The organism is Kaistia sp. MMO-174 (assembly GCF_037147815.1).
Taxonomy (GTDB): Bacteria; Pseudomonadota; Alphaproteobacteria; order Rhizobiales; family Kaistiaceae; genus Kaistia; species Kaistia nematophila.
In genome coordinates this window covers 339,859-397,138 of sequence record NZ_JBBCUO010000002.1, presented here as the reverse complement: position 1 = coordinate 397,138, position 57,280 = coordinate 339,859, and the positions used below count along the sequence as shown (strand labels likewise).

At 66.3% G+C, this 57,280-nt stretch carries 49 protein-coding genes, 2 tRNA genes and 1 riboswitch (2 of these 52 running past the window's edge); of the genes, 12 read left to right on the top strand and 39 right to left on the bottom strand.

All coding sequences use genetic code 11. From position 1 onward, the window contains the following. The 11 genes from WFK98_RS07825 to WFK98_RS07775 all read right to left on the bottom strand — a co-directional run. Positions 1-321 carry the 5' portion of a CbtA family protein gene (locus WFK98_RS07825; protein WP_277614161.1) on the bottom strand. It extends 423 nt beyond the left edge of the window, so 321 of the gene's 744 nt are visible here — the first part of the coding sequence; the start codon lies at positions 319-321; its stop codon lies beyond the left edge, outside the window. Positions 322-337: 16 nt separating this feature from the next. Further along, entirely contained in the window at positions 338-538 is a 201-nt protein-coding gene (locus WFK98_RS07820; protein WP_266337452.1) for a CbtB domain-containing protein, read from the bottom strand. A 30-nt stretch (positions 539-568) separates the two neighbouring features. Next, positions 569-786, bottom strand: a riboswitch (cobalamin riboswitch). A 30-nt stretch (positions 787-816) separates the two neighbouring features. Continuing rightward, positions 817-1,074, bottom strand: a complete 258-nt coding sequence (locus WFK98_RS07815) for a hypothetical protein (protein ID WP_266337451.1) — start codon at positions 1,072-1,074, stop codon at positions 817-819. Positions 1,075-1,289: 215 nt separating this feature from the next. Then, positions 1,290-1,365, bottom strand: a tRNA-Asn gene (locus tag WFK98_RS07810). 90 nt (positions 1,366-1,455) lie between these two features. Then, positions 1,456-1,531 (bottom strand) — tRNA-Asn (locus WFK98_RS07805). A gap of 208 nt (positions 1,532-1,739) precedes the next feature. Beyond that, positions 1,740-1,973, bottom strand: a complete 234-nt coding sequence (locus tag WFK98_RS07800; protein ID WP_266337450.1) for a formate dehydrogenase subunit delta — start codon at positions 1,971-1,973, stop codon at positions 1,740-1,742. Further along, the gene (gene fdhD / locus WFK98_RS07795) at positions 1,963-2,781 is read right to left on the bottom strand and encodes a formate dehydrogenase accessory sulfurtransferase FdhD (RefSeq protein WP_266337449.1); all 819 of its coding nucleotides are present in this window, start codon (positions 2,779-2,781) and stop codon (positions 1,963-1,965) included. Before fdhD ends, WFK98_RS07800 begins: the two co-directional genes overlap by 11 nt. A 4-nt stretch (positions 2,782-2,785) precedes the next feature. Beyond that, entirely contained in the window at positions 2,786-5,632 is a 2,847-nt protein-coding gene (gene fdhF, locus WFK98_RS07790) for a formate dehydrogenase subunit alpha (RefSeq protein WP_336799832.1), read from the bottom strand. Between the two features lie 9 nt (positions 5,633-5,641). Next, on the bottom strand, positions 5,642-7,198 hold the full coding sequence (locus WFK98_RS07785; protein WP_336799831.1) for a formate dehydrogenase beta subunit: 1,557 nt from the start codon (positions 7,196-7,198) through the stop codon (positions 5,642-5,644). Then, the gene (locus tag WFK98_RS07780) at positions 7,195-7,680 is read right to left on the bottom strand and encodes a formate dehydrogenase subunit gamma (protein ID WP_266337446.1); all 486 of its coding nucleotides are present in this window, start codon (positions 7,678-7,680) and stop codon (positions 7,195-7,197) included. Before WFK98_RS07780 ends, WFK98_RS07785 begins: the two co-directional genes overlap by 4 nt. Positions 7,681-7,838: 158 nt before the next feature. Beyond that, positions 7,839-8,525: an invasion associated locus B family protein gene (locus WFK98_RS07775; protein WP_266337445.1), complete on the bottom strand. Its 687-nt coding sequence runs from the start codon at positions 8,523-8,525 to the stop codon at positions 7,839-7,841. Positions 8,526-8,776: 251 nt separating this feature from the next. Here WFK98_RS07775 and WFK98_RS07770 point away from each other — a divergent pair, with 251 nt between their 5' ends. Further along, positions 8,777-10,612: an extracellular solute-binding protein gene (locus WFK98_RS07770; protein WP_442907386.1), complete on the top strand. Its 1,836-nt coding sequence runs from the start codon at positions 8,777-8,779 to the stop codon at positions 10,610-10,612. A gap of 306 nt (positions 10,613-10,918) precedes the next feature. On the opposite strand, the gene mfd is transcribed toward WFK98_RS07770, so the two are convergent. The 16 genes from mfd to WFK98_RS07690 all read right to left on the bottom strand — a co-directional run bounded on the left by mfd (position 10,919) and on the right by WFK98_RS07690 (position 31,514). Then, positions 10,919-14,422, bottom strand: coding sequence for a transcription-repair coupling factor (gene mfd / locus WFK98_RS07765; protein WP_336799830.1), 3,504 nt, complete (start codon positions 14,420-14,422; stop codon positions 10,919-10,921). Then, on the bottom strand, positions 14,422-14,715 hold the full coding sequence (locus WFK98_RS07760) for an FAD assembly factor SdhE (protein ID WP_266337443.1): 294 nt from the start codon (positions 14,713-14,715) through the stop codon (positions 14,422-14,424). The genes mfd and WFK98_RS07760 overlap by 1 nt, the downstream gene beginning before the upstream one ends. Before the next feature lie 174 nt (positions 14,716-14,889). Beyond that, positions 14,890-16,551, bottom strand: coding sequence for a hydantoinase B/oxoprolinase family protein (locus WFK98_RS07755; RefSeq protein ID WP_336799829.1), 1,662 nt, complete (start codon positions 16,549-16,551; stop codon positions 14,890-14,892). Continuing rightward, entirely contained in the window at positions 16,551-18,629 is a 2,079-nt protein-coding gene (locus WFK98_RS07750; RefSeq protein ID WP_336799828.1) for a hydantoinase/oxoprolinase family protein, read from the bottom strand. The genes WFK98_RS07755 and WFK98_RS07750 overlap by 1 nt, the downstream gene beginning before the upstream one ends. A gap of 1 nt (position 18,630) precedes the next feature. Then, positions 18,631-19,191: a GAF domain-containing protein gene (locus WFK98_RS07745; protein WP_336799827.1), complete on the bottom strand. Its 561-nt coding sequence runs from the start codon at positions 19,189-19,191 to the stop codon at positions 18,631-18,633. A gap of 9 nt (positions 19,192-19,200) precedes the next feature. Next, a complete protein-coding gene (locus tag WFK98_RS07740) occupies positions 19,201-20,034 on the bottom strand; it encodes an ABC transporter ATP-binding protein (protein ID WP_336799826.1) in 834 nt (277 codons plus the stop codon). Then, positions 20,031-20,936 (bottom strand): ABC transporter ATP-binding protein, encoded by a 906-nt coding sequence (locus WFK98_RS07735; RefSeq protein WP_336799825.1) that lies wholly within the window; start codon positions 20,934-20,936, stop codon positions 20,031-20,033. Before WFK98_RS07735 ends, WFK98_RS07740 begins: the two co-directional genes overlap by 4 nt. Position 20,937: 1 nt before the next feature. Continuing rightward, entirely contained in the window at positions 20,938-21,810 is an 873-nt protein-coding gene (locus tag WFK98_RS07730) for an ABC transporter permease (protein WP_336799824.1), read from the bottom strand. A gap of 3 nt (positions 21,811-21,813) precedes the next feature. Further along, positions 21,814-22,842: an ABC transporter permease gene (locus WFK98_RS07725; protein WP_336799823.1), complete on the bottom strand. Its 1,029-nt coding sequence runs from the start codon at positions 22,840-22,842 to the stop codon at positions 21,814-21,816. Between the two features lie 93 nt (positions 22,843-22,935). Then, the gene (locus WFK98_RS07720) at positions 22,936-24,534 is read right to left on the bottom strand and encodes an ABC transporter substrate-binding protein (protein WP_336799822.1); all 1,599 of its coding nucleotides are present in this window, start codon (positions 24,532-24,534) and stop codon (positions 22,936-22,938) included. Between the two features lie 4 nt (positions 24,535-24,538). After that, positions 24,539-25,207 carry a helix-turn-helix domain-containing protein gene (locus WFK98_RS07715; protein ID WP_266337434.1) on the bottom strand — a complete coding sequence of 223 codons (669 nt, stop codon included), beginning with the start codon at positions 25,205-25,207 and terminating at the stop codon, positions 24,539-24,541. A gap of 396 nt (positions 25,208-25,603) precedes the next feature. After that, a complete protein-coding gene (gene recJ / locus WFK98_RS07710; protein WP_336799821.1) occupies positions 25,604-27,418 on the bottom strand; it encodes a single-stranded-DNA-specific exonuclease RecJ in 1,815 nt (604 codons plus the stop codon). Positions 27,419-27,428: 10 nt separating this feature from the next. Continuing rightward, positions 27,429-28,430 (bottom strand): class II fructose-bisphosphatase, encoded by a 1,002-nt coding sequence (glpX, locus tag WFK98_RS07705; RefSeq protein ID WP_266337432.1) that lies wholly within the window; start codon positions 28,428-28,430, stop codon positions 27,429-27,431. Between the two features lie 18 nt (positions 28,431-28,448). Continuing rightward, the gene (locus WFK98_RS07700) at positions 28,449-29,774 is read right to left on the bottom strand and encodes a homoserine dehydrogenase (protein ID WP_266337431.1); all 1,326 of its coding nucleotides are present in this window, start codon (positions 29,772-29,774) and stop codon (positions 28,449-28,451) included. A 24-nt stretch (positions 29,775-29,798) separates the two neighbouring features. After that, a complete protein-coding gene (locus WFK98_RS07695; RefSeq protein ID WP_266337430.1) occupies positions 29,799-31,019 on the bottom strand; it encodes an LL-diaminopimelate aminotransferase in 1,221 nt (406 codons plus the stop codon). A gap of 90 nt (positions 31,020-31,109) precedes the next feature. Next, complete coding sequence (locus tag WFK98_RS07690) at positions 31,110-31,514, bottom strand: hypothetical protein (RefSeq protein WP_266337429.1); 405 nt, start codon at positions 31,512-31,514, stop codon at positions 31,110-31,112. 127 nt (positions 31,515-31,641) lie between these two features. Here WFK98_RS07690 and WFK98_RS07685 point away from each other — a divergent pair, with 127 nt between their 5' ends. Continuing rightward, complete coding sequence (locus tag WFK98_RS07685; RefSeq protein WP_336800314.1) at positions 31,642-33,474, top strand: PHA/PHB synthase family protein; 1,833 nt, start codon at positions 31,642-31,644, stop codon at positions 33,472-33,474. 196 nt (positions 33,475-33,670) lie between these two features. Here WFK98_RS07685 and WFK98_RS07680 read toward each other — a convergent pair whose 3' ends face one another. The 4 genes from WFK98_RS07680 to WFK98_RS07665 all read right to left on the bottom strand — a co-directional run bounded on the left by WFK98_RS07680 (position 33,671) and on the right by WFK98_RS07665 (position 36,803). Beyond that, positions 33,671-34,957, bottom strand: coding sequence for an O-acetylhomoserine aminocarboxypropyltransferase (locus WFK98_RS07680; protein WP_336799820.1), 1,287 nt, complete (start codon positions 34,955-34,957; stop codon positions 33,671-33,673). Between the two features lie 161 nt (positions 34,958-35,118). Next, entirely contained in the window at positions 35,119-35,547 is a 429-nt protein-coding gene (locus WFK98_RS07675) for a CoA-binding protein (protein ID WP_266337426.1), read from the bottom strand. A gap of 3 nt (positions 35,548-35,550) precedes the next feature. Then, on the bottom strand, positions 35,551-36,357 hold the full coding sequence (locus WFK98_RS07670; RefSeq protein ID WP_336799819.1) for an SH3 domain-containing protein: 807 nt from the start codon (positions 36,355-36,357) through the stop codon (positions 35,551-35,553). Continuing rightward, the gene (locus WFK98_RS07665; protein WP_336799818.1) at positions 36,354-36,803 is read right to left on the bottom strand and encodes a VOC family protein; all 450 of its coding nucleotides are present in this window, start codon (positions 36,801-36,803) and stop codon (positions 36,354-36,356) included. The genes WFK98_RS07670 and WFK98_RS07665 overlap by 4 nt, the downstream gene beginning before the upstream one ends. 677 nt (positions 36,804-37,480) lie before the next feature. Here WFK98_RS07665 and rplM point away from each other — a divergent pair. From rplM to gfa, 4 genes are all read left to right on the top strand, one after another. Continuing rightward, complete coding sequence (gene rplM, locus WFK98_RS07660) at positions 37,481-37,945, top strand: 50S ribosomal protein L13 (protein WP_266337423.1); 465 nt, start codon at positions 37,481-37,483, stop codon at positions 37,943-37,945. 2 nt (positions 37,946-37,947) lie between these two features. Then, a complete protein-coding gene (gene rpsI / locus WFK98_RS07655) occupies positions 37,948-38,418 on the top strand; it encodes a 30S ribosomal protein S9 (protein WP_266337422.1) in 471 nt (156 codons plus the stop codon). Positions 38,419-38,573: 155 nt separating this feature from the next. Next, positions 38,574-39,524 carry an N-acetyl-gamma-glutamyl-phosphate reductase gene (gene argC, locus WFK98_RS07650; protein ID WP_336799817.1) on the top strand — a complete coding sequence of 317 codons (951 nt, stop codon included), beginning with the start codon at positions 38,574-38,576 and terminating at the stop codon, positions 39,522-39,524. 189 nt (positions 39,525-39,713) lie between these two features. Continuing rightward, positions 39,714-40,289, top strand: coding sequence for an S-(hydroxymethyl)glutathione synthase (gene gfa, locus WFK98_RS07645; RefSeq protein ID WP_336799816.1), 576 nt, complete (start codon positions 39,714-39,716; stop codon positions 40,287-40,289). Positions 40,290-40,304: 15 nt separating this feature from the next. Here the strand turns inward: gfa and WFK98_RS07640 are convergent, their stop codons facing one another. Genes WFK98_RS07640 through WFK98_RS07630 form a run of 3 tightly spaced genes read right to left on the bottom strand, consistent with a single transcriptional unit; the run spans position 40,305 to position 43,173 of the window. Next, positions 40,305-41,441: an NAD(P)/FAD-dependent oxidoreductase gene (locus WFK98_RS07640; protein WP_420909608.1), complete on the bottom strand. Its 1,137-nt coding sequence runs from the start codon at positions 41,439-41,441 to the stop codon at positions 40,305-40,307. Between the two features lie 56 nt (positions 41,442-41,497). After that, positions 41,498-42,259 (bottom strand): pseudouridine synthase, encoded by a 762-nt coding sequence (locus WFK98_RS07635; protein ID WP_336799815.1) that lies wholly within the window; start codon positions 42,257-42,259, stop codon positions 41,498-41,500. After that, complete coding sequence (locus WFK98_RS07630; protein ID WP_336799814.1) at positions 42,256-43,173, bottom strand: class I SAM-dependent methyltransferase; 918 nt, start codon at positions 43,171-43,173, stop codon at positions 42,256-42,258. The genes WFK98_RS07635 and WFK98_RS07630 overlap by 4 nt, the downstream gene beginning before the upstream one ends. 102 nt (positions 43,174-43,275) lie before the next feature. Here WFK98_RS07630 and recG point away from each other — a divergent pair, with 102 nt between their 5' ends. The 3 genes from recG (at position 43,276) to WFK98_RS07615 (ending at position 48,169) form a co-directional block, all read left to right on the top strand. After that, positions 43,276-45,384, top strand: a complete 2,109-nt coding sequence (gene recG, locus WFK98_RS07625) for an ATP-dependent DNA helicase RecG (protein ID WP_336799813.1) — start codon at positions 43,276-43,278, stop codon at positions 45,382-45,384. A gap of 122 nt (positions 45,385-45,506) precedes the next feature. Next, positions 45,507-47,243, top strand: coding sequence for a chloride channel protein (locus WFK98_RS07620; RefSeq protein ID WP_336799812.1), 1,737 nt, complete (start codon positions 45,507-45,509; stop codon positions 47,241-47,243). A 128-nt stretch (positions 47,244-47,371) separates the two neighbouring features. Next, the gene (locus WFK98_RS07615) at positions 47,372-48,169 is read left to right on the top strand and encodes an outer membrane protein (RefSeq protein ID WP_266337414.1); all 798 of its coding nucleotides are present in this window, start codon (positions 47,372-47,374) and stop codon (positions 48,167-48,169) included. 62 nt (positions 48,170-48,231) lie between these two features. Here the strand turns inward: WFK98_RS07615 and WFK98_RS07610 are convergent, their stop codons facing one another. The 4 genes from WFK98_RS07610 to WFK98_RS07595 form a co-directional block, all read right to left on the bottom strand. Next, positions 48,232-48,966 carry a DUF502 domain-containing protein gene (locus WFK98_RS07610; RefSeq protein ID WP_266337413.1) on the bottom strand — a complete coding sequence of 245 codons (735 nt, stop codon included), beginning with the start codon at positions 48,964-48,966 and terminating at the stop codon, positions 48,232-48,234. A 133-nt stretch (positions 48,967-49,099) separates the two neighbouring features. Continuing rightward, the gene (glmS, locus tag WFK98_RS07605) at positions 49,100-50,920 is read right to left on the bottom strand and encodes a glutamine--fructose-6-phosphate transaminase (isomerizing) (RefSeq protein WP_336799811.1); all 1,821 of its coding nucleotides are present in this window, start codon (positions 50,918-50,920) and stop codon (positions 49,100-49,102) included. 129 nt (positions 50,921-51,049) lie between these two features. Further along, positions 51,050-52,405, bottom strand: a complete 1,356-nt coding sequence (gene glmU, locus WFK98_RS07600) for a bifunctional UDP-N-acetylglucosamine diphosphorylase/glucosamine-1-phosphate N-acetyltransferase GlmU (protein WP_336799810.1) — start codon at positions 52,403-52,405, stop codon at positions 51,050-51,052. 118 nt (positions 52,406-52,523) lie between these two features. Further along, positions 52,524-53,261 (bottom strand): cytochrome c biogenesis CcdA family protein, encoded by a 738-nt coding sequence (locus WFK98_RS07595; RefSeq protein WP_266337410.1) that lies wholly within the window; start codon positions 53,259-53,261, stop codon positions 52,524-52,526. Positions 53,262-53,443: 182 nt separating this feature from the next. Between WFK98_RS07595 and WFK98_RS07590 the strand changes: the two genes are divergently transcribed. The 3 genes from WFK98_RS07590 (at position 53,444) to WFK98_RS07580 (ending at position 56,060) form a co-directional block, all read left to right on the top strand. Further along, a complete protein-coding gene (locus tag WFK98_RS07590; RefSeq protein ID WP_336799809.1) occupies positions 53,444-54,379 on the top strand; it encodes a carbohydrate kinase family protein in 936 nt (311 codons plus the stop codon). 9 nt (positions 54,380-54,388) lie between these two features. After that, on the top strand, positions 54,389-55,048 hold the full coding sequence (locus WFK98_RS07585; RefSeq protein ID WP_336799808.1) for a chloramphenicol phosphotransferase CPT family protein: 660 nt from the start codon (positions 54,389-54,391) through the stop codon (positions 55,046-55,048). 67 nt (positions 55,049-55,115) lie between these two features. Continuing rightward, positions 55,116-56,060, top strand: coding sequence for a sulfite oxidase heme-binding subunit YedZ (locus tag WFK98_RS07580; RefSeq protein WP_336799807.1), 945 nt, complete (start codon positions 55,116-55,118; stop codon positions 56,058-56,060). On the opposite strand, the gene WFK98_RS07575 is transcribed toward WFK98_RS07580, so the two are convergent. Next, positions 56,000-57,280, bottom strand: partial view of an amidohydrolase family protein gene (locus WFK98_RS07575; RefSeq protein ID WP_336799806.1) — the 3' portion only. It continues 255 nt past the right edge of the window; only the last 1,281 of its 1,536 coding nucleotides appear in the window; its start codon lies off the right edge, out of view — the gene reads right to left on this strand; it ends in the stop codon at positions 56,000-56,002. The genes WFK98_RS07580 and WFK98_RS07575 overlap by 61 nt on opposite strands.

Here is a 57,280-nt window from a genome sequence, read left to right as displayed (position 1 = left end):
CAGAACGGCCGAAACGCCGACCCCCATCAGCAGGTTGGCGAGCAGCGTGTAGGCCGAGCGCTCGAAGCCGTCCGCCGGCGACCACGCGTCCTCGTCATGCTGATGCGCCGGAGCGGCTTCGGGAGCGGCCGCCTCATGCGCATGGGCCTCGGTCGTCGAGTGCTCGTGCGGCGCGGCGGCGGCGGCCGGCGCCGGCTCGGCGTTCTCGAAGGTTTCGGCGTGGAGGATCAGAGGCTCGGTGGTGACCGCCTGAACGACGGACAGCGCAATGCCCACGGCAAGCCCCGCGCCGAAGGCGCTGAGGATGATCGTCTTGAACATGTTGATCCCTATGGCGTCAGTGGCAGGGCAGACCGAGGGAATGCCGGGTGTCGTGAGTCGCGTTGTGGATCAGGCTCGGCGCGGCGAAGCCGGTGCCGATGAACAGGAACAGACCGAAGGCGACGGCGAACAGGGCCGGGACGATGCGGGAACCCGCCTGCGCCTCTACACCGGAAATCGACGTGGACCGCGTTGCGGCCTTGGAAAGATTGGACATAGCGTCTCCTTGGCCGTCCCACCGACGGCTGACTGGTATGAGGCGCTGGCTGGTCTCCTGGCTCGCGGGTCGCAGCTTCCTCGACGCCTTCCCGGTTTCCCAGTGGCCATCGCGAGGTCGCTCGCCGCTTACAGTTGCGGGGGCAGCTTCGGCATTGGAATCCCGCAAGGGGTCCTTCCGTACCGAATTCCCATTTCATCCCCCTGAACCTTGGGTCCATCGGGGGAACCGACGCAAAATGACGCTAGATGGATTGCCGCTCCGGCGCAAGTCGCCGCTCATTTGGCGGCGGCGGTGCCCTTGTTGCGAAAGTGGGCCCAGCGGCGGAGGATCGCGACTTCGGATTGCCGGCGCAGGCGCCGCACGCGCGGAAAATCGTGCGACAGCACCACCAGCCCGACCGGCACCATCCAGAAGCCGAGCACCGGCAGGAATCCGAGCACGCCGCCCAGCAGGAAGCCGCCGCCGATGGCGACGCGCGCCGTGCGGCTGCGCGGGAGGGAGATCGCCTTCTTGCCGAAACGAATGGATGCCATGCGGGTCGGGCACTCCTGGGAGGATTGTTCAAAGCTCGCCATCAACCCGCGTCGCGGGAGGCTCGAGGCTGCCCTTTTATGTGGAAGAGGGCGGCCCGATTGCAACACCCTGTCCTGCCGTCCGCGGTGAACCGGGAGAGACGCCGAGCGCCAAGCGCGAGGCGGAAAACAATCAAGGGGCCGGATGGCTATCCATCCGACCCCTTGATCAAAACTGGCTCCGCGAGTTGGACTCGAACCAACGACCCGGTGATTAACAGTCACCTGCTCTACCAACTGAGCTATCGCGGAACAGCGTATGCGGCCCCTTTCCTCGCCTCGCCGAGGCTCGGAAACAATCAAGGGGCTAGATGGCTATCCATCCAACCCCTTGATCGAATTTGGCTCCGCGAGTTGGACTCGAACCAACGACCCGGTGATTAACAGTCACCTGCTCTACCAACTGAGCTATCGCGGAACAGCGTCGCCGCTGCTGTGAGCGAGGCTATAGCAAAGCCCGTATCGGCTTGCAAAGACCTAAAACGCATGTTTTCCGCCCATATAGGGCAAGGGGCGCCAAAACGTAGCGTTCCCGCGGGTTTGGCGTGGGGATAACTCGAACGATCGAACCCGGATCCGCAGCCGCATAAATATCGCCGGGCGGTCTCCCGGCCGCCCGAACGCGCCTATCGCGCCGCCGCCATCTCGCGCAATCTCTCCACCGCCTGGCGGACGAGCGGGTCGAGCCCGGCGCCGCCGGCGTCGAGATGGGCGAGAATGCCGGCCCGCATCCGGGGGTCCCAGAACTTGCGCAGATGTTCGGCGATCGCCGCAGGGGCCTTCTCCGCGCCCTGGCTGGCGAAGAACTTGCCGATCTGGTTCGCCATGTAGACGAGCTTCTCGGACGTATCAGACGACATGGGCTGCAACTTCCTCGGCAATCCGATGCGGATGGGTGAAGACTTCGAAGCTGTCGCCGCGCGCGATGGCCGCCAGCGTGATGCCGGCGGCCTCGGCTGTGCGGACGGCGAGCGCGGTCGGCGCCGACACGGCGACAATCAACGGCGCGCCAATCATGGCCGTCTTCTGCACCATCTCGACCGAGACGCGGCTGGTCAGGATCACCATGCCGGACGCCCCGTCGATGCCGTCCCGCGCCAGCGCGCCGCAGAGTTTGTCGAGCGCGTTGTGGCGGCCGACATCCTCGCGCAATGCGACGACGCCCTTCCCCGGCAGCGCGAAAGCGGCGGCATGCATGGAATGGGTCTCGCCGTTCAACAATTGCAGCGGCGCCAGCGCCGCCAGCGCGCCGCGGATCTCCCGCGCGCTGAAGCGCGTGGCCTGGTCGACCGGCGGCACACGGCGCATCGCCTCGGCGAGGCTGTCGATGCCGCAGAGGCCGCAGCCGGTCGGCCCGGCCATGTAGCGCCGACGCTGCGCCAGCGCCTGGCCGCGAGACGCGGCGAGCCACATGCGCAGCTCGACGCCGATCTCCTGCTCGACGATTTCAAGCCGCTCGATCTCGGGCGCATCCGCGACGATGCCTTCCGAGAGGCTGAAGCCGACGGCGAAGTCCTCGAGATCCGCCGGCGTCGCCATCATCACGGCCTGCGTGCTGCCGTCATAGGTCAGGGCGACAGCTACCTCCTCCGGGATCGCGCGCTCGCCCGCCGCCGCGCCATCGGCGCGCCAGAGCATCCTCGGCACGCGGCGGACGGGCGATTTCATGGCCCTACTCCGCCGCCTCGACGACCGGCAGGATTCGACGGCTGCTGCGGGCGCGGTCCTCGTAGCTCTCCTGCCAGGCCGTCGGGCCGTTGGAGGGGGAAACCTGCACCGCCGTCACCTTGTATTCCGGGCAATTGGTGGCCCAGTCGGAGAAATCCGTCGTGACGACGTTCGCCTGCGTGCCCGGATGATGGAACGTCGTGTAGACGACTCCGGGCGCAACGCGCTCGGTGATCAGCGCGCGCAGGCTCGTCTCGCCGGAGCGGCTGGCGAGCTTCACCCACTGGCCGTCCTGCACGCCGCGCTGCTCGGCATCGTGCGGGTGCATCTCCAGCCGGTCCTCTTCGTGCCAGACGACGTTCTCCGTGCGCCGCGTCTGCGCGCCGACATTGTACTGCGACAGGATGCGGCCGGTGGTGAGCAGCAGCGGGAAGCGTGGGCCGGTGCGCTCGTCGGTCGCGACATATTCGGTCACCATGAAGCGACCCTTGCCGCGCACGAATCCGTCGATATGCATGACGGGCGTGCCGAGCGGCGCCTTCTCGTTGCACGGCCACTGCACCGAGCCCTCGGCTTCGAGTTTGGCATAGGAGACGCCGGCGAAGCTCGGCGTCAGCCGCGCGATCTCGTCCATGATCTCGGACGGATGGGCGTAATTCATGTTGAAGCCCATGGCGTGGGCGAGCGCAAGCGTGATCTCCCAGTCCGCCTTGCCGGATTTCGACGGCATCACCTTGCGGACGCGCTGGATGCGGCGCTCGGCATTGGTGAAGGTGCCGTCCTTTTCCAGGAAGGTCGAGCCCGGCAGGAAGACATGGGCGTAGTTGGCCGTCTCGTTCAGGAAAAGGTCCTGCACGACGACGCACTCCATGGCGGCGAGGCCGGCCGCGACGTGGCGGGTGTCGGGGTCGGACTGCAGGATGTCCTCACCCTGGACATAGAGGCCCTTGAAGACGCCATCGACAGCGGCGTCGAGCATGTTGGGGATGCGCAGGCCCGGCTCGCTGTCGAGCGGCACGCCCCAGAGTGATTCGAACAATTGCCGCGTCTCGTCGCCCGAGACATGGCGATAGCCGGAGAGCTCGTGCGGGAACGAGCCCATGTCGCAGGCGCCCTGGACGTTGTTCTGGCCGCGCAGCGGGTTCACGCCGACGCCGGGCCGGCCGATATTGCCGGTCGCCATGGCGAGATTGGCGATCGCCATCACCGTGGTCGAGCCCTGGCTGTGCTCGGTGACGCCGAGGCCGTAATAGATCGCGCCATTGCCGCCGGTGGCATAAAGCCGGGCGGCGGCGCGGAGATCCGCCGCCGGAACGCCGGAAACCGCCTCGATCGCCTCCGGGCTGTGGCGCGGGTCGGCGACGAAGGAGGCCCAGTCCTGGAACTCGTCCCAGTCGCAGCGCTCGCGCACGAAGGCCTCGTCGGCCAGCCCCTCGGTGACGATGACATGCGCCATGGCGGTGAGCACCGCGACATTGGTGCCGGGCTTCAGCGGCAGATGATGGGCTGCCTCGACATGCGGCGTACGCACGAGATCGATGCGGCGCGGATCGACGACGATAAGCTTGGCGCCCTCGCGCAGCCGCTTCTTCATGCGCGAGCCGAACACCGGATGCGCGTCGGTGGGATTGGCGCCGATCAGCAGGATAACATCGGCCTGCTCGACGGAGTCGAAATCCTGCGTGCCTGCCGAGGTGCCGTAGGTCTGGCTCAGGCCATAGCCGGTCGGCGAATGGCAGACGCGGGCGCAGGTATCGACATTGTTGTTGCCGAAGCCGCCGCGGATCAGCTTCTGGACGAGGAACGTCTCCTCGTTGGTGCAGCGCGACGAGGTGATGCCGCCAATGGAAAGCCGGCCGTATTTCGCCTGGATGCGCTTGAACTCCGACGCCGTGTGGGCGAGCGCCTCTTCCCACGACACTTCGCGCCAGGGATCGGTGATGCTCGCGCGGATCATCGGGTTAAGGATACGCTCCCTGTGGCTGGCATAGCCCCAGGCGAAGCGTCCCTTGACGCAGGAATGGCCTCGATTGGCCTTGCCGTCCTTCCACGGCACCATGCGCACGACCTCGTTGCCGCGCATCTCGGCCTTGAAGGTGCAGCCGACGCCGCAATAGGCGCAGGTGGTGATGACCGAATGCTCGGGCTGGCCAATCTCGATCACCGACTTTTCGGTCAGGGTCGCGGTCGGGCAGGCCTGGACGCAGGCGCCGCAGGAGACGCATTCGGAGCCGAGGAAGCTTTCCTCCATGCCGGGCGAGACGACACTGTCGAATCCGCGGCCGGCGATCGCCAGCGCGAAGGTGCCCTGCACTTCCTCGCAGGCACGCACGCAGCGCGAGCATACGATGCATTTCGACGGGTCGTAGGTGAAATAGGGGTTCGACTCGTCCTTGCCCGGGTTGGGGTGGTTGTGCCCCTCATGACCATAGCGGACGTCGCGCAGGCCGACCGCGCCGGCCATGTCCTGCAGCTCGCAATCGCCGTTCGCCGCACAGGTCAGGCAATCGAGCGGGTGGTCGGAGATGTAGAGCTCCATGACGCCCTTGCGCAGGCGCTTCAGCCGCTCCGTCTGGGTCTTCACCACCATGCCCGGCATCACCGGCGTGGTGCAGGAGGCGGGCGTTCCCGCCCTGCCCTCGATCTCGACGAGGCAGAGGCGGCAGGAACCATAGGCGTCCAGCATGTCGGTAGCGCAAAGCTTCGGGATCGCCGTGCCCATCTCGCCGGCGGCGCGCATGATGGATGTGCCCTCGGGCACCGTCAGGGTCTCGCCGTCGATGGTGAGCGTCACCATCGTCTCCGACGTCGAGCGCGGCGTGCCGTAGTCGATCTCGTGGATCAGCGACATGGCGACCTCCTATCGGGCTTCTTCGAGGCTCGGCGCCGGCGCGTCGAAATCCTCTGGGAAATGGTGAAGCGCACTCATCACAGGATAGGGCGTAAAGCCGCCGAGTGCACAGAGCGAACCGAATTTCATCGTGTGGCAGAGATCTTCGAGCAGGACGCGGTTCTTGTCGCGCTCCTCGCCGCGCAGGATCTTGTCCATCGTCTCCACGCCACGCGTCGAGCCGATGCGGCAGGGCGTGCACTTGCCGCAGGATTCGAGCGCGCAGAACTCCATCGCGAAGCGCGCCTGCTTCGCCATGTCGACCGTGTCGTCGAAGACGACGATGCCGCCATGGCCGATCAACCCGTCCTTGCCGGCAAAGGCCTCATAGTCGAACGGCGTGTCGAACAGCGCACGCGGGAAATAGGCGCCGAGCGGCCCGCCGACCTGCACGGCACGGACCGGGCGGCCGGAAGCCGTGCCGCCGCCGATCTCGTCGACCAGTTCGCCGAGCGTGACGCCGAAGGCGACTTCGTAGAGGCCGCCATGCTTCACATTGCCGGCGATCTGGATCGGCATCGTCCCGCGCGAGCGCCCCATGCCGAAATCGCGATAGGCGGCCGCGCCCTCGGCGAGGATCCACGGCACGGTGGCCAGCGAGATGGCGTTGTTGATGACGGTCGGCTGGCCGAACAGGCCCTTGTGCGCCGGCAGCGGCGGCTTGGCGCGGACGACGCCGCGCCGGCCCTCCAGGCTTTCCAGCAGCGCCGTCTCCTCGCCGCAGACATAGGCGCCGGCGCCGACCCGCACCTCCATGTCGAAATCGAACGCCGAACCCGCGATGCCCCGGCCCAGATAGCCATTCTGGCGCGCCGTCTCGATCGCGGCTTCCATCGCCGCGACGGCATGGGGATACTCGGAGCGGATGTAGATGTAGCCGCGCGTCGCGCCGACAGCGATACCCGCGATGGTCATGCCCTCAATCATGACGAAGGGGTCGCCCTCGAGCAGCATGCGATCGGCGAAGGTGCCGCTGTCACCCTCGTCGGCGTTGCAGACGATGTATTTCTGTTCGGCCCGGGTCCCGGCGACCGTGCGCCACTTTACGCCGGTCGGGAAGCCTGCGCCGCCGCGACCCCGCAGGCCTGACTGCACCACTTCCTCGATGGTGGCGTCGGGACCGATCGCGAGCGTCTGCTCCAGCCCCCTGTAGCCACCATAGGCGCGATAATCGTCCAGCGAGAGCGGGTCGACGACGCCGCAACGCGCGAAGGTCAGGCGCGTCTGCCGCTTCAGCCACGGAATTTCCTCCGTCGGCCCAACCCGCAGCGCGTGGGGCTCGCCCGCGAGCATGGCATCCACCAGAGCCGGAACGTCCTCGGCCGCCACGGGGCCATAGGCGACGCGGCCCTCCGATGTCTCGACCTCGACCATCGGCTCCAGCCAGTAGAGGCCGCGGGAACCGTTGCGGACAATATCGAGCGCCAGCCCCCGCGTCCGTGCCGCCGCTTCGAAAGCCCCCGCGACCTCGTCGGCGCCAACGGCGACAGCACCGGCGTCGCCGGGAATGAAGATCCGGGTGATCATCGTTGCGCCTCCGCAACCAACCGGTCTAGCCGCGCATCATCGAGCCGGCCGATGATGCGGCCGTCGAGCATGGCAGAGGGAGCCGTGGCACAGAGACCGAGGCAATAGATGGGCTCGAGCGTGACGCGGCCATCGGCCGTCGTCTCGCCGAAGCGGATGCCCAGCGCCTGCTCGGCGCGCGAGGCCAGCGCTTCGGCACCCATCGATTGGCAGGCCTCCGCCCGGCAGAGCTTCAGGACGTGGCGGCCTGCCGGCTTGCGGCGGAAGTCGTGATAGAAGGTGACGACGCCATGCACTTCCGCGCGCGACAGGTTGAGCGCTTCCGCGATCATCGGCTCGGCCGCCTCCGGCACGAAGCCGAACGCCGCCTGGATGGCATGGAGGATCGGCAGGGCGGGCCCCTCACAGCCGGCATGGGCAGCGATGATCTCGGCGGCGCGCTTGGCGCTCCATGGCTCGTAGGAATTCACGACGACGACCACTCACAATTTTGAATCGCCGCAAGGTGCCGGTATTCCTCGGCGCAATCAACCGACGGATTGCTACGCCGACGTCGCAGGATGTCGATCCGTCCGGGCGCGAATCAAAAACGGCACGCCCCTGCGGGCGCGCCGTTCCTGGAATTCGCTGGATCGACGGCTCAGTTGGTCGAGCCGCGCTCCTTGTTCTGCTGCTCGATGAGCTTCTTGCGATTCTCTTCGGCGTTCTTCTGCAGCTGGTCCTGCAGGGCGTCGCGACGGGCCTTGCCGGCGGCGCGGTCGAGACCCTCGCCATCGACGACCTTGGTGAAGCCGGCGAGCGAGAACGGGAAGACCATCGGCTTGCCCTGCGGGTTCAGCGAGATCGCAACGACCTTGCTGCCCTTCTTCATCGACGAGATGAAGGCGGTGTCGATCTCTGCCTGGGCGTAGCAGACGCTCGGCTCGCAGACGACGTACTTCAGCTCGGCGGGCTTGTTCTGGTCCACCTGGACGCGCAGGCCCGGCTGGATCAGCTGGCCCGTGAGCACGACCGCGGTGAGCGCGATCTTCGGCTCGCCCTCGAGCTGGCGGATCTGCAGCGAAGCGATGAACTGGTTGGTCTCGGCGCGGAGCTCCTGCGAGGTGATGCAGAGCTTCTTCTTGGACTGCGGGTCCTGGCCGCATTCCTTGATCCACGGAGAAGCCGGCGGAGCGGCATTCGCGGCCGCGGCAGGGGCCTTGGCGGCCGGAGCGTCAGCCGGCGCGGCATCCTGGGCGAAAGCCGCCGGTGCGGACAGCGCCATAATGAGCGCGGCGGCAGCCAGATGCGGCACCCGAACCAGGCCAGAATTCCAACGATGCGACATCGAGCGTGTCCTTGCGTTTATCTCAAAACCCTGCGCTTCGGCGACCGACGGTCCGCCTGCAAACGTCACAGGCTGGCCGCGCGCCGAGGCTGGATGACCAGCAAATGAGGCGACACGGTGACGGTGAAGCTATGCCGCATCAATAGCGGGGCCGAGGCAGGATTTCTAGCGGGCACAAGATTGCCCCAGTAGCCGTGCTACGATTTTTTTCATTCGATTCGTTGCCCGAGCCTCATCTGGGGGAATTTGCCATGCCAATCGGCACCCGCTGGCCCAAGGCGGCCGTCCTCGCGCTCGCGGTTTCCGCGACACTGCCGCTCTCCCTGCCGGTCGGGGCCGAACCAAGGCATGGGATGGCGATGCATGGCGAGCCGGCCCTGCCCGCCGATTTCGACCACCTGCCCTATGCCGACCCGAGCGCGCCAAAAGGAGGCAGAATAACCTACGCCTTCGTCGGCAGCTATGACAGCCTCAACCCCTTCATCGTGAAGGGCGCGGAGACGACGGCGCGCGGAATCTGGGATGCGTCGCTCGGCAACAACGTGTTCGAGGCCCTGCTGGCGCGCAACCGCGACGAGGCCTTCACGCTTTATGGCCTTCTGGCCGAGAGCGTCGACGTGCCGGACGATCGCAGCTCGATCACCTTCAACCTCAATCCGAAAGCGAAATTCTCGGACGGCCAGCCGGTGACCCCCGAGGACGTGATCTTCACGCTCGAACTGCTGCGCGAGAAGGGGCGGCCGAACTACCGCTCCTGGTATTCGAAGGTGAAGAAGATCGAGAAGGTTGGTGAGCACGGCGTGCACATGACCTTCGCCGACGGCGCCGATCGCGAATTGCCGCTTCTGATCGGCCTGATGCCGATACTGCCGAAACACGCCACCGACATCGAGAACTTCGACCGTTCGACGTTGAAGCCCCTGATCGGCAGCGGGCCCTATCTGATGGGCGAGATCAAGCCGGGTGAGCGCTTCACGCTGAAACGCGACCCGAACTACTGGGGCAAAGACCTGCCGATCAAGCGCGGCTTCGACAATTTCGACGAGATCCGCGTCGACTATTACCGCAACCGCAGCTCGATGTTCGAAGCCTTCAAGAAGGGCCTTTACGACGTCAACGCCGAGTCCGATCCCGCCACCTGGCGCAATGGCTATGATTTTCCGGCGGTGGCAGACGGGCGCGTCGTGAAGGAGAGCTTCGAGACCGGCCTGCCCAAGGGCATGCTCGGCTTCGCCATGAACACCCGCCGGCCGACCTTCGAGGACATCCGCGTCCGCAAGGCGCTCGCCGCGCTGCTCGACTTCGAATGGCTCGACAAGAACCTGTTCTTCGACGTCTACAAGAGGAACGCGAGCTACTTCGAGGGCTCCGAACTGTCGTCGATCGGTATCCCGGTTTCCGACAAGGAAAAGGCGCTGCTGGCGAAGTTCCCCGATGCCGTCGAACCCGATGTGCTGGATGGAACTTACCGGCCCGCGAAAAGCGACGGCTCCGGCAGCGACCGAAACCAGCTGCGGGCGGCGCTCGAGCTCCTGAAATCGGCCGGCTATGAGCTCAAGGGCAACGCGCTCGTCAACACGGCGACCGGCCAGCCCCTGACCTTCGAGATCCTGCTCAAGGATCGCGAGCAGGAGCGCGTCGGCCTCGCCTATGCGCGGACCCTCGCCCGCGTCGGCATCAAGGCGACCGTCCGCACCGTCGATTCGGCGCAATACGAGCGCCGCGTGCAGGAATTCGATTTCGACATGATCATGACATCCTGGCCGGCATCGCTGTCACCCGGGAACGAGCAGAACTTCCGCTGGTCGAGCAGCCAGGCGGATGTTCCCGGCTCATATAACTTCGTCGGCGCCAAGAATGCTGCCATCGATGCGCTATTGAACGACATCCTGGCGGCTAAGAAGCGCGAGGATTTCGTCGAATCGGTACGCGCCTTCGACCGCGTCCTGATCTCGCAGCATTATGTCGTGCCGCTCTATTACCTGCCCGAGCAATGGGTCGCGCGCTGGACCGGCGTCGGCCATCCGGAGAGGCAGTCGATCAGCGGCTACACCTACCCGACCTGGTACGCGACGCCGGCAAAGTGAGGGAGCGGGCGGGCGCGGTCTCCCCCGCAGCTGAGAGCCGGCGCCTGCACGTATCGAGTAGAGCGCAGGCCTCGTCCCCCTCGCCGTCATCCCGGACGCAGCACAGCGTCGATCCGGGATCCATCCGCAGCCCAAGGCGGCTGGCATTTTGGCGCGGGGGAGACGCGGATCCGACGCCGCGCCGTGCACGCCCCCGCGCATCCCGATGCATGGATCCCTGCTTTCGCAGGGATGACGGCCGGGTGTGAATCGCAGGCTCCATTCCATCCTTCACCTCTCCCCCACGGGAGAGGTGAAGAAGGCCGATCACGCCGCCTTCTTGCCGCCCTCGGCCGCCATGCGGGCGAGTTGGGTCAGGACCACGGCGGTGCCCTTCAACCGCTGCTCCGGCTTCTCCCAGTCGCGGATGAGCACGATCTTCTGGTCGGGCCGGACCTTGGCGAGGCTGCCCTGCTCGGCGATGTAGCGGATCAGGCCGGCCGGGTTGGCGAAGGTCGAATTGCGGAAGGCGATGACGATGCCCTTCGGGCCGGCGTCGACCTTCTCGACATTCGCCTTTCGGCAGAGCGCCTTGATGTAGACGATCTTCAGAAGATGCTCGACTTCGTCCGGAAGCGGACCGAAGCGATCGATCAGCTCGGCGCCGAAGCCGTCGATCTGCTCGGGCTCCTCCAGGTCGCCCAGCCGGCGATAGAGAGACAGGCGCAGCTGCAGGTCGGGCACATAGGTCTCCGGCAGCATGACCGGCGTGCCGACCGTGATCTGCGGCGACCAGCGGCCATCGGCCTCGGCTTCCTCGGCGCCGCCATCGCGGAGCGCCGCCACCGCCTCTTCCAGCATCTGCTGGTAAAGCTCGTAGCCGACTTCCTTGATATGGCCCGACTGTTCCTCGCCGAGCAGATTGCCGGCGCCGCGGATGTCGAGATCGTGGCTCGCGAGCTGGAAACCTGCGCCCAGCGTATCGAGCGACTGCAGCACCTTGAGGCGGCGATCAGCCATCGCGGTCAACCGCTTCTCGGCCGGCACGGTGAAGAGCGCATAGGCGCGGGTCTTCGAACGGCCAACACGACCGCGCAGCTGGTAGAGCTGCGCCAGGCCGAACATGTCGGCGCGATGCACGATCAGCGTGTTGGCGGTCGGGATGTCGAGGCCGGATTCGACGATCGTCGTCGAAAGCAGCACGTCGTAGGCCCCCTCGTAGAACGCCGTCATGATGTCCTCGAGCTCGGTCGGCGGCATCTGGCCATGCGCGATCGCGACCTTCACCTCCGGCACGAACTTCTCCAGGAACTCCTTGCGGTCCGCGAGATCCGACAGACGCGGGCAGACGTAGAAGCTCTGGCCGCCGCGATAGCGCTCGCGCAGCAGCGCCTCGCGCACCACGAGCGCGTCGAAGGGCGAGATGAAGGTGCGGACCGCCATGCGGTCGACCGGTGGCGTCGTGATCAGCGACAGCTCGCGGACGCCCGTCAGCGCCAGCTGCAGCGTGCGCGGAATCGGCGTCGCCGAGAGCGTCAGCACATGCACGTCGGCGCGGAGCTCCTTGAGCCGCTCCTTGTGCTTGACGCCGAAATGCTGCTCCTCGTCGATGATCAGCAGGCCGAGATCCTTGAATTCGATCGCCTTGCCGAGCAGGGCATGGGTGCCGACGACGATGTCGACCTGGCCTTCCTTGATGCCCTTCTTGGTCTCGGCGAGATCCTTGGCCGAAACGAGCCGCGAGGCCTGTTCGACCCGGACCGGGAAGCCGGCGAAGCGGTTCGAGAAGGTCTTGAAATGCTGGCGCGACAGTAGCGTCGTCGGCACGACGACGGCGACCTGCTTGCCGCTCATCACTGCGACAAAGGCGGCGCGCAGCGCCACTTCCGTCTTGCCGAAGCCGACGTCGCCGCAGATCAGGCGATCCATCGGCGTGCCGGCGCCGAGGTCGGAGATGACCGCCTCGATGGCCGCGAGCTGGTCTTCCGTCTCCTCATAGGGGAAGCGGGCGGCAAACTCGTCATAGAGGCCATCGGCCGGCGCCAGCGGCTCGGCATGGCGCATGGCGCGGGCGGCAGCGACCTTGATCAGCTGGCCCGCCATGTCGCGGATGCGCTGCTTCAACTTGGCCTTGCGCGCCTGCCAGGCGACGCCGCCGAGCTTGTCGAGCACGGCCTCGGTATCTTCCGAGCCATAGCGCGACAGCAGTTCGATGTTCTCGACCGGCAGATAGAGCCGGTCGCCGCCGTGATAGACGATCTCCAGGCAATCATGCGGCGCGCCGGCGGCGGTGATCGTCTTCAGCCCGGTGAAGCGGCCGATGCCGTGATCGACATGGACGACGATGTCGCCTTCCGAAAGCCCCGTCACCTCGCTCAGGAAGTCGGAGGCGCGCTTCGACCGCTTGCGCGGCCGCACCAGGCGGTCGCCCAGGATGTCCTGCTCGCCGATGACAACCATGTCCGGCGTTTCGAAGCCGGCTTCGAGGCCGAGCACGCCGAGACCGACGACGCCCTTGGCGAGCTTTTCCGCCGCGGCCCAGTCCTCGATGCGCTCGACCCGCTTCAGGCCGTGATCGTCGAGCACCTGCGCCAGGCGGTCACGCGCGCCGTCGCTCCACGAGGCGATGACGACGCGCTTCTTCTCGCGCAGGCCGCCGATATGGGCGATGACCGCGTCGAAGACATTGACGTCGCCGGCGGTGCGCTCGGCCGCGAAGGTGCGGCCATGCCGGCCGCCGAGATCGGCGACCATGGTGTCGTCCGCCTCGGCGAACGGAGTCATCCGGAGCAACGGCGCCGTCTTCTCGCGCGCCCTCCATTCGTCCGGCGTCAGATAAAGCTGATCGGGCGGCACCGGCCGGTAGGGCACACCGCCCTGCCCCTGGCCCATGCCGCTCTTGCGCGCGTCATAGTGGTCCTGGATGTCGTCGAAGCGCTCGGCGATGGCCTCCTCGGCCAGATGATCGAGGACGACCGGTGCCTCGGGCACATAATCGAACAGCGTGTCGAGGCCGTCGACGAAGAGCGGCAGCCAGTGCTCGACGCCGGTATAGCGGCGGCCCTCGCTGACCGACTGGTAGAGCAGGTCCTCGCGGTCGGTCGCGCCGAACAAGGCCACATAGCGCTCGCGGAAATGGGCGATCGCTTCCGGCGACAGCACCAGTTCGCTCATCGGCACGAGATCGAGGCGCTTCTTCTGCGCCACGGTGCGCTGGCTCTCGACGTCGAAGGTGCGGATCGAATCGACGGTGTCGCCGAAGAAATCGACGCGGACCGGCTCCCCCTGGCCGGCGGCGAACAGGTCGATAATGCCGCCGCGAACGGCATATTCGCCCGCTTCGCGCACGGTCGAGGTGCGCAGGAAGCCATTATCCTCCAGCCAGGCGATGAGCCGGTCCATCGACATCTGGTTGCCACTGGCAATCGAGATGCTCTGGCGGGCGACCTGGTCGCGGCGCGGCAAGCGCTGCACGGCGGCATTGACGGTGGTGAGCACGACGAGCGCGCGGCCCTTCACCGGCTGGTAGTTGGCGAGATAGGACAGCGCCGCCATGCGCCGCGCCACGACGGCGGTGTTCGGCGACACGCGGTCATAGGGCATGCAGTCCCACGCCGGCACGGCGACGACCTCGGTGCCCGGCGAGAAGAAGCGCATCGCCTGCTCGAGATCGGCCATGCGATTGCCGTCGCGCGCCACGACCAGCACATAGGGAAGGCTCTCGCGCGCCGCCAGCGCGGCGATGTCCGCGACGACCTTGCCGTCGAAGCCATCGGGAACGCCCGAAAGCACCGTCGACGGACGGCCGAGAATATACGGGAAAGTGACCATTACGCCTGACGGGGGCTGGCGCCGGTGAAGGCGGCGAGCTTCTGGAAGAATGCAGTGTTGACGTCGTCCGGCGTCGGGGCCTCGCCCGTCAGCCAGATCAGCAGATCGCGATCCTGCTCCTCCATCAGGGTTTCGAGGAGGTCGAGTTCGCCATCATCAAGAGTTGCGATATGGGCGTCGGCGAAGCGGCCAAGGATCAGGTCCATTTCACGCATGCCGCGATGCCAGCAGCGAAAATGGGTGCGCCGGCGGCGAACGTCCAGCCCATCGCTCGACAAGGTGGTGCCGCTCATCTCAAACTCCGCCGCTGATATCCGATGCGGCGTGATATAGCCCTCTCGCCCGGACTTGTCAGCCTTGGAAGAGCAACGGGTCGAAGCGCTCCGCCCCGGCGGGCGGATTGGAGTTGCGAACCGGGCGTCACGCGGCCAACATTCAATGCGTGACGCCCGGATCGCTGCCAGACGTCAGAGATCGACGCCGTAAACCACCTTGGCGCGCTCGGCGCTCAGATAGCCGTTCTTGATGTCCTCGAGCACGGCAGCGCGGGCGCGCTTCTTCGGATCGCCATAGCCGCCGCCATTGCCTGTGACGACACGGACGATGTCGCCCTTGTTCAGCTCGACGCCGGTGGCGAAGGCATAGCGCTTGCGGCTGCCGTCGGTCTTGATGACATCGACATGGTTGCCGGTGCCGTCATGTCCGCCTTCCATGCCCCAGGGCAGGATCTTCGAGCGGGTATAGCCACAGGTCAGGAAGTTGCCGTCGGCGCGGACGCGGTAATCCATGCGGATGCCCTTGCCGCCACGCCACTGGCCTTCGCCTCCCTCTTCCGGGTTCAGCGCCAGCTGGTCGACGAAGAGACCGTAGCGGGCCTCGGCGATTTCGGCCGGGCAGTTGAAGGTCTCGCCGTGGAAGCCGGAGAAGATCGCGTTGTTGCCGTCGCGGCCGGGCATGGCGCCCCAGCCGCCGATTTCCGGCTCGACGATCGTGTAGTGGCGGCCGGTATCGGGATGCGGACCGCCGACGACTGTACCGCAGATCGAGGCGAAGCTGCCGGCCGAGAGCTTGTCGGGCACATGCTGCGCCAGGCAACGCAGGATCAGGTCGAACACGCGGATCTCGACTTCGTAGTAGAAGGCGTGCGCCGCCGGCTCCTGGGCGTCGAAGATCGAGCCCGGGCGCGTCTTGACGACGAGCGGCCGGAACGAGCCGCCATTGGCGGGCGCGGCGACGTCGGTGACCGCCTTGATCGCCATCTGGCAGGCGACGATGACGCCGTCGCGGCTGGCATTGTTGGGCGTCGGCGTCTGGTCGGGATTGTCGGTGAGATCGACGATGAACTGGTCGTCGGTGATCTCGACCGTCACCTTGTAGATCTGGCCGCTGTCCTGCTCCTCGGCGAAGGAATACTTGCCGTTCGGCAGATCCTTGAGCGCCTTCAACGTCACCTGCTCGCCATAGTCCATGAAGTGGTTCATGGCGGCAATGAAGGTGTCCTTGCCGTACTTGTTGACGAGGTCGAGGATACGCTTGTCGCCGATACGGACGGCCGCGATCGCCGCCCACATGTCGCCCTTCAGGAAGGCCGGCAGGCGGGAATTGACCATCAGGAGGTCCATCACCGACTGGTTGGCGACGCCCTTCTCGATGATCTTGATCGCCGGGACGCGCAGCCCCTCCTGGTAGATCTCGACCGCGTCGGTCGACATCGAGCCGGGCACCATGCCGCCGACATCGTTCCAGTGAGCGATGTTCGCCGTCCAGGCGACGATCTCGCCCTCGGCGAAGACCGGCATCACCAGCACCATGTCGTTCAGGTGGGTCACGCCACCATAGAACGGATCGTTGGTAGCGAAGACGTCGCCCGGATGGATCGCGGCGACGGAGTGCTTGCGCAGCACCGCCTTCACGGCCTTGTCGAGCACGCCGATGAAGGCCGGGATGCCGGCGCCGGACGAGGCGATCTCGCCGTCGGCGGCGCAGATGCCGGTGCCCATGTCGAGCACTTCGTAGATGATGGCGCTCATCGCCGTCTTGCGCATCGCCGCGAACATCTCGTCCGAAATCGCCTGCAGCGAGTTCTGGATGATGTCGAAGGTGACGGGATCGTGGGTCGGAGTGCTCATCAATGGGCCCCCAGCTCGATATGGGTGTTGCCGTAGGCGTCGATCGACACGCGGTTGCCGGGGTGGATCACCACGGTGGTGCCGGGATCCTCGAGGATGGCGGGACCGGCAAAGGACATGCCGGGCTCCAGCTTTTCGAGGTCGTAGATCGTCGCCGGGTGGACGCCTTCCAACGCGTAGTCGACGTCGCGGCGGCCCTTGACCGCCTGCCCGACCGTGGCGCCCGTCGTCGGCAGCGCCACCATCTCGAGCTTGCCGACTTCGGCCGAGGCGACGAGATGCAGGCCGACGATCTCCACCGGCGCGTCGAGGCGATAGGTGTATTCGCGCTCATAGGCCGCGTGGAAATGCTCGATCATCGACTGGATCGCCGCGTCATCGACGAACGTAGCCGGCAGCTCGACCTCGACCGCATGTTCCTGGTTCTGGTAGCGGCACTTGATGAACGGCACGAGCTTGACCTTGTCGGCCGCCACGCCCTCCGCCTCGAACTGACGCAGCGCCCGGTCGCGCGTCTCGCCGACGAGGGCGGCGAGCGCCGCCGTGCGGGCGTCACCGCCCTCGATCAGGCGGGTGACAAAGTAGTCGCGGCGCAGGTCGGACATCATCATGCCCCAGGCCGAGAACACCGACGCGCCACGCGGGATTACGACCTTCTTCATACCGAGCTCGGTGGCAAGCGCCACCGCATGCATGGCGCCGCCGCCACCGAAGGCGACCAGCGTGAAGTCGCGCGGGTCGTGGCCGCGGTTGAGCGACACGAGCTTCAGCGCATTGATCATGTTGTTGTTGGCGATGCGGACAATGCCGCGCGCCGCCTCGATCGGGGCGATGCCGAGCTTTTCCGCCAGCGCGCCGAGTGCGCCGTCGACCGCCTTCATGTCGGCGGTGATGGTGCCGCCGCAGAAATAGTCCTTGTCGATGCGGCCGAGCGCGAGATTGGCGTCGGTCGTCGTCGCCTCAATGCCGCCACGGGCGTAGGCCGCCGGGCCCGGCTTGGCGCCGGCCGATTGCGGGCCGACATGCAGCTTGCCGAAATCATCGACCCAGGCGATCGAGCCGCCGCCATTGCCGATCTCGACCAGATCCACCACCGGCACCATGATCGGATAGCCGGACGAGGTGCGGTCACGCTCGATCCAGTAGTCGGTCATGATCTTGACGTGGCCGTTCTCGATCAGCGAGCACTTCGCCGTCGTGCCGCCGATGTCGAGCGCCAGCACGTTGGGCTCGCCGATGATGCGGCCAAGCTCCGCCGCGCCCCAGAAGCCCGAGGCCGGGCCGCTCTCGACCATGGTGATCGGGATTTCGCGCGTCGCCGACAGCGAGTCGACGCCGCAGTTCGACTGCATGACGTAAAGCTGGCCGCCGAAATCCTTCGAGGCGAGGCCGTCCTCGAGCCGGCCGAGATAGCGGCTGGCGACCGGCTGCACATAGGCCGAGAGCACGGCCGTCGAGGCGCGCTCATATTCGCGCCATTCGCGGGTGATCTGGTGCGAGGCGACGACGGAGACCTCGGGCCAGAGCCTGCGGATCTCGGCTGCCACCGCTTCCTCATGGCTGGGATCGGCGTAGGAATGCAACAGGCAGATCGCGATCGCCTCGACGCCCTCGGCGCGGAAGTCCTCGAGGATCGCCGGGAGGCCGGACAGATCGAGCGGGCTGCGCTCCTCGCCGGTATAGGCGATGCGGCCCGGCACTTCGCGGCAGAGATAGCGCGGCACGAAGGGCTGCGGCTTCACATACTGCAGGTTGAAGAAATCGGGTCGGTTGCCGCGCGCGATCTCCAGCACGTCGCGAAAGCCTTCAGTCGTGATCAGCGCCGTGCGGGCGCCCTTGCGCTCGGTCAGCGCATTGATGACGACGGTGGTGCCATGCGCGAAGAAGGCGATGTCGGCAGGATCGACATCGGCCTTGGCGAGCACGTTCAGCACGCCCTGCTCGAAGTTCGGCGGCGTCGTGTCGGACTTCGCGGTGCGGATCGTCTGCCGGCCCGTCGCATTGTCCGTCTCAAAATAGACGAGGTCGGTGAAGGTGCCGCCGACGTCGGTGGCGACACGGATGGTCTTGTCGCTCATGTCAGCCCTTCGCCTCGCGGATCTTCTCGGCCTGCTCGGTGATCGTCGCAGCCAGGATGCCGATCGCCGCGAAGGGGCGCAGAGCCATGGCGCGCTCGACCTTGTCGGGCGTATAGGCGCCGGTCTTGTCGAGAATGTTGACCGTGCCGAGGACGCTCCCCTCGAACACGATCGGCACATTGATGCAGGAGCCGCAGCCGAGCGACTGGATCAGCTCATGATCGTGGAAGACGGTCGCGATCTCTTCGATCGTGTTGGCGACATAGGGCTTCTTCTCGCCGAAGACGAGATCGTTCCACTTGCCGGCGGCGGACTGCTTGTAGCCCGAAGTCGGATACTCTTCCGGATGGTTGGAATAGAGGCGGCGTGACATGCCGGTGTCGAAGTCCGCGCTCATCACCGTGAAGATGATCGCGCCCACCTCGCGCTGGTAGAGTTCCTCGACCCTAGCGAGCGTCGCGGCCGGCTGGTTGTCCTCGCCGAGCGCGGCGAGGAGCGCGTCCCATGCCTTCCGATCCGACACGGGATCGACCGACTTCAGCTCTGCGGTAGTGCTCATCATGCTTCCTTCCTATTCGGCCTCGGCCGGGATTGGCGTCCCGGCTCGTATGGCGGCGCGCAGCGCGGCCTCAGCCTCCGTCACGACGGGAATGGCTCCGATCAGCTCGCGCGTATAGGCGCTCTTCGGATCGGAGAAGATGGTCTCGACCGGACCGGTCTCGACGAGGCGTCCCTTCTGGAACACACTCACCCGGTCGGCGATGGCGCGCACGACGGCGAGGTCGTGCGTGATGAAGAGATAGGTCAGGCCGCGCTCCCGGCGGAGCCGCTGCAGCAGGTCGAGCACCCTCGCCTGCACCAGCACGTCGAGGGCCGAGGTCGGCTCGTCGAGCACCAGGAGCTCCGGCTCGCAGGCGAGCGCGCGGGCGATGGCGATGCGCTGGCGCTGGCCGCCGGATAGACCGCGCGGCGAACGCCTCGCGTGCTCGGCCTCGAGCCCCACCTCCCTGAGCAGCGAGGCGACGCGGTCATTGCGCTCGGAGCTCCTGCCGAGGTCATGCACGTCGAGCGGCAGGCGGATCGAGGCGCCGACGCTGCGGCGCGGATTGAGCGCCGAGAGCGGGTTCTGCTGGACCAGCTGGATCGCCCGCTTCTGCTCGCGCGTCCGGCTGCCGGCCAGCGCCGCGCCATTGAAGCGGATCCTGCCGGAAGTGGCGCCGATCAGGCCGAGCACCAGATTGGCGAGCGTGGTCTTGCCCGAGCCGCTCTCGCCGACGATGGCGTGGCACTCGCCGCGCGCGAACGACAGCGAGACGTCGTCGAGCGCCGTGACTTTGTGACCATCGGCGGAGAAGACCTTGCCGAGGCGGTCGAGTTCGAGGACCGGGGCGTTGGCGGTGGTCATGCAAAGGCCTCCGTCGGCTCGCCGCAGCCTTCATGCGTGATCAGCGGGCTCTCGAATTCGGGGCTGCGCTCCGGCAGGTCGGGCAGGCCGCCGCCCGAGATCTTCGGGATCGCGGCGAGCAGCGCCCGCGTATAGGGATGGCGCGGATCGTGGAACAGCTGCGCCGTCGTGCCGTGCTCGACGATGCGACCACGATAGATGACATAGACGCGATCGGCGAATTCACGCACGACGCCGAGATTGTGCGAGATCAGCAAGACGGACGTGCCGGTCTTTTCTGTCAGCTGGTGCATGAGGTTCAGCGTCTGCGCCTGCACGGTGACGTCGAGGGCGGTTCCCGGCTCGTCGGCGATCAGCAGTTGCGGCCGGTTGGCGAGCGCCATCGCGATCATCACGCGCTGGTTCATGCCGCCGGAGAGCTGGAAGGCGTAGCTGTCGAGCGCGCGCTTCGGATCCGGGATCGAAACCTCGGCCAGCGCTGCCTCGGCGCGCCGGTCAGCCTCGACCTTCGAGATCGAGCGATCGCCCGAACGCAGCACATCGCGGAACTGGCCACGGATCTTGAAGGTCGGATTGAGCGCAGAGGTCGGATCCTGGAAGATCATGGCGACGCGGTTTCCCCGCTTCGCCGCAATCGCCGGCCCGCCCCTGGCCGCGTCGATGCCGTCGAACCAGATCGAGCCGGACACATGCGCCCGCTTCGAATCCTGCAGGAGCCCCATCGCGAGGCGCGCCGTCACCGACTTGCCGGATCCGCTCTCGCCGACAAGCGCCACCTTTTCGCCCGGCTGGATATGCATCGAGATGCCGTGCAGCACATGCGTCGCGTGCCGGTGGTCGCCAAAGGCAAGGCGCAGGTCGCGGATGGTCAGGACCGGCTTCTGGATCGTGCTGTCGGCCATCTCAGCTCTCCGCCTCGAACGCTTCGCGCAGGCCGTCGCCGACGAGATTGAAGCCGAGCACGACCAGGAGGATCGCGATCGCCGGGAACACCGTCAGCCACCAGGCATCCGGCATGTACTTTGCGCCGTCGGCGACCATCGAACCGAGGTCCGGCGTCGGCGGCTGGACGCCAAGGCCGAGGAAGGACAGCGACGACGCCATCAGGATGACGAAGCCGACGTCGAGGGTCATCTTGGTCAGGATCGACGGCCAGCAGTTCGGCAGGATCTCGCGGAACAGGATATGCGCCGTCGAGGCGCCGACCGTCTCGGCGGCCAGGACATAGCCCTCCTGCGCCTCGGCACGGGTGACGTTGTAGATCAGGCGTGCATACCACGGCCACCACATGGCGGTGATGGCGAGCATGCCGTTCAAAAGTGTCGGCTGCAGGAATCCCATGATAGCCATCGCCAGCACGAGCGGCGGCACGGCCAGGAAGACGTCGGTGATCCGCATCAGGATGTAGTCGGTCCAGCCGCCCCTGTAGCCGGCGACGAGGCCGACGATCACGCCGATCGGCGTGGCGATCGCCAGCACGACGATCGCCATGATCAGCGACAGCCGGTAGCCGAAGATGATGCGGGTGAAGAGGTCGCGGCCGATCATGTCGGTGCCGAACCAGTAGTCGCCGCTTGGCGCCGCGGTCATGGCGGCGAAATCACCGGTCGGGCCGACATGGCCGGGATAGGGCGTGACGAAGGGCGCGAAGATCGCCAGCAGGACAATCGCCACGACGATGAAGAGACCGATGACCGAAAGGGGATCGGCTGCATAAGCCGTCCAGGCCTTGGAACGGGTGCGCGAGGCGATAACGGGGGAATCAGGCTCCGACATGGTTCATGCCCTCCCCGATGCAAGGCGGATGCGCGGGTTGATGACGTTCACCAGGATGTCGACGATGATGTTCACGATCAGGAAGGCGGCCGCGATGATCAGCACCGTCCCGACGATCGCGTCGAGGTCCTTGCGCAGGATCACTTCGACGCCGTAGCGCGACAGACCGGGCCAGCCGAACACCTTTTCCACCAGGAAGGCGTTGCCCAGCATCGCCGCGAATTCGAGGCCGAGGATGGTCAGCGTCGGGATCAGCGCAGGCCGGAAGGCATAGCGCGTGGCGATCCGCCTGGCGGGAAATCCGTAGGCGCGCGCCATCTCGACATAGGGCCGCTCATAGACCTCGTTCATGTTGGAACGGGTGAGCCGCGCGGTCTGGCCGAGGCCGGACATCGCTAGCGCCAGCGCCGGCAGGATCAGGTGATGCAGCGCGTCGAGAAAGCCCGCGCCGTTGCCGGTCATGGCCATGTCGATGAGATAGAAGCCCGTCGGGCCCGGCGGGATTGGCGTGCCTTCGAGAAGCCGCCCCTCGATCGGGAACCAGCCCCAGAAATAGCCGAACACCAGCTGCAGGATCACGCCCCAGACGAAGGCTGGCGTGCAGACGCCGAGCAGCGAGATCAGCCTTCCGACATGATCCGGAAAGCGGCCACGAAAATGCGCCGACAGGATGCCGATCGGCAGGCCGATCAGCACCATGAGGATTCCGGACACGAAGACCAGTTCCAGCGTCGCCGGCAGGAATTGCGCGATGTCCGTGGTGACCGGCCGGTTGGTATAGAGCGACTTGCCGAGATCGCCATGGGCGACCGACTTGACGAATTCCCAGTACTGCACCGGCAGCGAGGCATCGAGATGGCGTTCGGCCCGGAGCGCCGCGACCTGCTCGGCCGTCGCATTCGGGCCGAGCGCAATGCGCGCCGGATCGCCGGGCATGACGCGGGCGATGGCGAAGATCAGCATGGAGATGCCGATCATGACGATCAGCGCGGCACCGAGACGATGCAGAAGGGATCTGAAGATATTGGACATTTCCTACCGCTCGCCCCGCGCTGTCGCGCCTTGGCCAGAAACGCGGTCGCGGGCACCAAAGTGCCCACGACCGGGGTCGGATCGAGGATGGCTTTACTCGGCCATCTCCACGTTGCGGAACGTGAATCCGAAGGCAGAAAGCGCATAGCGATCCGCATCGTTCGACATCGCCGGCACATTCACCGCCTTGCGGGCCGGGAAGACCGCGACCTGGTCATAGGCGTAGATCGTCGGCGCGAGGTCGCGCAGGCGCTGGCTCAGATCCTCGTAGATCTTCTGGCGCTTGGCCGGATCGACCTCGGCGCGGCCGGCCGCCAGCAGCTTGTCCACCTCGGCGTCCTGCAGATACTCCGGCGACTGCCAGGTGCCCTTCGCCGACGAATGGTAGGTGTTGTAGAGCAGGGAATCCGGGTCGGGCGTCGTGGCGCTGTTGAAGATCTGCGAGATGTTCGGCGTCGTCTCCGGCTTGGTCACCATCTCGGTGAACAGCGCCCAGGGAACGCGCTTCACTTCCGGCTTGAAGCCGAGCTTGGCGAAATTGGCCTGCATCAGCAGCGCGAAGCGCTCCTCGAGCGGCACTTCGGCGATCCAGGAGATCTCGAGCGGCGTCTCTTCCGGCTTGTACTTGCACTGCGCCAGTTCGGCCTTGGCCTTGTCGAGATCCTGCGCGTAGTTCGGCACGTCGCTCGACGAGCCGAGCATGCCGTGCGGGATCGGCCCGTTGGCCGGCTTGCCGAGCGAGACCTTGTCGGTGACGGCGACCATCTTGGCGGCGGTCGCGTAGTCGAACGCGTAGGTCAGCGCCAGGCGGCAATGCACGTCGTCGAGCGGCGGCTTCGCCGTGTTCAGCTTGATGTAGAAGACGTTGGTGCCGACCTCGGTCAGAAGCTGCATCTTGTCGTCGGCGGCGAGCGCCTTGGCGACTTCCGGCGGCAGCCACTGCGAGCCGATGTCGTGCTCGCCCTTCGAGAGCAGCGCGCGCACCGTCGAGGCCTCGAGGCCATAGCGGAAGCGGACCTTGTCCGGGGACTTCGGCGTGGCGCCGAGGAAGTAGTCCTTGAACTTGACCAGGTCGGTCTCTTCCTGCGGGTTCTGCTTCACCACCGCATAGGCGCCCGAGCCGGCGTCGTTGGCGGAGAGCCATGCCTCGGAATAATCGCCGAACGCACCATACTTTCCATCCGCCTGATGCTGCCGGGCGAGCTTGGAATCAACGACCGGCAGGCGGACGAGCGCCGACAGGAAGGGCGCGTAGGGCCCCTTCAACGTGAACTTCACCGTCTTGCCGTCGACGGCCTCTACCTTCTCGACGCTATCGACGAAGAGGTGCGAGAAGCCCTGGCCGAGCGCGATCATGCGATCGAACGAATAGACCACGTCTTCCGCCGTCAGCGGATTGCCGGAGTGGAACTTGACGTCATCGCGCAGCGTGAAGGTGTAGGCGTTGCCGTCGACCGTCCAGCTCGACGCGAGCAGCGGCTGCGTGCCGGGCTTGCCGGCGGTCGGCGCCACCAGCGTGTCGTAGACGTTGAACATCAGGATCGAGTCGGCGTAGTCGGTCGCCTTGGCCGGATCGAGCTCGCCGATCGGCGCCTCGTCGAGACGCAGCACCGTCTCCGCGTGAGCCGCCGCCGTCATGAGGGCGGGGACGGAAAGAGCCGCCAAAAGCAGCGATGCACGCAACTTCTTCATCATATTACCTCGTTTCACCCTCGGATACGCCGGGCACCGCAGTCTTTTCCTGGCTCTTGTCCTGGTTCTTGCGGAACTCCGCACCGCTGCCGTGCGAGGGGCCGCGATGGCGGGGAGAATCCGAGAAGAGCTGCTGTGTCCCGACAGAAAGAACCTCGGCGACATGGTCCGTTGCGTTCTGGACGCGGTGCGGACGATGGGCCGAGAAATGCAGGGTGTCCCCCGCATGCAATTCGTAGATGACCTCGTCGATGACGTAGCGGATGGTTCCCGCCAGCACGTAGACGATCTCCTCGCCTTCGTGCGACGTCGTCTCCGACAGATAGCGCGGCGGCACGTTCATCTTGACGGCGTTGAGCATCTGGCCGGGGAACGTCGTCGAAAGCCGCTCATAGGAAATCCAGGCCGGATTGATGCCGTAGGTCACCCTGCCATCACGCCGCGACACCGCATTGGGGATATCCGGCTGGTGCAGAAAAGAACTGACGGGAAGATCCAGGGCCTTGGCGATCGTCACCAGGGACGACAGCGACGGGGTTGTGATATCGCGCTCGACCTGGCTCAAGAAGCCGATCGAGAGACCGGTCGCCTCCGCGACCCGCTGCAATGTCAGCCGGCGCTGCTTGCGCGCATCTCTGATCTTCAATCCTACCTTCAAGGGCTCGCTGCTCATGCCGGCCTCCCCGCCATTCCGGGTTGAATTATTTCACCATAGCTAAAATCTTAAAACAAGTTCCTTCGCCCGCGCAGTTCTACGACCTTGTTCTGCCACTCTTTTTTGCTCATGCGCATTCCGGGTCGGTGGCCTGGTAAGGACTTCAGGGCGAATTCCAGGTCTGCGGGACGTCATGTAGGTCCGTCCGGGCGCCTTCCGCTCCGGCACGACCGCCTTCCATCGATACACTCGCATGACGAGCGATCATTCGGCGATTCAATTCCTACGGAATTAGTTCAACAGTCTCAGGAAAAAATTGCAACCGCGCTCGGCACACCGGAAGGCTGCTGATACCGGACAAGAAGGGAGCTAACGCGGCGTCGGCGGAAGGCAACGCCCCGCGAATCTCTAGTGCTAGCGCAGCGGTTGCGGCTGCGCGACGTCAAGAATCCGCAAGCTCGACTGCCGCCTGCCCTGCCAATGATCGATCGACAGGGAGCCGGCGACATGCAGCGGGCGACCGCGCGACCCCAGCAGCATCCGGCCGAGGTCGCTGTCGGCGGCGCGGAAGGCGATCGCCTTGATGTTCTGGTCGCCGCCGGAAAGCGTCACCCGGACATGGCCGTTGCCGACGGTGTCAGCGTAGCCGACGACATGCGCCGGAAGCGCGAAGACTGGCTCGGCATGACCGGCGCCGAAGGGCCCGGCCTTCTCCACCATGTCGATGAAGTCGGGGGTCGCGGCACGGGCGGTGAGCGCTCCGTCTATCAGCAACTGGTCGGCCTGTCGGGCCCGGCGAGAAGCCTCGGCGGCGCCGGCTTCCAGGAACGCCCGGAATTCACCGAAGCGCGCGGGATCAATGGTGAGGCCTGCGGCCATGGCGTGACCGCCGCCCTTGACCAGAATGCCGTTCTCGACAGCGCCGCGCACGAGCGCGCCGAGATCGACGCCGGAAACCGAACGGCCGGAACCAGTGCCCATGCCATTGGGCATCAGCGCGACCGCGAAGGCCGGACGGCGGAAGCGCTCCTTCAGGCGGGCGGCAATCAGGCCAACGATGCCGGGATGCCAGCGCTCGCTCGCGGTGACGATGACGGCGGGCCCCTCGCCCGCGCCGATCTCGGCGTCCGCCTCCGCGACGGCTTCCTCCAGCATCGCCGTCTCGATGGCCTGGCGCTGCTTGTTGAGATCGTCGAGCTCGACGGCGATCCGCTCTGCTTCCGCCGGATCGTCGAGCGACAGCAGTCGTGCGCCCAGCGCGGCGTCGCCGATGCGGCCGCCCGCATTGATCCTCGGCCCCAGCAGGAAGCCCAGATGATAGGGCGCGACCGGCACGTCGATGCGGGCACATTGCGACAGTGCCGCGAGACCCGGATTGGCCCGGCGCCGAACCGCCAGCAGGCCCTTGGTGACGAACGCCCGGTTCAGCCCGATGAGAGGCACCACGTCGCAGACCGTGCCGAGCGCGACCAGGTCGAGCCACTGCAGCAAGTCCGGCTCCGGCCGGCTCTCGCCATACCAGCCTCGCCTGCGCAGTTCCCGATTGACGGCGACGATGGCGAGGAAGGTGACTCCGACGGCGGCGAGATGGCCGAGGCCAGACAGGTCGTCCTGCCGGTTCGGATTGACCACGGCGAGCGCCGGCGGCAGTTCCGCGCCCATCTGGTGATGGTCGAGCACAACGACGAGGCGACCGAGATCGCGGGCGACGCCGAGCGCCTCGTGACTGGTCGAGCCGCAATCGACAGTAACGATGAGGCCGGCGCCTTCCTCCACCAGAGTGCGGATCGCGTCGGGGTTGGGGCCGTAGCCCTCGAAAATGCGGTCGGGAATGTAGATCCGCGTCTCGACGCCCTGATGGCGCAGAAAGCGGGCGAGCAACGCCGAAGACGTCGCCCCGTCGACGTCGTAGTCACCGAAGATCGCGACATGCTCGCCGGCCTCCACGGCGTCGGCGATGCGAGCCGCTGCCGCATCCATGTCGGCGAGCACCGAAGGATCCGGCATGAGGCGGCGCAGGCTCGGATCGAGGAAATGCGCCGCGTCGTCGATGGCGACGCCCCGGCCGGCCAGCACGCGCGCAACCAACTCGGGGATCTCATGGCGCTGCGCCATGGCGGTCGCGGCCAAGCTGGAGGTCGCGTCGACCCGCTCGGTCCAGCGGCGCCCCGTCACGGATCCCTCAACGCCGAGAAAGGCGCGCCGTGCGTCGCTGGATGTCATGGACATGGGAGCCGGATCAGCCCTCGTTGTCGAACTTCTCGAGATCGCGGTGCGTCGCCTTGATCCAGCGAACCGTGCCGGAAGAAGAACGCATCACGACCGTGTCGGTGGTGATCTCGCCATTGCGGGCGAAGCGGACGCCGGAAAGCAGGTTGCCGTCGGTCACGCCGGTCGCGGCGAACAGCACGTCGCCCTTGGCCATCTCGTCATGGGTGAACTTCTTGTCGAAGTCCTTGACGCCCATCTTGGCGGCACGCTCGCGCTGCGCGTCCGACTGGGTGACGAGGCGGCCCTGCATCTGGCCGCCGATGCAACGGAGCGCCGCCGCAGCCAGCACGCCCTCGGGCGCGCCGCCGATGCCGAGATAGATGTCGATGCCGGTCTCGTCCGGATTGGTCGTGTGAATGACGCCGGCGACGTCGCCGTCGCCGATCAGGCGGAGCGCGGCGCCGGTGGCGCGCACGTCCTCGATCAGCTTGGCATGACGGGGGCGGTCGAGGATGCAGGCGGTGATCTCGTTGACCGGAACGCCCTTGGCGGCCGCCAGGGCCTGGATGTTCTCCAGCGGCGACGCGTCGAGATCGACGACGCCCTTGGCATAGCCGGGGCCGATGGCGATCTTCTGCATGTAGACGTCGGGCGCGTAGAGCAGGCTGCCGCCTTCGGCGATGGCGATCACGGCCAGCGAATTGGGCTGGTTCTTGGCGCAGATCGTCGTGCCTTCGAGTGGATCAAGCGCGATGTCGACCTTCGGGCCGGAACCCTTGCCGACCTTCTCGCCGATATAGAGCATCGGCGCTTCGTCGCGTTCGCCCTCGCCGATGACGACGGTGCCCTCGATTGGCAAGCGGTTGAGCTCGCGGCGCATGGCGTCGACGGCGGCCTGGTCGGCAGCCATCTCGTCGCCGCGCCCGCGCCAGCGCGCCGCCGCAACGGCCGCGCGCTCCGTCACGCGCACGAGCTCAAGCGTCAGGATCCGGTCCAGACCCGCTGCCTTCGCGTTCCCCGTCATCGCCATGGTGTTGCTGCTCCGCTGTCAGGCCAGTTGTTCGATGCGTATCATCTGCGGCTTCTCCGCAATATGACCGTCCGCCGTAATCCGATCGAGCGCTTCCTTGACCTGCGACTCGGTCGTCTCGTAGGTGATGAGCATAACCGGTTGTGGCGCCTGCGGCTGCGGATGTTCCGGAGCATCGGCCTTGGGGGCCCGGCGCCGCTGCACGATCGATTCCAGCGAGATGTTGTTCTCCGCCATGCGCTTGGCGATGGAGGCGAAGGCACCCGGCCGGTCATAGACCGCAAGGCGGATATAATAGCCGCCGGCATGCGAACGCATGACGGCCTGCTGATAGGGCTTCAGCGTGTGGGCGGGCCGGCCGAACGTGCCGACCACGTCGCCGCGGGCGAGATCCGCGATGTCGCTCATCACGGCCGAGGCGGTCGCATCACCACCGGCGCCCGGGCCCGACAGAACCAGCCGGCCAACGAAATCGGCCTCGACCGCCACAGCGTTGGTGACGCCATCGACGCGGGCGATCGGCGAGGACTTCGGCACCATGGTCGGATGGACGCGCTGCTCGATTCCGCTCTCCGTGCGGGTGGCGACGCCAAGCAGCTTGATCCGGTAGCCGAGCTCGTCGGCCGCCTCGATGTCCGCCGTCGAGATCGAGCGGATGCCCTCGACATAGATGGCGTCGGCATTGATCTCGGTGCCAAAGGCGATCGCCGTCAGCAGCGCCAGCTTGTGGGCCGTATCGAAACCGTCGACGTCGAAGGTCGGATCGGCCTCGGCATAGCCGAGCCGCTGCGCCTCGGCGAGACAGACGTCGAACGCGATGCCTTCCCGCTCCATGCGCGTGAGGATGTAATTGCAGGTGCCGTTGAGGATGCCATAGACGCGGCCGACCCGATTGCCGGCAAGCGACTCGCGCAGCGTCTTGATGATCGGGATGCCGCCGGCGGCGGCCGCCTCGAAATTCAGCGAGACGCTGTTCTGCTCGGCGCGGCGAGCCAGCTCCGTCCCGTGCTTGGCGAGAAGGGCCTTGTTGGCGGTGACGACATGCTTGCCGGCGTCGAGCGCGGCGCGCACGGAATCAGCAGCCGAGCCGTCGGCGCCGCCCATGAGTTCGACGAAGACGTCGATGTCGGGAGACTGGGCCAGCGAGATGGGGTCGTCGTACCAGGCGACGGCAGACAGATCGACGCCGCGATCGCGGAAGCGATCGCGGGCCGTGACGGCGGTAACGACGACCGGGCGGCCGCAACGCAGCGCCAGTTCATCGGCATGGCGCTGCGTCAGTTGCAGCAGGGACGCGCCGACGGTGCCGAGGCCGGCGACACCCAGCCGAAGTGCTTGATTCATATAAACGCCCCAGGGGGGCCCGGCTTATCGCCGGGCGCTGCTGATCGGGACGACGTTGTGCAACGTTTTGTCCGCCGTTTCAAGGAAGCGACGGACATTGCGCGCGGCCTGCCGAATACGCTGCTCGTTTTCGACGAGGGCGATGCGCACATAGTCGTCGCCATGCTCGCCGAAGCCGACGCCCGGAGCCACGGCAACGTCGGCCTTCTCGATCAGGAGCTTCGAGAATTCGAGGCTGCCCATCGACTTGAACGCGTCCGGGATCGGAACCCAGGCGAACATGCTGGCGCGCGGCGCCGGGATCTGCCAGCCGGCACGGCCGAAGCTGTCGACCAGAACGTCGCGGCGGTGCTTGTAGATCTGGCGCATCTCCTCGATGCAGTCCTGCGGGCCGTTCAGCGCGGTGGTGGCCGCGACCTGGATCGGCGTATAGGCGCCATAGTCCAGGTAGGATTTCACGCGCGACAGCGCGGCTATCAGGCGCTCATTGCCGACCGCGAATCCCATGCGCCAGCCGGCCATCGAATAGGTTTTCGACATCGAGGTGAACTCGACCGCGACGTCCATCGCGCCCGGAACCTGCAGGATCGAGGGCGGCGGGAAATCGTCGAAGTAGATTTCGGCATAGGCGAGATCCGACAGCACGAAGAGGTCGTGCTTGCGGGCGAAAGCGACGACGTCGCGATAGAAGTCAAGGTCCGCAACATGCGCCGTCGGATTGGACGGGTAGCAGAGGACGACTGCGAGCGGCTTCGGGATGGAGTGCATGACGGCACGTTCCATCGCATGGAAGAACTCGGGACCCGGCTCGACCGGCACCGAGCGGATCACGCCGCCTGCCATCAGGAAGCCGAAGGCATGAATCGGGTAGCTCGGATTGGGGACCAGAATCACGTCGCCCGGCGCCGTGATCGCCTGCGCCATGTTGGCGAAGCCTTCCTTCGAGCCGATCGTGGCGACGATCTGCGTGTTGGGATCGAGCTTCACGCCGAAACGGCGCTCGTAATAGGCAGCCTGGGCCTTGCGCAGACCGTTGATGCCGCGCGACGCCGAATAGCCGTGGACGTCCGGCCGGCCCGCCGTCTCGGCGAGCTTCTGGACGATATGCTGCGGCGTCGGAAGGTCGGGATTGCCCATGCCCAGATCGATGATATCGGCGCCTGCGGCTCGAGCGCTCGCCTTAAGCCGGTTGACCTGCTCAAAGACGTACTGCGGCAGACGCCGCACGCTGTGGAACTCGCTCATCGCTCCGAATCCATCTCTCTTGGATAGTTATGATGCGCCTCACCTGGCGCAGGGCGGTTCTACACCGAACCGCGAACTATGAAAGCACCCTTATTGAGGGCATTTCGTGGCGTCTGCTCCCGGCTCGCCACATCGCTCCTGAATTTCCGACAAGGTTTTCTTGGCATGGGTCGCCGCGGTCTTCTCCAGCGCGGCGTTGGAGGCCGCGCTCTGCTTCAGCGCCGCCTGCGCCGCCTGCGGGTTGTTGCGGGCGCTTTGGGCCTTCAGGCTCGCTGTCGCCTGCTTGAGTTCGTCCGGCGTCATCAGCTTGCCGGGCGGCTGCTGGCCGGCGACGTTGATGTTCGGGAACGCCCCCTGGCGGGTCAACTCCGGATCGGGCGTGTTGTCGAGGGTCCTCGATAGCTGCGGCGAGCACGCCGCCAGCGAAACCGACAGCGCCAGCATGAAAGAGAGCGACGCGGAACGAGACCGCTTGATTCCGATCGGATTCATCATGAACTCATTGTGGTAAGCGGGCCGATAGCATGCGCATCATATCCCTGTGAGGGCGAAGCTATTAGACTCCGCGCGTCGGGGAAAGCAGCGCAGCCTTCCCGATGGTAGAATGGCATTCGGGGACATGATGGCCAAAGACAAGACCGGAAGCGACCGCACGACCTCCGACGGAGCCCCGATCAGCCTGATCATCAAAGATCCCGAGAAATTCGCCCAGAACATCGCGAAGATGATCGAGGGCATGACCAAGGCCGCCAACGCCTTCCTGAAACCCCGGGAAGACGGCCGACTCTCGGCTGACCTGACCGACGAGATCGCCGAGATCGTCCGCACGCTTGCCAAGGTGATCGAGTACTGGACCGCCGAACCTGGTCGAAGCATACAAGCGCAATCAAAGCTCTACGGCCAATATTTCATGCTGTGGACGAGCACGATGCAGCGCATGAGCGGCGTGCAGATGCCGCCTGTCGCCGTGCCAGACCCGCGCGACCGTCGCTTCAAGGACCCGCAGTGGACGGAGAACCAGTTCTTCGATTTCGTGAAGCAGTTCTACCTGATCACGACGCGCTGGGCGGAGGAGATGGTCGAGCGCGCCGACGACCTCGATCCGCATATACGGCTCAAGGCCGGATTCTATGTCCGCCAGATAGCCAATGCGGTTTCGCCGTCGAATTTCCTGTTCACCAATCCCGAGATCCTGCGCGATACGCTTGATTCGAGCGCCGACAATCTCGTGCGCGGCATGGATATGCTGGCCGAGGACATCGCGGCGGGAAATGGCGAGCTGATCATCCGCCAGTCCGACAACTCGCACTTCGCCATCGGCAAGAACCTGGCGCTGTCACCCGGCAAGGTCATCCTGCAGAACGATGTCTGCCAACTGATCCAGTACAAGCCGAGCACCAAGGACGTGCTGAAGCGGCCGCTTTTGATCGTGCCCCCCTGGATCAACAAGTTCTACATCCTCGACCTCAACCCGGAAAAATCCTTCGTCCGCTGGGCGGTGGAGCAGGGCCATACGGTCTTCGTGATCTCCTGGATCAATCCGGACGAAAGGCAGTCCGAAAAGAGCTTCGAGAACTACATGCGCGAGGGCATCCTCGCCTCGCTCGACACGGTGCAGAAGATCACCGGGGAGACGGAGATCAATGCCATCGGCTATTGCGTCGGCGGCACCCTGCTCTCCTATACGCTCGCCTACATGGCGGGCGTCGGCGACACGCGGATCGCCTCGGCGACCCTGTTCGCCACCCAGGTCGACTTCACCCATGCCGGCGACCTGAAGGTCTTCATCGACGAGGAGCAGATCGAGGCCGTCGAGAAGAAGATGAGCGTGCGCGGCTATCTGGAGGGGAAGAACATGACCGCCTCCTTCAACATGCTGCGTTCCAACGACCTGATCTGGTCCTATGTCGTGAACAACTATTTCCGCGGCAAGGAACCGATCCCGTTCGACCTGCTCTACTGGAACTCCGACGCCACGCGCATGCCGGCAGCGAACCACTCCTTCTATCTGCGCAACTGCTATCTCGACAACAAGCTGGCCGAGGGCGAACTCGTGGTCGACGGCAAGCCGCTGTCGCTCGGCGACGTGACGATACCGATCTATAACCTCGCCACCCGCGACGACCACATCGCGCCGCCACGCTCCGTCTTCTACGGCTCATCCTTCTTCGGCGGTCCAGTCACTTTCGTGCTGGCCGGATCCGGCCATATCGCCGGCGTGATCAACCCACCCTCGCGCGGCAAATACCAGTACTGGACCGGTCGCGCGCCGCATGGCGACGCCCTGGAGGACTGGCTCGGCCACGCCAAGGAGCAGCCGGGTTCATGGTGGCCGCACTGGCAGGCCTGGATCGAGGCGCAGGACAATACGCGCGTCAAGGCACGCACGCCCGGCGGCCGCAAGGTCAAGGCTATCGAGGACGCGCCGGGAAGCTATGTGAAGGTGATGGCGTAGGGCGAGGGTAGAGCAAGCCCCTCACCCTGCCCTCTCCCGCAAGCGGGCGAGGGTTTTAAGCCTGCGTGCCATCCGGCCAGCGAGCCATTTTCGAGGACATTTTGGGAAACACCCCAAGCCCGACGGGGTGGGCAGAACTCCCTCTCCCGCTTGCGGGAGAGGGTTGGGGTGAGGGTCTTCTGGACCTCGAGCCGGATCAGGTGGCGGCAAGCGCCTGGTCGAGATCCGCGATGATGTCTTCCTTGTCCTCGATGCCGATCGACAGGCGGACAACGTCCGGGCCGGCGCCGGCCAGCACCTTCTGCGAGTCACTCAGCTGGCGGTGCGTGGTGGAGGCCGGATGGATGATGAGCGAGCGCGTATCGCCGATATTCGCGAGATGCGAGAAGAGCTTGACGGTCGAGACGACCTTCACGCCGGCGTCGTAGCCGCCCTTCAGACCGAAGGTAAGAACCGCGCCTGCGCCCTTCGGCACGTAGCGGCGGGCGAGATTGTGGTAGCGGTCGCCCGGCAGGCCGGCATAGCTCACCCAGGCCACGGCCGGGTGGTCGATCAGGTGTTCGGCGACGGCGCGGGCATTGTCGGAATGCCTCTGCATGCGCAGCGGCAGCGTTTCGATGCCGGTCAGGATCAGGAACGAATTCTGCGGCGAGATGGCCGGGCCGAGGTCGCGCAGGCCGAGCACGCGGCAGGCGATCGCGAAAGCGAAATTGCCGAAGGTCTCGGCAAGCACGATGCCGTTATATTCGGCCAGCGGCTGCGACAGCTTCGGGTAGCGCGCCTCGCGCGTCCAGTTGAACCGACCGCCGTCGACGATGACGCCACCCATCGAATTGCCATGGCCGCCGAGGAATTTCGTCAGCGAATGCACGACGATGTCGGCGCCGTGCTCGAACGGCTTGCAGAGATACGGCGTCGCCAGCGTGTTGTCGACGATCAGCGGCACGCCGGCGCGCTTGGCGACCGCGGCGATCGCGGCGATGTCGACGACGATGCCGCCGGGATTGGCGATCGACTCGATGAAGATCACCTTGGTCTTCGGGGTAATCGCCCGCTCGAACGAGGCGATGTCGTCGGGATCGGCCCAGACGACATTCCAGCCGAAGCTCTTGAACGAGTGATTGAACTGGTTGATCGAGCCGCCATAGAGCTTGGTCGAGGCGATGAACTCGTCGCCCGGCTGCAGCAGCGTGTGGAACACGAGAAGCTGCGCGGCATGGCCGGAGGCGACGGCGAGCGCGGCGGTGCCGCCTTCCAGCGCCGCGACGCGCTCCTCGAGCACGGCGGTCGTCGGATTGGTGATGCGCGTATAGATGTTGCCGAAGGCCTGCAGGCCGAACAGCGACGCCGCATGGTCGACATTCTCGAAGACGAACGAGCTCGTCTGGTAGATCGGCGTTATGCGCGCGCCCGTGGTCGGGTCGGGCTGGGCGCCGGCATGGACTGCCAGCGTCGCGAAACCGGGAAGCCTGTCTTCAGACATTCTTGTCTCCTCCACTCTCTTGATTTTGATGGTTCCGCCGGAACGGTCCTCAACTCCACCGATAACCCGGCAGAGTTGCAAATCGCAGCCATGCATTTCGCCGGGAAGCCGCGCCCGGCGAAAATTCATCCTCCCATCGCGGCCCCGGCCGCAAAAATCCTTCAGCCGATCAGACGCGGTCGCTCGATCGCCGGGCAACGGTTCATGACGACCCGGACGCCCCTCGCCTCCAGTCGGGCCGCCTGCGCATCATTGCGGATGCCGAGTTGCAGCCACATGACCTTAGGCAGCACCGGAAGCGCCAGGATCTCGTCGACGACGCCGCCGATCGCCTCCGAATTGCGAAAGACATCGACCATGTCGATCGCAACCGGCACGTCGGCCAGGCGCGGATAGACCATGCGGCCGAACAGTTCCCGCCCGGCGATGCCGGGATTGATCGGATAGGTCTCGTAGCCCTCGCGCGTCAGGTAGCCCAGCACGCCATGGCTGGCACGGGCCGGGTTCGGACTGGCGCCGATCAGGGCGATCGTCTTCGTCGCGGTCAGGATGTCGCGAAGATAGGCGTCGTCGTAGTGATCATGGTCCATGCGTCAGAGACCGGGCACAACCACGGCGGTGACCATCCACTTACCGTCGACCTTGCCGTAGCAGACGCTGGTCGCCTGGAAGCCGAGCGAGATGTCATTGGTCGAGTAGCCGATCTTGCCGGACGGCAGCGCCACGGAATACCAGTCGGCATCGCCATCCTCGCCATCGACCGAGCCCTCGACGAACGGCACGATGGTGCCGGCCGGCAGCTTCACCAGCACGGCAGAAGTCTCGGAAGGCTTTTCGTGGAACTCGGTATCTTCCGACAGGATCCAGAGATTGCCGGACGGCACGCCGGCGGCATCCGCCACGGCGATCGCCTTGTCGCGGTCGAAGATCGGCTCGGCCGGCGAGCAGATGGCGCCGCCCGCCGTCTTGGAATGGCCGATCGTTCCCGAATCGAGCGCATTGCCAAACAGGTCGACGACCAGCCCGTCGAGATCCTCGCGGCTGTAGTCGACATCGCCCGTCGCCGTCAGCGTCGCGGCCTCGTCGAGCCGCTGGTCGCCCGGATGCTTCTCCGGGTCCGGCAGCGCCGCCGGCGGGGTCGCGTCGGGAAATCCGATCATCGGCGAATAGATCTTCACCTCCGGCGCGGCATTGGCCTTGAGCGTGCCGACGTCGCCGGTGGAGATCGCCGTCTTCAGCGTTTCGACGAGCGCCTTCAGCTCGGCGTCGTCCGTTCCCGTGGTGTCATAGGTGACGGTGACCGCCTCATAGGGCTTGACCTGGTTGGCCGGATCCTCGGCGGCGAAGGCGGCCGAACCGAAAAGGGCGACGAACGCGCAACTGCAAAGAAGATGCTTCATGACTGGGGCCCTGGCAGTGCGAGGCGACCGGCCTCATCAAACGGGAAGAAGGGATTGTAGGCCACCTCCCAGAGATGGCCGTCCAGATCGGAAAAATACCCGGAATAGCCGCCCCAGAACACTTTGGTGGCCGGCTTCATGATGCGCGCGCCGCAATTCTCGGCATGCGCCAGCGCCGCATCGACCTCGGCTTCGCTCTCCACATTATGCGCCAGCGTCACGCCGCGAAAACCGTCGCCGGCCGGCGAGACATTCGCGTCGTCGGCAAGGGCGTTGCGCTGGAAAAGAGCCAGCACCACGCCGGAAAGCTGGAAGAACACGATCTCTTCCTGGCTCACTGCCGAAGCCTGCCAGCCAAGCGATTCGTAGAATGCCCGTGCCTTCTGCACGTTGGCGACACCGAGCGTCACAATGCTGAGCCTTGGTGCGAGGCCTACATCCGTCATCTGGTCTTCCCCGTCACGATACGGCCGGCAGCATAGCCGATCAGCCCGCCGGGTACAGGGTCCGTTCTCCGTCATTCACCGCACAGCAGCATGACGGCGTGACGTTCGCGCGGCCGGTGGCCGGCCCCTTCGGTCAACCAGCTCCGCCACGCGACAATCCGCCCGACCGGCACCGTCCCGCCTGGACGGCGCCGGATGGAGCGGGAAGCCCGCCTCCCCGCTACGTCGTCGCGAGAATGAAGGCGCCGGTCGCGCCCAGCAGCACCAGCAACACGATCCACTTCACCAGCGGATGCTTCCAGACCGTCCACATGATCCAATCCCCCAAAAGCCTTGCGAGCCGACGCGGCTCACCCCGAACCATCCCATAGCACGCTTCGCGATGGCGGCTGCGACCCCTCGCCGGCTATCCTCCGACTTCACGCATTTCGGGTGCCCGCCACGCTCATCCGCGATAGATTGAGCCCGCTTGGACGGCGCAAATGGATCGCGCTATAGGGTAAAATAATACCATATACGCAAACCATTGATATCAAACGTCTATTTCAAACATCGACTTTTTAGCGATGCTTGACGGAATCCGTGCTCCAAGCTAAACACCGGCCACGAACGACAGGACCACGCGTCCTGTTGCCGCTAATCCTGCCCGCGAAGGGCACGAGAAAACGAGTTCAACAATGAGCACCATTTCCACCAAGCCGGCGGATGTCGAGAAGAAGTGGATTCTGATCGACGCTGAAGGGCTGGTCGTTGGCCGTCTCGCCGTCGTCGTGGCGAACCGCCTTCGCGGCAAGCACAAGGCCAGCTTCACCCCGCATGTCGACGACGGCGACAACGTCATCGTCATCAATGCCGACAAGGTCGTCTTCACCGGCGCCAAGTACACCGACAAGCGGTACTACTGGCACACCGGCTACATCGGCGGCATCAAGGAGCGCAGCCCGCGCCAGATCATCGAGGGCAAGTTCCCCGAGCGCGTTCTGGAGAAGGCCATCGAGCGCATGATCCCCGAGGGTCCGCTCGGCCGTCGCCAGCTCAAGAACCTGCGCGTCTATGCCGGCTCGGAGCATCCGCATGAAGCCCAGCAGCCGGAAGTGCTGGACGTCGGCGCCCTGAATGCCAAGAACAAGAGGATTGCCTGAACATGGCTGATCTCCAGTCCCTCCAGGACCTCGCCGTCATCTCGACCGAGAACGCGGCTCCTGTCCATGTGCAGAAGCTTGACGCCCAGGGCCGCGCCTACGCGACCGGCAAGCGCAAGAACGCCATTGCCCGCGTCTGGATCAAGCCGGGCACCGGCAAGATCACCGTGAACGGCAAGGAATACCGCGGCTACTTCGCTCGCCCGGTTCTGCAGATGCTCGTCCAGCAGCCGATCGGCGTTGCCTCGCGTACCGACCAGTACGACATCAACGCGACGGTCGCCGGCGGCGGTCTGTCCGGCCAGGCCGGCGCGCTCCGTCACGGCATCTCGAAGGCTCTGACCTATTACGAGCCCGAGCTGCGCACCGTCCTCAAGAAGGGCGGCTTCCTGACCCGCGACAGCCGCGTCGTCGAGCGCAAGAAGTACGGCCACGCCAAGGCCCGCCGCAGCTTCCAGTTCTCGAAGCGCTAATCAGCGTCCTCGCGACGTTTTCGAAAGGGCGCTTCGGGCAACCGCAGCGCCCTTTTTCTATGCGGTCCTGCTTCATCGCAGGGTCATGCTGACGCGACATCCTTGCGGGTGGCGCTGAAGCCCCCATCTTCTGGTGCCTGAACGGAGGCAAGCCCATGGTATCCAAGGTCTTCATCGACGGCGAAGCCGGCACGACGGGTCTGCAGATCCGTCAGCGCCTGGAAGGCCGCGACGACATCCAGCTTTTGTCGATCGCGCCCGAGCGTCGCAAGGAGACGGCGGCCAGGGCAGAGCTGCTGAACGGCGCCGACGCCGTCATCCTCTGCCTGCCGGATGCCGCGGCCAGGGAAGCCGTCAGCCTCATCGACAATCCGGCGGTCAAGGTGATCGACGCGTCGACCGCCTACCGGACGGCTGCCGACTGGACCTATGGCTTTGCCGAGCTGGACAAGGCGCAGCGGGCGAAGATCGCCGGCTCGACGCGGATCTCCAACCCGGGCTGCTACGCGACCGGCGCCATCGCGCTACTGCGGCCGCTGGTGTCGGCAGGTCTCCTGCCCGGCTCCTGGCCGGTGACAATCAACGCCGTCTCGGGCTATTCCGGCGGCGGCAAGTCGATGATCGCCGAGTTCGAGGATCCGAACGCGCCGAACTACACGCACGAGAATTTCCGCATCTATGCGCTGCCGTTGCAGCACAAGCATGTTCCGGAAATCCAGAAGCACGGCCAGCTTGAGCTGCGCCCGATCTTCGCGCCCTCCGTCGGCCGCTATGCGCAGGGCATGATCGTCGAGATCCCGCTGCATCTGGACCTGATCCCCGGCAAGCCGTCGCTGGCCGCGCTGAACGAGGCGCTTTCCGCCCACTATGCCGGCGAGCGCTTCGTCACCGTCGCTAGCCTCGCGGAATCGGGCGCCATGACAGGCCTCGATCCCGAAGGGCTGAACAGCACCAACCGGATGAAGCTCTTCACCTTCGGCACCGAAGGCGCCGGTCAGGCGCGCCTCGTCGCCCTGCTCGACAATCTCGGCAAGGGAGCCTCGGGCGCCGCCGTGCAGAACCTGAACCTGGTTCTCGGCCTCGACGAGGCGAGCGGCCTCAGCTAGGTCGGCCTCACTGGACGACACTTCAACGGCCATGTCGCGGAGCTTCGACCCCCGGCATGGCCGTTTTCGTCTGCGCGCCCGCGCATGCAATTCTTCGCGGGCCGACAGCCAACCCGTTTCCTTGACGCTACGTCAGCGCTACCTTGCTCGAACCGGATCCTCCGGCAAGAACGAACGAGGGAGCCTGAAATGCCTGCCACGGTCCTTCTGCACCCCGCCATCGATCACGGCCTCCGCAAGGGCGCGGACGATTTCGCCGGCGGAACGCTGGTCTGCCACTGTCTCGACAAGCCGGTGAAGGTCGAGATCAAGGGCCAGGTCGCCCACAACCATGCCTGTGGCTGCACCCAGTGCTGGAAGCCCGAGGGCGCCATTGTCTCGATCGTCGCTGTCGCGCCGACCGCCAATGTCCGCGTGGCGGAGAACGGCGACAAGCTCGCCATCGTCAATCCGGCCGCCACCATCCTGCGCCATGCCTGCAAGGTCTGCGGCGTGCACATGCACGGGCCGGTCGAGAAGGATCATGCCTTCAAGGGCCTGACCTTCGTCCACACCGAACTTTCGCGCGAGGAAGGCTGGCAGGCGCCGCAGTTCGGCGCCTTCATCTCGTCGCTGATCGAGGGAGGCGTGAAGCCGGACCGCATGGGCGCGGTGCGCGCGCGCATCCGTGAACTCGGCCTCGAACCCTATGACTGCCTGTCGCCGCCGCTGATGGACGCGCTGGCGATCTTCGCGGCGAAGAAATCCGGAGTTCTCGCCGAATGAATGAAAAGGGGCAGGCTAGACCGCCTGCCCCGCCACCCAGCCGGACGACCAGGCCCACTGGAAATTGTACCCGCCGAGCCAGCCCGTGACATCGACGACCTCGCCGATGAAATGGAGGCCCGGAACCGCCTTCGCCGCCATCGTCTTCGGGTCCAGTTCGTCGGTGTCGACGCCGCCGAGGGTCACTTCGGCGGTGCGGTAGCCCTCGGAGCCCAGTGGCTTGACGCGCCAGGCGTTGGTCGCCGCCTCGACGCGGCGCAGCGCCTTGTCGGAAAAGTCGGCGAGGTTGGCCGGCCCCTGCTCCGCCTCGGCGATCAGCTGCGCCAGCCGTTTCGGCAACAGCGTCGCGAGAACGGTCTGCAGCGCCTGCTTGCCGCGCTCCGCCTTCGCCGCCTTCAGCGTTGCGAATACGTCGATACCGGGCAGCATGGAGAGCGTGATCTCGTCGCCCTCCCGCCAATAGGACGAGATCTGCAGGATCGCAGGCCCGGAAAGGCCGCGATGGGTGAAGAGCATCGCCTCGGCGAAACGCGTCTTGCCATGCTGGGCGACGGCGTCAACGGCGATGCCGGAAAGCGGCTCCAGGCGCGCCAATGTCGCCGGGTCGAAGGTGAGCGGCACCAGGCCGGGCCGCGTCTCGACCAGCTTCAGGCCAAACTGGCTGGCGATTTCGTAGCCGAAGCCGGTGGCACCCATCTTCGGGATCGACTTGCCGCCGGTGGCGATCACCAGCGATTTGCAGACGACGTCGCCGGTCGAAAGCGCCACGCGGAAGCCGCCATCGACGCGGTGCTCGACGCGCTTGATCTCGGTGCCCAGCCGCAGCTCGACTCCATGGCGCAGCATCTCGGCAACCAGCATCTCGATGATCTGCTTGGCCGAGCCGTCGCAGAAGAGCTGGCCCAGCGTCTTCTCGTGATAGGCGATGCCGTAGCGCTCGACGAGGGCGATGAAATCGCGCTGCGTGTAGCGCGACAGCGCCGAGATGGCGAAGCGCGGATTCTTCGAGATGAAGTTTTTCGCCGACGCGTTGATGTTGGTGAAGTTGCAGCGGCCGCCGCCGGAAATGCGGATCTTGTCGCCGGCCGAGGGCGAATGGTCGACGATGGCGACGGAGCGGCCGCGCTTGCCCGCCTCGATGGCGCACATCATGCCGGCGGCTCCGGCGCCGAGCACGACGACGTCGTAGAATTTCGAACCGGGAAGGGTCACGCCGAGGCTCCGAACACCGCGTCGATGTCGGCGGCGGTCAGAAGACGGTACGAGCCGGCTTCCAGATCAGCCGGCAGGTCGAGCAGGCCGATGCGGTCGCGATGCAGCGCCACGACATGGTTGCCGACGGCGGCGAACATGCGGCGGACCTGATGATAGCGGCCCTCATGCAGGGTCAGCGTCGCCTGCTTCGGGCCGGCGCTCTCCATCTCGGCCGGCAGCAGCGGCTTGTCCTCGCCCTCGAGCATCAGCCCACCGGCCGCAAACAGCGCCGCCTCGTCGCCATTGAGCGGCCGGTCGAGCGTCACCTGGTAGCGCTTGGGCACATGGTGGCGCGGCGAAATGATGCGATGGAGCAGCGCGCCGTCATCGGTCATCAGCAGCAGGCCCGACGTCTCCTTGTCGAGACGGCCGACGGTGGAGATGACGGGATCGCGGCGGCGCCAGCGTTCCGGAAGCAGCGAATAGATCAGCGCGCCGGTTTCCTTGTGCGAGCAGGTGACGCCGAGCGGCTTGTGGATCATCAGCGCCATGCCGGGCGGCGGATCGAGCGGTTCGCCCGCCACCGTCATGCGAGTGGCGAGGTCGGGCTTCACATAGACGTGCTGGGCCGGATCGGTCTCCGCCTCGCCATCGAGAATGACGCGGCCGCCCTGGATCAGGCCCTGCACCTCGCGCCGCGAACCATAGCCGAGATTTGCGAGCAGCCGGTCGAGCCGGGCCGTCGGGAAGCTTGCCTTGCCGCCGGACTTGCTCATTTGCGTGCCTCGTAGATCTTGAAGCCTTCCGCTTCGGCAACCAGGTCGGCCCGGGCGAACAGCGTCTTCAGATGGTCCTCATACGGCAGGTGCCGGTTCGCCGTCAGCCAGAGGCGGCCACCCTTGCGCCGGCTCTCGGCGGCGCGCCGGACGAAGGCCTGGCCGAGCGAGCGGTCCTCGGCGCCGCCGTCATGGAAGGGCGGGTTCATGACGATGAAATCGAGGTTCTCCGGGATCGTTCCCGCCTTGCGAACGTCCGCCCACGTCATCGTGGCGCGCGGGTCGGTGACGTTCCTCGCCGCCGCCTCGACGGCGCGCCGGTCGATATCGACCATGGCAAGCGATTCGACGGTCGACATCTCCATCACGGCGCGCGCCAGATATCCGACGCCGCAACCGAGATCGGCGCCGCGGCCGGAAAGCTGCGGCAGATGCTTCAGGAGCAGCGCGCTGCCGGGATCGACGCGGTTCCACGAGAACACGCCCGGCTGCGACCAGAGCCCGGTCTCCTCCACCAGCCGCATCGAGCCTTCCGCGATCGCTTCGGCGAGACGGGAGAGGTCCTCCGGCCGCGGCCCGACAAGGACGCGGTGATGGCGGAGCGCGGTCTCGCTCATCTCGCAACCGAAGGCCTTCAGCTCCTTGGCGAGCCGGGAGCCGCCCTTGTCCTTCGGCGCCATCACGGTCAGCTGGGCGCCGGGCCGCAACGCGCGCAGCGCCAGCGCGATGTCGTGCCGGCGCTCGATCGTGCCGGGCGGCGCCAGCATCACCATGCCGGCGAGCGAACCCTCCGCGCAGCGTTCGAGCGCCGCGCTCCCCGGCATCAGCGGCGAAAACTGGACGGCCTCGCGCGGCAAGTCCGCCAGCTCTGCCGGTGGGTTGCCATAGACGCCGGTGGTTGCTTCCTGATTCATCGGTCTCTCACGCACAATTTGTGCTGTTCCTACCCTGCCCTCCGCCATGGCGAAAGGTTGCCAGAACGTTCTAATCTCCCGGCCGAGGAGAATCATGCCGCGATGCGTCCCGAAATCCTGAATCCGCTGTTCCGCCCCGTCACCAGCCTGGCCGGGGTCGGCCCGAAGATCGGCGAGGCGATGGGGCGCCTACTCGTCGGCGGCGACGCGCCGGAACCGCCCCGCGTCGCGGACCTGCTGCTGCATATCCCCGTCGGCCTGATCGACCGCCGCAACCAGCCCGGCATCGCGCTGTCGCCGGAAGGCGCCATCGTCACGCTCGAAGTCCGCATCGACCGCCACATGCCGGCGCCGCGCGGCAACCGGCGCGTGCCCTATCGGGTCATGGCGCATGACGACACGGGCGAGATCGCGCTCGTCTTCTTCCGCAGCGACAACAGCTTCCTCGAACGCACCATGCCGGTCGGCGAGACGCGTTTCGTCAGCGGCAAGGTCGAATGGTTCAACGGCCGGCCGCAAATGGTCCATCCCGACCATATCGTCGACCGCGAGGCGTTCGAACAGCTGCCGATGGTCGAGCCGGTCTATCCGATGACCGCCGGCTTGGCGCGCAAGACGCTTGGCCGCGCCTTGCGCGGGGCGCTCGACAGCCTGCCCGAACTGCCGGAATGGCTCGACCCCACCTTGATGTCGCGCCAACGCTGGGCCGCCTTCAAGCCGACGCTCGAAACCGTGCACACGCCGGCGACGCCGGCCGAGCTGGCGCCGGAGGGGCCGGCGATCAGCCGCCTCGCCTATGACGAATTCCTCGCCAACCAGCTGGCGCTGATGCTGACGCGCGCCAATCTGCGCCGCGCCGCCGGACGCGCGCGGGTCGGCGACGGACGAATGCGCCGCGCCATCACCGCCGCCCTGCCCTTTTCGCTCACCGGCAGCCAGCAGGCGGCGATCGCCGATATCGAAAAGGATCTCGCCTCCGGCGAACGGATGCTGCGGCTGCTGCAGGGCGACGTCGGCTCCGGCAAGACCATGGTCGGGCTGATGGCCGCGGCGATCGTCATCGAAGCCGGCAGCCAGGCGGCGCTGATGGCCCCGACCGAGTTGCTGGCCCGCCAGCACGCCAAGACGCTGCAGCCGCTTGCCGATGCCGCCGGCATCCGCATGGCGATCCTCACCGGCCGAGAGAAGGGCAAGGAGCGGGCCGAGATCCTCGCCGGACTGGATGACGGCTGCATCGATCTCGTTGTCGGCACCCATGCCGTGTTCCAGGCCGGGGTCGAGTTCCACGACCTTGCGCTGGCGATCGTCGACGAGCAGCACCGCTTCGGCGTGCATCAGCGCCTCGCCCTTTCCGCCAAGGGCGCCGCCACCGACATCCTCGTGATGACGGCGACGCCGATCCCGCGCACGCTGGTGCTGACCGCCTTCGGCGACATGGACGTGTCGAAACTGCCCGACAAGCCGGCCGGCCGCCAGCCGATCGAAACCCGCACCGTGCCGCTGGAGCGCCTCGACCAGGTGGTGGAGCGCATCCGCGCCGCCATCGCCGAGGGCGCCAAGGCCTATTGGGTCTGCCCGCTGGTCGAGGAATCGGAAGAGGTCGACGCCGCCGCCGCGCAGGATCGCTTCGTCGATCTGCAGGCCGCGCTCGGACCCGTCGTCGGCCTCGTCCATGGCCGGATGAAGGCGGCCGAGAAGGACGAGGCGATGAAGCGCTTCCAGCGCGGCGAAACCCGCATCCTCGTCGCCACCACGGTGATCGAGGTCGGCGTCGACGTGCCGGACGCGACCATCATGGTGATCGAGCACGCCGAGCGCTTCGGCCTCGCCCAGTTGCACCAGCTGCGCGGCCGCGTCGGACGCGGCTCGAAAGCGTCGACCTGCCTGCTGCTCTACAAGGGTCCGCTCGGCGAAGTGGCGCATGATCGCCTCGCCATCATGCGCGACACCGAGGACGGCTTCCGCATCGCCGAGGAGGACCTGCGCCTGCGCGGCGAAGGCGAACTGCTCGGCACGCGCCAGTCGGGTACGCCGGGCTTCAAGATCGCCCGCTTCGAGCATCATGCAAACCTGCTCGAGATCGCCCGCGACGATGCGCGCCTGATCGTCGAGAAGGATCCGGCGCTGCAATCGCCGCGCGGCAAGGCGCTGCAGCTTCTGCTCTATCTCTTCGGCCGCGACGAGGCGATCAAGCTGCTGCGCGCCGGCTGAAGCCGTTTGGCAGCGTGATTGTGACATCAAGCGTGCGTATCAACGGGCGCGCGGCTATCAACGGACGTCATCACCGAGAAATCCCGACGGACATGGGACTTTCCACCCTCCCCGAACGAGCCATGAGCCGCGCACGCGCCCTGATCCGCACGCGCGAACCGTCGCTGCTGATCGTCGCGGCGCTGATCGGCAGCCTCGCGGGCATTGCGGTGACGGTGATGAGCCGGCTGGCGCAATGGCTGCACGTCCTCCTGTTCGATATCGCGCCGGACGGCTATCTCAGCGCCTCGGCGATGATCTCTCCGCCCTGGCGCGCCGCCGCCACGGCCGGCGGCGGCCTGCTGCTGGGCGCGCTCTACCTTCTGTTCTTCCGCCGCGCCCGCCAGATCGTCGACCCGATCGAGGCCAATGCGCTGCACGGCGGACGCATGTCTCTACGCGACAGCCTGCGCGTCGCAGTGGAAGCCATCATCTCCAACGGCTCCGGCGCCTCGGTGGGCCTCGAGGCCGGCTATACCCAGGTCGGCAGCGCCATCGCCTCGCGCCTGGGCCAGCGGCTGCACCTTCGTCGCACGGACCTGCGCACCGTCGTCGGCTGCGGCGCCGCCGGCGCCATCGCGGCTGCCTTCAGCGCGCCGCTGACCGGCGCCTTCTACGGCTTCGAGCTGATCATCGGCGTCTATACGGTGGCGAACATCGCGCCGGTGATGACCGCCTCGATCGCCGGGTTCCTCGTGGCGCAGGGCCTCGGCGCCGCGGCCTACTCGATCGAGGTGCCGAACGCGCTGACGATGCATGCGGCCGACTATCCGCCCTATCTCGTTCTGGGCGTCGTCGCCGGCTTCGCCGCCATCGGCATCATGCGGCTGGTGACGCTGGTCGAACTGGCCTTCCAGAAGAGCCGTCTTCCCCGGGCCATTCGCCCGGCGGTCGGCGGCGCCATCATCGGCGCGCTCGCCCTCTACAGCCCGCAGGTGCTCGCCGCCGGCCATGGCGCCATGCACCTCAACCTGGTCGAGGTCGTGCCGGTCGGTCTGCTGCTGACAGTCCTGGCGCTCAAGATCGCCGGCGTGTCGATCTCGCTCGGATCCGGCTTTCGCGGAGGCATGTTCTTCGCCTCGCTGTTCCTCGGCGTCATCGTCGGCAAGCTGTTCGCCATGCTGGTGACCTGGCTGGCGCCCTCGGCCGGGGTCGACCCCATCGCCGCCGCCATCGTCGGCATGAGCGCGCTTGGCGTCGGCATCGTCGGCGGCCCGCTCACCATGACCTTCCTGGCGTTGGAGGCGACCGGCGACCTCGCCATCACCGGCATCGTGCTGGCCGCCTCGATCCTCTCGGCGATCACCGTGCGCGAATTCTTCGGCTATTCGTTCTCAACCTGGCGCCTGCACCTGCGCGGCGAGACGATCCGCAGCGCCATCGACGTCGGCTGGTTGCGCGGCCTGACCGTCGGGCGGATGATGCGAACCGACGTGCGCAGCGTACTCGCGACCATGCCCGTCGACGCCTTCCGCAGCCTGTTCCCGCTCGGCTCGACCCAGCGCGTCATCGTCACCGACACGAGCGGGCGCTATGCCGGCATCATCCTGGTGGCCGAGATCCATTCGACGCCGCTGCCCGACGAAGCCGAGGACGCGACGATCCATCCCTTCTGCCGACAACCCGACAAGATGCTGTTTCCGAACATGAGCGCGCAGACGGCGGCCAAGGTGTTCGACGAGGCCGAGAGCGAAGAACTGGTCGTCGTCGACGACGCGTCCAGCCGGCACGTCGTCGGCCTGCTGACAGAGGCGCATCTGTTCCGGCGCTATGCCGAAGAGCTGGACAAGGCCCGCCGGAGCCTGGCCGGCGAGGGCTGACCCGGCCTCATGTCGCCTGAAATATTTCGTCAACCATATGATATTGCCAGCGATTCAGTTGCGCAGATGCAACAGCATTTTGAATGAGTTTCGCTAGGGTTGGTTCACACAATTGCTGGGAACCCGCCATGACCGCCTCCAAGCTCGCCCTGCTCGCCACGACGCTGCTCGTCGCCTCGCCCGCGCTGGCCGCCGACCTCACCTATGAGCCGGCAGCGGCGCCGGTGGCAGCGGCCGCCCCGTTCTCCTGGACCGGCTTCTACATCGGTCTCAACGCCGGCTATGGCTGGGGCGACATCGACACCACCGAAAACTCGATGACCACCACCGGCCGGCTCGTCGGCATCGGCCAGGGCACCTTCAATCCCGCCCAGACCTTCCCGGGCGCGGACAGCTCGTCCAGCGTCGACGGCATCCTCGGCGGCGCGCAGATCGGCTACAACTACCAGGTGGACAGCTGGGTGTTCGGCGCGGAGGCCGATTATCAGGCCGCTGACCTGAAGACCTCGTCCAGCTTCCTCGGTTCGGTGCAGGGCCCCTACTACCAGACCTCGGCCGAGCTGCAGTCGTTCGGCACGCTGCGCGCCCGCGTCGGCTACGCCATCGACAACGTCCTGATCTACGGCACCGGCGGTCTCGCCGTCGGCCAGGCCAAGGCCGGCCTCAGCGTCCAGGGCGGCGTTCCCGGCGCCTTCACCGGACCGGAATTCTCGCAGTCGAACAGCAAGACCATGGTCGGCTACGCCATCGGCGCCGGCGCGGAATGGGCGATCGCCCACAGCAACTGGTCGGTCAAGGCGGAATACCTCTACACCGACTTCGGCTCGAAGACGTTCGACTTCGATTTCGGCGCCGGCGACAAGGCCTCGAGCCGCGGCGACGTGTCGGCCAGCATCGTCCGCGCAGGTCTCAACTACCGCTTCTGATCGCGGAGCGATCCAAACAAGGAGGGCCCGGTCATCGACCGGGCCCTCCTTTGTTTCTGCAATCAACCGCCGGATCGCCTTGTCAGCACGGGAGCCGGCGGATCGACCGGCACGCGGTCCGGTGGCTCGTAATCAGGGGCGACGAGCCCGGCCGAAATGACGAGCTTCGCCGCCTCTTCCACCGTCATGTCGAGCTCGATCAGTTCGGAGCGCCGGACAAACATCATGAAGCCGGCCGTCGGCGCCGGCGTTGGCGGCAGGAAGACGGTGACCCATTCCTCGCCATTCTCACTGATCCGCTGGCGGATCTCGCCCTTGGTCTCCGTCGCGATGAAGACGATCGACCACACACCCTTTCGCGGGAATTCGAACAGCGCCGCCTTCTGGAACGACTTGCCGCCCTTGCCGGACAGCACCGTTTCGAACAACTGCTTCAGCGCGCTGTAGAGATTGCGCACGAGCGGCGTGTGGTTCAGCAGCTGCTCGCCGAAGCGGACAAGCGAGCGGCCGACGAAATTCGCCGTCAGGAAACCGAGCAGCGTCAGCGCCACCACAGCGACGAACACGCCGAAGCCGGGCACGGAAAACGGCAGATAGGCGTCCGGGCTGTATTCTAGCGGAATGACCGGCTTCACCCAGCCGTCGATCCATTTGATCAGCGACCAGGTCAGGTAGATCGTGATCGAGATCGGCGCCGCGATGACGAGGCCGGTAAGGAAGTAGTTTCGCAGCCGCTTGATCAGCCGACTGCCGCCCGTCTCGCCGACCGGAGGGAGTTGAGGATCCTGAAGGCTCATTCCACCGCCCGCGCGCCTGATTCCTGCCTGCCCTCCGCCATTATGACGGCTGGCATACGGATGACCAGAAGATACTCGTTAGCAACGGCCTCGCCGGAGGATTCGTTCCGGCGAGGCTCCTCTACGCCGCGCGCTATTCGACGGTAACCGACTTCGCCAGATTGCGCGGCTGGTCGACGTCCGTGCCCATGAACACCGCCGTATGATAGGCGAGCAGCTGCACCGGGATCGTGTAGACGAGGGCCGTCACGCTGGCCGGCATTTCCGGCAGGATGATCGTCGCCATCGTATCCATGGCGGCGGCCTCGGCACCCTTCCTGTCGGTGATCAGGATGATTCGGCCGCCGCGCGCCGCGACTTCCTGCATGTTCGAGACGGTCTTCTCGAAGATGTGGTCGAAGGGGGCGATGACGACGACCGGCATGTCCTCGTCGATCAGCGCGATCGGACCATGCTTCAGCTCGCCGGCCGCATAGCCCTCGGCATGGATATAGGAGATTTCCTTCAGCTTCAGCGCGCCTTCGAGCGCGATCGGATAGCTGGTGCCGCGGCCGAGATAAAGGCAATGCTTGACCTTGGCGAGGTCGCGCGCGAGCGCCTCGATCTGATCCTCCAGCTTCAGCGCCTCGTGCATCAGGCGCGGCACCTCGCTGAGCGCGCGCACGAGCGCGTGTTCCTCGTCGCCAGAGAGCATGCCGCGCGCCTTGCCGGCCGCTACCGCCGTCGCCGCAAGCACGGAGAGCTGGGCGGTGAAGGCCTTGGTCGAGGCGACGCCGATCTCGGGGCCGGCGAGCGTCGGCAGCACGAAATCGGCCTCGCGGGCGATGGTCGATTCGCGCACGTTGACGATGGCCGCGATCTTCTGGCCCTCGCCCTTCGCATAGCGCAGCGACGCCAGCGTATCCGCCGTCTCGCCCGACTGGGAGATGACGATGGAGAGGCCATCCTTCGAGAGCGGCTGCTCGCGATAGCGGAACTCGGAAGCGATATCGATATCGACCGGCAGGCGCGCATAGCGCTCGAACCAGTACTTGGCGACGAAACCGGCATAGAAGGCCGTGCCGCAGGCGGTGATCGACAGCCGGTCAATGGCGGCGAAGTCGATGCCGGCCGGCACCTTGGCGCTGCCGTTCACGAGATCCAGGTAGTGCGCGACCGTGTGGCCGACGACCTCGGGCTGCTCATGGACTTCCTTGACCATGAAATGGCGGTGATTGCCCTTGTCGACGACATGGGTGGTGCCCTGCAACTGCGTCAGCGGGCGCGACACCGGGTTGCCGGCCTCGTCGTAGATTTCGGCGCTCGACCGCGTCAGCACGACCCAGTCGCCATCGTTCAGATAGGTGATCTCGTCGGTGAACGGGCCGAGCGCGATGGCGTCGGAGCCGAGGAACATCTCGCCATCGCCCCAACCAACTGCGAGCGGGCTGCCGCGACGGGCACCGATCAGCAGGTTGTCCTCGCCCTCGAACAGGAAGGCGAGCGAGAAGGCGCCGGTGAGCCGGCCGAGAACGGCCTGGACGGCCTCTCTCGGCGCCATCCCGGCGGCGAGATTGACCGTCACCAGATGGGCGATCACCTCGGTGTCCGTATCGGACGAGAAGGTGCGGCCGGCCGCTTCCATCTCCAGCCGAAGCTCGCGGAAATTCTCGATGATGCCGTTGTGGACGACGGCGAGGCGCTCGGTCGCGTGCGGATGGGCATTGCGCTCCGTGGGCGCTCCATGCGTCGCCCAACGGGTGTGGCCGATTCCGGCGAGGCCGAAGCGCGGCGAGCCAGCCAGCTTCAGGTCGAGATTGCGCAGCTTGCCCTCGGCGCGCAGCCGGTCGAGATGACCGTCTTCCAAGGTCGCGATGCCGGCGGAATCATAGCCGCGATATTCCAGGCGCTTCAGCGCATCGACCAAAAGAGGCGCGACGGGCGTCCGACCCAGAATGCCGATAATTCCGCACATGTAGCTCATCCCCGTTCGCGGCGCCCAAACGGGCACCCTAGTCCAAGTCAAATCCTGACGCCTCTTAGCCTTTCGGGCCAAGTGCCGGAAATCACTTCCTGTTTCGCGCCTACACCGAAAGGCGCAGCCCTAGACGCGGACCCGCTTCGTCTTGGCCTTCAACTCGCGGAAGCGGGCCGCCCAGCCGGGCTTCTCCACCTGCCGCCCGCGGGCGATCGCCAGCGCATCCGGCGCCACATCCTCGGTGATGACGCTGCCCGAGGCGACATAGCCGCCGTCGCCGATCGTCACTGGCGCGACCAGAACGCTGTTCGAACCGATGAAGGCGCCCTCGCCGATAACGGTCAGCGCCTTGTCGTAGCCATCGTAGTTGCCGGTAACCGTTCCCGCGCCGACATTCGCCTCGGCGCCGACCTTGGCGTCGCCGATATAGGTCAGGTGGCTGATCTTGGCGCCGGCGCCGATCTCGGCGTTCTTCACCTCGACGAAATTGCCGACCTTGCTCTTCGGGCCGAGCTGCGCGCCCGGGCGCAGCCGCGCGAACGGGCCGATCTCGGCGCCGCGCTCCAGATGCGCGCCGGTCAGGTGCGAGTAGGCGTGGATGACGACGCCTTCATCGACGGTGACACCGGGACCGAAGAAGACGTTCGGCTCGATGACGACGTCGCGTGAAAGCTTGGTGTCATGCGCCAGGAACACGGTTTCCGGCGCCGTCATGGTGACGCCGGCAAGCAGCGCCGCCTGCCGCGCCCGCCCCTGCCAGATGCGCTCTATATCAGCGAGCTCGGCGCGTGTGTTGACGCCGCCGACCTCGGCCGCGTCCGCCTCGATGGCGACGACGCCGAGGCCGCGCGCATTGGCGATCTCGACGGCGTCAGTCAGGTAGAATTCGCCCTTGGCGTTGTCGTTGCCGACGGCGTCGAGCAGCGCCAGGATCGTCTCGCCGCGAAAGCCCATCAGCCCGGCATTGCAGAAGCCGATCGCCCGCTCGTCGTCGCTCGCCTCGCGCTCCTCGCGAATCGCGATCAACTGCCCGTCGCGCTCGATCAGGCGGCCATAGCCGGCCGGAATCTCCGGGCGGAAGCCGAGCACGACGACGCTGGCGCCCTTGGCGAGTTCCGCCCGCATCCGGGCCAGCGTCTCGGCAGTGACGAGCGGCGTATCGCCGTAGAGCACCAGGACGTCATCGGCTGCGATTTCGAGCGCCGCGCGCGCCGCGAGCACGGCATGGGCCGTGCCGAGCCGCTCGACCTGCTCGACCAGGACCGCGGAAGGCGCCGCCTTGGCGGCGAAGTCGCGCACCGCGCCCGCGCCATTGCCGACGACCACAGCGAAACGATCGATGCCGGCGCCGGTCGCGGTCTTCAGCACATGACCGATCATCGGCAGGCCTGCCACCGGATGCATCACCTTGGGCAGGGCCGAGCGCATGCGCGTGCCCTCACCTGCGGCGAGAACGATGGCGAGCGAAGTGCGATCCGGCATGTTTCCTCCGAAAGGGCGAAGAGCTTGGGCGTAGCTATGAAGCGAATTGCCTAACCGGCCATTGCCGCCAGAGTTGGGCGACAAAGAACGAGCGAGAACACGCCATCCGATGGCAGGTTCAGCCGATTCGCGACAGCGCCGGGAAGGTTTCGAGCAGCCAGAACGACATCGCCGTCATCTGGCCGGTCAGGAACAGAACGCCGGCAAGGATCAGGAACAGGCCCATCGCCTTCTCCACCATCGGCATATGGCGGCGGAAGCGGCGCAGCCCGCCGATGAAGCGCTCGGCGAAGCCGGCGGCGATCATGAAGGGAATGCCGAGGCCGAGCGAATAGATCGCCAGCAACCCGGCGCCGCGGCCGACCGTATCCTGCGATCCGGCGACGGCGAGGATCGCCGCCAGCACCGGACCGATGCAGGGCGTCCAGCCGAAAGCGAAGGCAAGGCCGAGCACATAGGCGCCGACCAGGCCGCCCGGCTGGTTCGCGACCTGGACGCGCGCCTCGCGCTGCAGGAAGGCGATGCGGAAGACGCCGAGGAAATGCAGGCCCATGACGATGATGACGAGGCCGGCGACGACGGAGAGGATCTCCTGCTGCCGCGCCACCATGCGGCCGAGCACCGAGGCGGTGGCGCCGAGCAGCACGAAGACGGTGGTGAAGCCGAGCACGAAGGCGAAGGACGAGCGCAGCACCATGCGACGGATGCGGGCGTCGGCCTTCGTCCCCACCACCTCGTCGAGGCTGAGTCCGGTGACGTAGCAGAGATAGGGCGGCACGAGCGGCAGCACGCAGGGCGAGATGAAGGACAGCAACCCCGCGATCAGGGCGCCCCAGAGCGTAACGTCTGACGGCATGGCTTTTCGGTCGTTTCCGGCAAAATGGTTCGACGACCGGCGGATGCCACCGTCGCAAGGCCGTTATAGGGCAAAGGCGCGGGCGACACACGCGGACATCGGATCGCAGCCTCCCCGCTTGGCGGCGCGACGCGCTTCCGCTAATGGGCATGGGCGATAGAGACCAGCGGGAGGATCACCGAATGATCGTGAGTTGCGGCGAGGCACTGATCGACTTCTTGCCGGTCAAGGATACTGGCGGGAACGATTCCTATCAGCCGAAGGTCGGCGGCTCGCCCTACAATGTGGCGCTCACCACCGGCCGGCTCGGCATTCCGACCGGATTCCTCGGCGGTATCTCGACCGACTTCTTCGGCGAAATGCTGGTTGAGGAACTGAAGCGCTCGCAGGTCAGCCTGAAATATACCGGCCTGTCGGCGCGCCCGACGACGCTTGCCTTCGTGAGCCTGCTGCATGACGAGCCGCAATACGCCTTCTTCGACGAGAATTCGGCCGGCCGCCTGCACGATCCCGCCGCGCATGAGCCAATCGGCGACGAGGTCGAGGCGATCCATTTCGGTTCGATCTCGCTCATTCCCGAACCGATCGTCAGCCGCCTCTCCGCCGTCATGGACGCCAATCGCGGCAAGCGGGTGATCTGCTACGACCCCAATGTCCGCCCGACGCTGATCCATGACCGCGATGCCTTCTGCGCCAACGTCGAGAAATTCGCGCATGGCGCCGACATCGTGAAGATCTCCGGCGCCGACCTCGAATGGCTCTATCCGGGCGTCGCGGCGGAGACGGTCGCGGCCGGCTGGCTTGCCGCCGGCACCGGTCTCGTCGTCGTCACGCGGGGCGGCAATGGCGTCACCGCCTATACGCCGACCGGCCCGGTGTTCAGCCCCGTCATCCCCGTCACCATCGCCGACACGGTCGGCGCGGGCGACAGCTTCACCGGCGGCCTGCTGGCGCGACTTTCAGAGAAGGGCCACCTCACCATCGATGGCGTGCGCAACATCGACCCCGAGGCCCTCAAGGACGCACTCGACTTCGCCAACCGCGTCGCCGCGATCACCTGCTCGCGCGCCGGCGCCAATCCGCCCTGGCGCAGCGAACTGGTCGGCGTCGACGCCTAGGCAGCGGTCGTGAAGCCGGGTTCTGCCCCTGGGCAGATCGTCATCCTGAACGGCGCGCCGCGATCCGGGAAATCGAGCATCGCGGCCGCCCTGCAGGAAGACGCCCGTCGTGCCTGGATGAACCTCGGCGTCGACGGCTACATCAACACCATCACCCCGCCGCCGTTTCGGCCTGGCCTCGGATTGCGGCCGGGTGGCGAGCGGCCGGATCTCGAACCGCTGGTGCCGCGCTTCTACGCGGCGCTCTACGAGTCGATCGCGGCGCATAGCCGGCTCGGCTTCGACGTCGTCGTCGATATCGCCCATCACGACGACTATTCGCAGCCGCTCGATATCCTGCCGGATTGCGCCCGCCGGCTGGCCGGCCTGCCGGTGCTGTTCGTCGGCGTCCATTGCCCCATCGAAACGATCATGGCGCGGCGCAATGCCGGACAGGCGGGGCGCGAGGGCCTCTACGCGGTCGGCACAGCGGAAGAGCCTGTTCCCGCCCCCGTCCTGCGCTGGCAACACGCGGTCCATGTTCCCGGCATCTACGACCTCGAAGTCGACACGTCCCGCCTCAGCCCGGCCGAGTGCGCGGCGCGGATTCGGGCGCATCTGGGCCTCGAACCGCCGCGTCCCACCGCCTTCGAACGACTGGCCGAAATGGGCCCGCTCACGGAAAGCTGATCACGCCGGTGACACAAATCGCCGTCTGGTCACGTAAGAGGACTGACAGCGATTGCATGAGGTCCCGATGAATCGATCCGCCGCGCCGGCCGCCCGCCTCTATCCCTGGCAGGACAGGAAGGGCGATTTCTCGCCATTGAAGGCGATCGTCTTCGCCGGCGTGTTCCTGCCCGGCCTCTGGCTGGTCGCGCGCGCACTGATGGGCACGCTCGGCCCGCGCCAGATGATCGAGATCAACCACCAGACCGGCCTCTGGGCCGTCCGCTTCCTGCTGCTGACGCTGGCGATCACGCCGCTGCGCCATGTCTGGCGCTGGCCGGAACTGGTGTTCGTCCGCCGCACCCTCGGCAATGCGGTGTTCGCCTATGGAATCATCCACCTCGTCGCCTATGCCGGCGACCTCGCCTGGGACGTCCCGAAGGTCGTCTCCGAGATCTTCGCCCGCGTCTATCTCACCATCGGGCTGATGGTGCTGATCCTGCTGACGCCGCTGGCGATCACCTCCGCCAATGGCATGATGAAGCGCATGGGTGGCCTCAACTGGCGCCGCCTGCACCACCTCGTCTACCCGATCATCCTGCTGGCCGCGCTGCACTTCTTCCTGCAGTCGAAGCTCGGCGTCACCGAGCCGATCGTCATCACGGCGATCGCGGTCTGGCTGCTCGGCTGGCGGCTGCTGGCGGCCTGGCTCGGCGAGGCGCGGATCGCGACGCTGCCGGCGACCTTCCTCCTCGGCGCCGCCGTGACGGTGGCGACGGCCTTCGGCGAGGCGCTCTACTATTATCTGAAGATCGGCGTCGCCTTCAGCCGCGTGCTGCCGACCAACTTCAATCCCGCCGCCGGCATCCGCCCCGCCTGGATCATCGGCGGCATCGTGCTCGCCGTGCTGGCCGTGGCGATCTTCCGCCGCCTGCTGCCGGCGAAGACATCGGCGCGCCGCTCTGCCGCGCGTCAGGCCGGCGTCGCCGCGAAGCCGGAGGCCTCGTCGCAGCCGCAGGGAAACGCCGCGTAGCGCTCGACGCGATAGGGCTTCATCGACAGCCCGCGACAGAAGCCGGTCACCGCGTCCTCCAGCGTCTCGACCTTGGCGATCTCGGCGGCGTTCAGCTCCAGCATCCGGTCGCGCGCCGCCTCGGCCTTGTCGGCGAGCGACGCCATGTCGGAGGCGAGATGGCGGCCGTCGCGGACGATGAACTGGCCATCGACCATGACATGGCGCACGGCGGTCGCATCCTCGGCGAAGACCAGCTGCGTCGAGGGATCGTTGATCGGCATCCAGTTGGGATGATCGAGGCTCAGGAAGACGATGTCGGCCCGCTTGCCGACCGCGATGGCGCCGACATGGTGGAAGCCTGCCATCTGCGCCCCGCCTCGCGTCGCCGCGTCGATGATCTCCGGCGCGGTCAGCCAGCGCCGGTGATCGGGCTGGCGGACGGCGGCGACCTGGCCGGCGGCGCGCATCGCCTCATACATGTTCTGGTTATCGGACGAGACGGCGCCATCCGTGCCGATGGCGAGGTTGATGCCGAATTCCAGCATCCGCCGGGCATCGGCGATGCCGGAGCCGAGGCGCATGTTGCTACCGGCATTGTGGGAGATGGACGAGCCCTTTTCGGCGACCCGACGGAGGTCGTCGTCGTCGAGCCAGATGCCGTGGGCGATGGAGAAATGCGGCCCGAGCACGCCGAGGTCGTCGACGCGGGCCAGCATGGTCTTGCCATATTTTTCGATGGCCGAGACGGCCTGCATCTTGGCCTCGCCGATATGGCTCTGGATGACGGTGCCGTGCTCGCGCGCCAGCCGGTCGCAGCCGAGCATCAGCTCGTCCGAACAGACCAGCGGAATGGTGGGGGCGATGCCGAGCTTGACGTGGTCGCGGTCATGCGGCCAGCGCTTCAGCGCCTCGCCCATCAGCGCCAGCACGCGTTCGGTCGCCGGCGCGCCGTCGATCTTCGCCAGCGTACGCAGATCGTCCGGCAGGCTTTCGACCAGCCCCGGAATGCCGCGATAGAACGTGGTGTCGGCCAGCATCGGCGCCATCACGGCGCGAATGCCGGCATCGCGATAGGCCTGGCCCATCGCCTCCAGTTCCTCGATAGAGGCGACCGGCAGGCCGAAAGTCAGGTCGAAGGCGAGCGTGCAGCCCTTCATCGCCATCTCGACCGCGCCAAGATAGGTGTTGAGGTACTTCATCTCCAGCGACTGGTTGGCGAAGCGCGCCGGCGTCGCCAG

Bases quoted from the DNA above. Each gene is read 5' to 3' on its own strand.
- WFK98_RS07820 (WP_266337452.1), bottom strand. From the start codon at position 538: ATGTCCAATCTTTCCAAGGCCGCAACGCGGTCCACGTCGATTTCCGGT.
- WFK98_RS07815 (WP_266337451.1), bottom strand. From the start codon at position 1,074: ATGGCATCCATTCGTTTCGGCAAGAAGGCGATCTCCCTCCCGCGCAGC.
- WFK98_RS07800 (WP_266337450.1), bottom strand. From the start codon at position 1,973: ATGTCGTCTGATACGTCCGAGAAGCTCGTCTACATGGCGAACCAGATC.
- fdhD (WP_266337449.1), bottom strand. From the start codon at position 2,781: ATGAAATCGCCCGTCCGCCGCGTGCCGAGGATGCTCTGGCGCGCCGAT.
- fdhF (WP_336799832.1), bottom strand. From the start codon at position 5,632: ATGTCGCTGATCCACGAGATCGACTACGGCACGCCGCGCTCGACGTCG.
- WFK98_RS07785 (WP_336799831.1), bottom strand. From the start codon at position 7,198: ATGATCACCCGGATCTTCATTCCCGGCGACGCCGGTGCTGTCGCCGTT.
- WFK98_RS07775 (WP_266337445.1), bottom strand. From the start codon at position 8,525: ATGTCGCATCGTTGGAATTCTGGCCTGGTTCGGGTGCCGCATCTGGCT.
- WFK98_RS07770 (WP_442907386.1), top strand. From the start codon at position 8,777: ATGCCAATCGGCACCCGCTGGCCCAAGGCGGCCGTCCTCGCGCTCGCG.
- mfd (WP_336799830.1), bottom strand. From the start codon at position 14,422: ATGGTCACTTTCCCGTATATTCTCGGCCGTCCGTCGACGGTGCTTTCG.
- WFK98_RS07760 (WP_266337443.1), bottom strand. From the start codon at position 14,715: ATGAGCGGCACCACCTTGTCGAGCGATGGGCTGGACGTTCGCCGCCGG.
- WFK98_RS07755 (WP_336799829.1), bottom strand. From the start codon at position 16,551: ATGAGCACTCCGACCCACGATCCCGTCACCTTCGACATCATCCAGAAC.
- WFK98_RS07750 (WP_336799828.1), bottom strand. From the start codon at position 18,629: ATGAGCGACAAGACCATCCGTGTCGCCACCGACGTCGGCGGCACCTTC.
- WFK98_RS07745 (WP_336799827.1), bottom strand. From the start codon at position 19,191: ATGATGAGCACTACCGCAGAGCTGAAGTCGGTCGATCCCGTGTCGGAT.
- WFK98_RS07740 (WP_336799826.1), bottom strand. From the start codon at position 20,034: ATGACCACCGCCAACGCCCCGGTCCTCGAACTCGACCGCCTCGGCAAG.
- WFK98_RS07735 (WP_336799825.1), bottom strand. From the start codon at position 20,936: ATGGCCGACAGCACGATCCAGAAGCCGGTCCTGACCATCCGCGACCTG.
- WFK98_RS07730 (WP_336799824.1), bottom strand. From the start codon at position 21,810: ATGTCGGAGCCTGATTCCCCCGTTATCGCCTCGCGCACCCGTTCCAAG.
- WFK98_RS07725 (WP_336799823.1), bottom strand. From the start codon at position 22,842: ATGTCCAATATCTTCAGATCCCTTCTGCATCGTCTCGGTGCCGCGCTG.
- WFK98_RS07720 (WP_336799822.1), bottom strand. From the start codon at position 24,534: ATGAAGAAGTTGCGTGCATCGCTGCTTTTGGCGGCTCTTTCCGTCCCC.
- WFK98_RS07715 (WP_266337434.1), bottom strand. From the start codon at position 25,207: ATGAGCAGCGAGCCCTTGAAGGTAGGATTGAAGATCAGAGATGCGCGC.
- recJ (WP_336799821.1), bottom strand. From the start codon at position 27,418: ATGTCCATGACATCCAGCGACGCACGGCGCGCCTTTCTCGGCGTTGAG.
- glpX (WP_266337432.1), bottom strand. From the start codon at position 28,430: ATGGCGATGACGGGGAACGCGAAGGCAGCGGGTCTGGACCGGATCCTG.
- WFK98_RS07700 (WP_266337431.1), bottom strand. From the start codon at position 29,774: ATGAATCAAGCACTTCGGCTGGGTGTCGCCGGCCTCGGCACCGTCGGC.
- WFK98_RS07695 (WP_266337430.1), bottom strand. From the start codon at position 31,019: ATGAGCGAGTTCCACAGCGTGCGGCGTCTGCCGCAGTACGTCTTTGAG.
- WFK98_RS07690 (WP_266337429.1), bottom strand. From the start codon at position 31,514: ATGATGAATCCGATCGGAATCAAGCGGTCTCGTTCCGCGTCGCTCTCT.
- WFK98_RS07685 (WP_336800314.1), top strand. From the start codon at position 31,642: ATGGCCAAAGACAAGACCGGAAGCGACCGCACGACCTCCGACGGAGCC.
- WFK98_RS07680 (WP_336799820.1), bottom strand. From the start codon at position 34,957: ATGTCTGAAGACAGGCTTCCCGGTTTCGCGACGCTGGCAGTCCATGCC.
- WFK98_RS07675 (WP_266337426.1), bottom strand. From the start codon at position 35,547: ATGGACCATGATCACTACGACGACGCCTATCTTCGCGACATCCTGACC.
- WFK98_RS07670 (WP_336799819.1), bottom strand. From the start codon at position 36,357: ATGAAGCATCTTCTTTGCAGTTGCGCGTTCGTCGCCCTTTTCGGTTCG.
- WFK98_RS07665 (WP_336799818.1), bottom strand. From the start codon at position 36,803: ATGACGGATGTAGGCCTCGCACCAAGGCTCAGCATTGTGACGCTCGGT.
- rplM (WP_266337423.1), top strand. From the start codon at position 37,481: ATGAGCACCATTTCCACCAAGCCGGCGGATGTCGAGAAGAAGTGGATT.
- rpsI (WP_266337422.1), top strand. From the start codon at position 37,948: ATGGCTGATCTCCAGTCCCTCCAGGACCTCGCCGTCATCTCGACCGAG.
- argC (WP_336799817.1), top strand. From the start codon at position 38,574: ATGGTATCCAAGGTCTTCATCGACGGCGAAGCCGGCACGACGGGTCTG.
- gfa (WP_336799816.1), top strand. From the start codon at position 39,714: ATGCCTGCCACGGTCCTTCTGCACCCCGCCATCGATCACGGCCTCCGC.
- WFK98_RS07640 (WP_420909608.1), bottom strand. From the start codon at position 41,441: ATGATGTGCGCCATCGAGGCGGGCAAGCGCGGCCGCTCCGTCGCCATC.
- WFK98_RS07635 (WP_336799815.1), bottom strand. From the start codon at position 42,259: ATGAGCAAGTCCGGCGGCAAGGCAAGCTTCCCGACGGCCCGGCTCGAC.
- WFK98_RS07630 (WP_336799814.1), bottom strand. From the start codon at position 43,173: ATGAATCAGGAAGCAACCACCGGCGTCTATGGCAACCCACCGGCAGAG.
- recG (WP_336799813.1), top strand. From the start codon at position 43,276: ATGCGTCCCGAAATCCTGAATCCGCTGTTCCGCCCCGTCACCAGCCTG.
- WFK98_RS07620 (WP_336799812.1), top strand. From the start codon at position 45,507: ATGAGCCGCGCACGCGCCCTGATCCGCACGCGCGAACCGTCGCTGCTG.
- WFK98_RS07615 (WP_266337414.1), top strand. From the start codon at position 47,372: ATGACCGCCTCCAAGCTCGCCCTGCTCGCCACGACGCTGCTCGTCGCC.
- WFK98_RS07610 (WP_266337413.1), bottom strand. From the start codon at position 48,966: ATGAGCCTTCAGGATCCTCAACTCCCTCCGGTCGGCGAGACGGGCGGC.
- glmS (WP_336799811.1), bottom strand. From the start codon at position 50,920: ATGTGCGGAATTATCGGCATTCTGGGTCGGACGCCCGTCGCGCCTCTT.
- glmU (WP_336799810.1), bottom strand. From the start codon at position 52,405: ATGCCGGATCGCACTTCGCTCGCCATCGTTCTCGCCGCAGGTGAGGGC.
- WFK98_RS07595 (WP_266337410.1), bottom strand. From the start codon at position 53,261: ATGCCGTCAGACGTTACGCTCTGGGGCGCCCTGATCGCGGGGTTGCTG.
- WFK98_RS07590 (WP_336799809.1), top strand. From the start codon at position 53,444: ATGATCGTGAGTTGCGGCGAGGCACTGATCGACTTCTTGCCGGTCAAG.
- WFK98_RS07580 (WP_336799807.1), top strand. From the start codon at position 55,116: ATGAATCGATCCGCCGCGCCGGCCGCCCGCCTCTATCCCTGGCAGGAC.